This is a genomic window from Streptomyces sp. AA1529, assembly GCF_000280905.1.
Lineage (GTDB): Bacteria > Actinomycetota > Actinomycetes > Streptomycetales > Streptomycetaceae > Streptomyces.
In genome coordinates, this window is the sequence record NZ_ALAP01000030.1 from 115,343 (window position 1) to 173,013 (window position 57,671).

A 57,671-nucleotide genomic window follows, 5' to 3' on the forward strand; every position below is an offset into this window, starting at 1 on the left:
GACACCACCGGGCGGGACGACATCGCGGTGGTCGGACTCTCCTGCCGCTTCCCCGGCGCAGCCTCCGCGGACGAGTACTGGGAGCTGCTGCGGCAGGGGCGCAGCGCGCTGCGCCCGCTCCCCGAGCAGCGCTTCGGCGGGCTGCACGGCTACCACGCGGGACTGCTGCCGGAGGAGCTGCGCTTCGACCCGGAGGCGTTCCTGCTGTCGGAGGCGGATGTCGCCGCCATGGATCCGCAGGCGCTGCTGCTGCTGGAAGAGGTCGACCGGGCCGTCCGGCACGCCGGATACCGGCCCCAGGAGCTCAAGTCGCGGCGCGTGGGGGTGTATGTCGGCGGACGGGCCACGAGCGCACCGGACGAGGCGCTGGTGGACCGGGCGGCGAACCCGGTGATGGTCACCGGCCAGAACTATCTGTCGGCCAACGTCTCCCAGTTCTTCGACTTCCGCGGCCCCAGCGTCGTCGTCGACACCGCCTGCTCCTCCGCGCTGGTGGCGCTGGACATGGCCGCACAGGCCCTGCGGGCCGGGAGCCTCGAGGCGGCGGTGGTCGCCGGGGTCAGCCTGCTCGCCGACGACCGGGCGCACCGGATCTTCGCCCGGCGCGGTCTGCTCAGCACCGGCGCCGCGTTCCACCTCTTCGACCGCCGGGCCTCGGGGCTCGTCCTGGGCGAGGGCGCCGGGAGCGTGCTCCTCAAACCGCTGGCACGGGCGCAGCAGGACGGCGACCGGGTCCTCGCCGTCCTCAAGGGCGTGGCGATCAACAACGACGGGCGGACCGCCGGCCCGGCCACACCGAGCCTGGAGGCCCAGAAGGGAGTGATGGCCGAGGCACTGGCACACGCCGGCCACCTTCCCCACGAGGTCGGCTGGGTGGAGGCCAACGGCTCCGGATCGACCGTCGCCGATCTCCTCGAACTCAAGGCGGTGCAGGCGGTGTACGGCGCCGGGGCGGAGCGCCCGGTCTCCCTCGGCTCGGTCAAGCCGAACATCGGTCATCCGCTGGCCGCGGAGGGGATCGCGGCGCTCATCAAGGTCGTCCTGATGCTGCGGCACGGCGAACAGGTGCCGTTCGGCTCCGGACAGGAGCCGCTGGAGCACTTCGACCTGGCCGCCTCCGCGCTGGACTTCCCCCGCGGGCCCCGCCCGTGGCCCGAGTCGGCGCCGCTGGCCGCGCTCAACTGCTTCGCCGACGGCGGCACCAACGCGCACGTCGTGCTGGCGCCCGCGCCCGAAGCCCGCCACCGCGTCCGGACTCCACTGCCGGAACCCGAACTGAACCGGAGGACCGTCATCCGAGGAACCACCGCACCGGGGGCCGCGGCCACCGGCCTGTTCTGGGACAAGTACCGATGAGCACCACGCAGCCGCCGCACGGCGGGCAGCCCCTCGTCTTCGCGTACGCCGGCCAGGGCTCCCAGTACTACGGCATGGGCAAGGAGCTCTACGACGCCGAGCCGGTGTTCCGCGCCGCGCTGGACCGCTACGACACCGCCGTGGCCGAGGAGCTGGGCGAGTCGGTGCTCGCCAGGATCTTCGACCCGGCGAAGCCGCGGAACCATCCGCTCCTGGACACCCGGATCACCCACCCCGGCATCGTCATGATCGAACTCGCGCTGACGGAGACCCTGCGCGCCGAGGGCATCGAGCCGGACCGGGTCCTGGGCTGCAGCCTGGGCGAGTACACCGCGGCCGTCGTCGCGGGCAGCCTCGACCCGGTGGACTGCCTGCGGCTGCTGGTGCAGCAGGCCGACCTGGTCGGCGCGAGCCCGCCCGGCGGCATGCTCGCCGTGCTCACCGGAACCGACGTGCTGGACCGGGTGCCCGAGCTGCGGGTGTGCGAGATCGCCGCGCACAACTATCCGGGCAGCTTCGTGGTGTCGGGGCCGGAGGCGGATCTGGCGCGCGCGGAGGCGGCGTTGCGGGCCGCCGACGTGCTGCACGTCCGGCTGCCGGTCGAGTACGCCTTCCACTCCCGCCTGATGGACGAGGCGCTGGACACCTGCCGGGCGACCTTCGAGGGGGTGGCGCTCGCCCCGCCGCGCATCCCCTGGACCTCCTGCGTGGACGGCGCCCCGGTGCGAGAGGTGACCGCCGACCACTTCTGGCGGGTCGCCCGGCGGCCGATCGAGTTCGAGCGTGCGGTGGCCGCGCTGCGCGAGCGGGGCGACTTCCTCTACCTGGACCTCGGGCCGGCGGGGACGCTGCACAACTTCCTGCGGCAACTGCTCCCCGAGGACGGCCGGTCGGTGTCGCTGCCGCTGCTCAGCCAGTTCGAGAAGGACACCGAGCTGCTCGCCGGAGTCCGCGCCCGTGCCGCCCGCACCCCCCGGCGGCAGCCCGCCGCCGCGGCCACCCGCGGCGCGGACGCTCGCGCCGAGGACCGCCCCACGACGGTCCGGGACACCACCGACCGGCACCCGGCGGACCGCCCCGCGAAGGTCTACGGCTTCCCCGGCCAGGGCTCCCAGCGCCGCGGGATGGGCAAGGACCTCTTCGGCCGGTTCCCCGCGCAGACGGCACTCGCGGACGAGGTGCTCGGCTACTCCATCGAGGAGCTGTGCGTCCGGGACCCCGAACGGCGCCTCGCCCGGACCGAGTTCACCCAGCCCGCCGTCTACGTGGTGAGCGCCCTCGGCTACCTGGACCGTGCGGCCCGGGACCCGGAGCCGCCGGACTTCCTGGTGGGCCACAGCCTGGGCGAGTACGCGGCGCTGTTCGCGGCCGGGGTCCTCGACTTCGAGACCGGTCTGCGGCTGGTGCGGCGGCGCGGCGAGCTGATGGCCGAGGCGGACGGCGGCGGCATGGCCGCGGTGGTCGGGACCGACGAGGCGACCGTCACCCGGCTGCTGGCCGACCCCGCCCTGGCGGCCCTGGACCTGGCCAACCACAACGCGCCGGACCAGTTCGTGATCTCCGGCCCGGCCGAGGGCGTCGACGCGGCCTGCGCCGCCTTCGACGCGGCAGGAGCCCGCACCGTCCGGCTGCATGTCAGCGCGCCGCTGCACTCCCGCTACATGCGCGGTGTGGCCGAGCGGTTCGGCCCGTTCCTGGACGGCTTCGAACTGCGCCCGCCCGCCGTCCCGGTGCTCGCGGGCGTCGACGCCCGCCCGTACACCCCCGACACGCTGAAGGAACGGCTGACGGCGCAGATCGCCGCGCCGGTCCGCTGGACCGACGTCGTCCGCGCGGTGCGGGAGCACGGCGAACCCGACTTCGTCGAACTCGGCCCCGGACGGGTGCTCACCAAGCTGGTCGAGCGCATCACCGCCGCCGAACCCGCCCCGTCGGCCGGTCCGGCCGCTCCGGCCGCCCCGGCGCCGTCCGCCGGGACCACAGCGCCCGCACCGGCCCCCGCACCGCCCACCGGGGAACCGGCCCCCGCGGCCCCGGCGGCGGGCGCGGAGCAGCACCCGGCGCCCGCGGTCACCGCGGACGGCCTCGGAGCCCGGAGCTTCCGCGAACGGTACGGGCTGCTGCGGGCCTACGCCGTGGGATCGATGCACGGCGGCGTCTCCGGACCGGAGCTGCTCCGTGCCACGGCCAAGGCCGGACTCCTGGGCTTCCTCGGGACCGGCGGGCTGACCCGGGGCGAGCTGGAGGGCCGGCTCCGCGAACTGGAGCCGCAAGCCGCCGTCGGGGCCAACCTCGGCTACCGGCACGGCGCTCCGGAACGCGAGGCGGAGCTGGTCGACCAGCTCCTGCGGCACGGCGTCGACCTCGTGGAGGCATCCGGGTTCCCGGTGCTCACCGAGGACCTGGTGCGCTTCCGGCTCAAGGGCGGCCGCGTCCTGGCGAAGGTCTCCAGAACCGACATGGCCGCCGCGTTCCTCGCGCCGCCTCCCGAGCGGCTGGTCGCACGGCTGCTGGACGCCGGGGCCGTGACCGCGGCCGAGGCGGCGGCAGCGGCGTCCCGGCCGATGGCCGACGACCTGTGCGTCGAGGCGGATGGCGGCTGGCAGTGCGTCGGCGCCGATCTGCTCACCCTGCTGCCCGCGGTCCTGCGGCTGCGCGACGAGGCGGCGCCGCCCGGCCCCCGCGTGCACGTGGGCTGCGCCGGAGGCATCGGCACCCCGGAGGCGGCCGCGGCGGCGTTCCTGCTCGGCGCCGACTTCGTCCTGACCGGCTCGGTCAACCAGTGCACGGTCGAGGCCGCCACCAGCGACCACGTCAAGGACCTGCTGCAACAGGCGCACCAGCACGACGTGGACACCGCGCCCTGGGCCGACCTGTTCGAACTGGGCGGGCAGGCACGCTATCTGAAGCGGGGCCTGCTCTTCCCGGCCCGGGCGACGAGGCTGCACGAGCTGTGGCGGCGGCACACCTCGTTCGCCGAACTCGACGAGGCCACCAGGGAGCGGATCCTCGACCGCCGACTGGGCGGAGAGCACCCGCCGCCCGCGCCACCGGGCCAGGACGGCAAGGCGGAGCTCGCGGACCTGTTCCGGAACTACTTCGCCCGCGGCTTCCGGCTCGCGGTGCGCGGGGACGCCGCGGACCGGGCCGATCACCTCGTCCACTGCGGCCCGGCGATGGGCGCCTTCAACCAGGCCGTCGCCGGAACCGGGCTGCACCCCTGGCGGGCCCGCACGGTCGAGGCCGTCTGCGACGTCCTCCTGGACGGCGCCGCGGAGCACGTCGCAGCCCGGCTGCGGAGCTTCGGCGGGATGCGGCAGGAGCGGCCGGACCCGAGCCGACGACCAGCGAGGAAGGAGGCGGTGCAGTCATGAGCACCGTTCCGCAGGACCAGCCCCTGATCTACTACCCGTTCACCCCCGAGTTCATGGAGGACCCCTACCCGCACTACGCCGAACTGCGTCGGCAGGTGCCGGTGCACGAGCATCCGGGCGGCTTCTGGATGCTCTCGCGCTACGCCGACGTGGACGCGCTGCTGCGCTCCAAGCACTCGGTCGACCAGCGCCATGTCGCCCCCGGGCCGTTCCGGGACGCCTACGCGAGGGCCGGTGTCTCGGAGAAGCCCAGGCTGAAGGGCCTGGCACTGCTGGACCTGGACCCGCCGGACCACACCCGGCTGCGCAAGCTGGTCACCAAGGCGTTCACCGTCCGTGCGATCAACGGCCTGGAGCCGATGGTCCGCGAACTGGTCGACGAGGCCCTCGACGGCATCGCGGCGGCCGGCGGCGGCGACCTGGTCGAGGAGCTGGCCTTCCCGCTGCCGTTCACCGTGATGACGCGGATGCTCGGCATGCCGCCGATCGACACCAAGCACCTGCGGATGCTCACCAGCCTGCTGATGCGCTCGGTGGAACTGACCACCGACCCGGAGGTGATGCGCGTCATCGAGGCCGCCGACGCGGAGATCTTCGAGGTGGTCGGCGACGCCGTCTCGCGCAAGCGCGACGATCCCGGTGACGACCTGCTCACCGCACTCATCGCGGCCGAGGACGACGGGGACACGCTGAGCCACGACGAACTGGTCGCCCAGGTCACCACGTTGTTCGTGGCCGGCTACGAGACCACGGTGAACCTGATCTCCGGCGGCACCCTGGCGCTGCTGCGCAACCCCGACCAACTGGAGCTGCTGCGGGCCCGGCCCGGGATCGGGGAGAACGCGGTCGAGGAGATGCTGCGCTACGACCCGCCGACGCACAGCAGCCGCCGGATCACCCTGGAGCCGTACCACGTCGGCGGGTACGAGATCCCGGCCGGTTCGATGGTGCTCGCCAACCTGGCCGCGGCCAACCGCGACGAGGAGTTCTTCGGCCCCGACGCGGAGGAGCTGCGGCTGGAGCGGGAGAACGCCCGCAAGCAGCTCTCCTTCGGCGGCGGGATGCACTACTGCCTCGGTGGCGCACTGGCGCGCATCGAGGGCCGGGTGGCGATCGGCGAACTCGTCCGCCGCTTTCCCGGACTCGCCATGGACGGTCCCGTCGAGTGGAACGGCCTGCTCACCCTGCGGGGCGCGGAGCGGCTGCCGATCCGCGTGTGAGCCCGCGCTCCGGTGCCGGCGGGCGGGCACCGGAGCCGGGCACCGCACCCCGGAACCCGCCCGCACCCGGACGACGACCGCCCGGCGGACACCCGCCCGGCGCGCACGAAGGAGTGGCACCGACCATGACGGAAGAACCGACCGGCCACCGGGTGGCCCTCGTCGGCGGGGGAGTGATGGGCTCGGGCATCGCCGCCCTGGTGCTCGGGCACGGCATCCCGGTGGTACTCGTCGAGACCGACGAGGCGCGGTGCGCGGACGCCCGCGGCCGGATCGCCCATCAGCTCCGGCACGCCCAGCTGATGGGTGTGCTGCCGCCCGGCCGCGCCCCGGGCGAGCTGGCCACCAGCACCTCCACCGCCGACGTGGCGGAGGCGACCGCCGTCATCGAGGCGGTCACCGAGTCGCCCGAGGCCAAGGCCCGGGTGCTGGCACAGGCGTCGGCAGCGGTCCGGCCCGGCACTCCGCTGATCACCAACACCTCGGGCATCCCGATCAGCGAGCTCGCCGCCTCGACCGCGCGCCCGGCCGAACTGCTGGGCACCCACTTCATGAACCCGCCGTACCTGATCGACATGGTGGAGGTGAGCCGGGGCCCGCAGACCGGCGACGCGACGGTCGAGGCGCTGATCGCGCTGCTCGGCGACCTGGGCCGGCGCGCGGTCGCGGTGCGGGACGCGCCCGGCTTCGTGACCAGCAGGCTGCTCCACCCGATGATCAACGCCGCGGCGCGGATCGTCGGCGAGGGCACCGCCTCGGCCGAGGCGGTCGATCAGCTCATGGAGGGCTGCCTCGGACACCCGACGGGCCCGCTGCGCACCGCGGACATGATCGGGCTGGACAACCTCGTCGACTCGCTCGCCGCCCTCTACGAGCGCACGGGCGCCGACGAGTGCAAGCCCTGCGACCTGCTGCTGGACAAGGTGCGGGACGGCGACCTCGGCCGCAAGTCCGGCCGTGGCTTCTACGGATACGGAAAGGACGAGCTGTGACGACGGAACAGCACACCGACGGCATCGACGCACAGGCGGTCGAACGGGACCTGCTGAGCTTCCTGGAGGCCAGGACGAAGACCTCCGTCACGCCGACGCAGGAACTCTTCGCCTCCGGACTGGTCTCCTCGATGTTCGCCATGGAACTCGTGGTCCAGCTGGAGAAGGAGTACGGGATCTCCATCGTCGGCACCGATCTGCGGCTGGACAACTTCCGCACGGTGGCGAGCATGACCGAGCTCGTGCTCCGGCTCGGCGGGCCCGGGGCGGCGGACGGTGCCTGAACCGCTCGCCGCCGCGACCGCGGTCGTCGACGAACTCGTCGGCGACCGGGCCGGGGCCTGGGATCTCGCCGGGGAGATCCCCGTCGATCTGCTGCGCGGCCTGGGCGCCCGCGGACTGCTGTGCGCACAGGTCGGTGCCGCGTCCGGCGGGCCCGGCTTCACCAGTCGTGCCAACGGAGAACTCACCGCGCACACCGGCAGCAGGTGCAGTTCGCTGCGCAGCGTGATGACGTCGCAGGGCATGGCGGCCTGGACCGTTCAGCGGCTGGCCGCACCGGAGCAGGCCGCCGCGCTGCTGCCGCAGCTGGTCGAGGGCCGGCTGGCGGCGGTGGGGTTCAGCGAGGCCGACGCCGGCTCCGACCTGTCCGCGATGAGCACCTCGCTCGTCGCGGACGGTGACACGTTCGTGCTGACCGGCCGCAAGGTGTGGGTCACCGGTGCGTACTACGCGGACCTGCTGGTCGTCTTCGCCACCTGCGAGGGCGGCGCGGCCGCCGTGGTGGTGCCCGCCTCGGCGCCCGGTGTGCGGGTGGAGCGCGTCGCCGACCCGATGGGCTGCCGCGCCGCGGGCCACGCGCACGTGAGCTTCGACGGGGTGCGCCTCCCGGCCGCCGGCATCCTCGGGGGGCCGGGGCTGCCGCTGCCGCTGCTGGTCACCGCCGCGCTCACGTACGGGAGGATCTCGGTCGCCTGGGGGTGCGTGGGCATCCTGCGCGCCTGCCGGCAGGCGGCGGCCCGGCACGCGGCCTCCCGCACCCAGTTCGGCAAGGAGCTGAGCGGACACCAGCTCGTGCAGCGCCACCTGGCCGAACTGTTCGTCGCCGAGCAGGTCGCGACGCAGGCGTGCGGGCACGCCAGCGACTGCTGGGAGGCCGGCTCGCCCGGTCTCGTGGTCGCCACCGTCCTCGCCAAGCACGTCAGCGCCGGGCACGCGGCCCAGGGCGCCTCCCGGGCGGTGCAGGTGCTGGCGTCCGCCGGGACGCAGGACGGGCACGCCGTGGCCCGCGCGTACCGGGACGCGAAGCTGATGGAGATCATCGAAGGCAGCAGCGAGATCTGCCAGCTCATCCTGGCGGAGCACGCGGTGGCGACGGCGGAGTGAGGCACCCGGCGGACGGCCCGCGGCCGGGGGGCCGGCCGCGGAGCCGGCGGAAGGGCCCACCGGGAGGCCGCGTCCGGCCGCGGGCCCGCCGTCGTCCGGCCGGGCCGACGGCCGGACGCGCGAGCGGCCCCCGGCCGGACGCCGGGCTACCTGGGCGGCATCCGCAGGGCACCGTCCAGCCGGATCGTCTCGCCGTTGAGCATCGGGTTCTCCACGACGTGGCAGACCATCGAGGCGTATTCCGCCGGATCCCCCAGCCGGGCGGGGTGCGGCACCTGTTGACCGAGCGCCTCGAGCGCCGGTTCGGGGAGGGGGTCGAACATGGGGGTGCGGAAGAGCCCGGGTGCGATCGTGACCATCCGGATGCGCCACTCCGCCAGATCGCGGGCGATCGGCAGGGTCATGCCCACGACGCCGCCTTTGGACGCCGCGTACGCGGCCTGCCCGATCTGCCCCTCGAACGCGGCGGCGGAGGCGGTGTTGACCAGGACGCCGCGCTCCTCCGCGTCGGCGGCATCGGCACCGTCGGCGTTCCGGCACATCTGCGCCGCGGCCAGCCGGGCGACGTTGAAACTGCCGATCAGGTTGACCTGGACGACCTTGGTGAAAGCGGCGAGCGGGAAGGGGCCGTTCCTGCCGACGGTCCGGCCGGCGCTGCCGATCCCGGCACAGTTCACCGCGATGCGCAGCGGGCCGAGCAGCGCGGCGTTTTCGACGGCCGCGAGGACGTCGTCTTCCTTGGTCACGTCTCCGGGCGAGAACACCACCCGCTCACCCAGTTCCTCGGCGAGCTGTTCGCCGGGTTCGGCGGAACGGCCCATGACGACCACGGAGGCGCCTTTGCCGTGCAGCATGCGTACCGCGGCGAGCCCGAGGCCGGATGTTCCGCCGGCGACCAGCGCAACACTCCCTTCGATTTTCACGCATTCCCCCTGTCGTGTGTTGTGCCCGGACGGCCGCGGCGAAAGGAACGGCCGTCCTTCCGTGCGGAATCCGGCGGCCGTGGCCGTTCGCAGCGGCCGGTTCAGCATAGTTCCCGGCGACAGTGCCGCGCCCCGGAACCGGGCGGTCGGACGATTCCGGCGCGGTGTGCCGAAAGCGGCCCGTGCACAGGAGCAACGTCGCTGCACAGCCCCTTTTCTGATGCCCCGTCAACGCCGGTGGTCAGGCGCGTACGGGTCCCCGGATACTGCTCCTGGGAGGGTTGCCACCCCTTGCCCGGCTTCGCTAACGTTGCCGACGGTCGTGGTCGGATGAGAATGCGCGGCAGAGGGATCGAATACGGCCTTCCGCACCGGCGGCCACGCGTCGGCAACGCAACGGGGGAACCACGGGGAGATGTCACCTATTTTTCACAGGTAGCAGCCGTCGGCTCCGATCTCCTCGGTGTGCCGATTGCTCGATCCTGTTCGCCGAAGTCCGGAGGACCCGCGGGTGCCCTCCGTCCGACAGGGTCTTTGAACTGTGCGCATGACGCGCCATTCGATTCGCCTTTTTCTCTTCAGTCACGCAGCACGACACGACTGAGCCGCTGATTTCCCTCCCGCCGGGGAGAGCTTCCGGACCGGCCGCCGCGGAACGCCCGCCGGTCCCGTGTCCCGCGGGGCGGATATCGACTCATGGGACGGATACCGATGCCCGAATCTCTGACCTTCGACGAGACCTTCACCGTCACCGCCGACAACCCGCTGCTGCGCGGCCACGTCGTGCACGGGCGGCATCTGCTCCCGGGCGTCGGCTACGTGGACCTGGTGCTCCAGGTCCTCTCCCGGCACGGCTGGCAATCGTCCTCCGTGGAGCTGCGCAACCTCACCATCCTCGCCCCCCTGGTGGCCGCCCCCGGGGAGCGCCTGGCCACCACGGTGCGAGGACGGCCCGCCGCCGGCGGCGGATGCCGGATCGAGATCGTCGGCTCCCGGCAGGACACCGGCCGGCGAGGCGGACCCGACCTGGTGCACGCGACGGTCACCGCGCACCGGCACTCCCTGCCCGCCTTCGAGGGGCGGCTGGAGACCCCCGTCACCGGCGCGCACCGGCACACCCGGATGTCCGACCTGTACGCGTGGCTGCGGGAGCGGAACCTCGTCCACTCGGGACTGATGAAGGTCGGCGGTCAGGTGCACCACCGACGCGGGGACTGGACGGCCGAGGTCGAGCTCGATCCGGCGCACCGGGACACCGCCGCGGAGTTCCCCTTCCACCCGGCCCTGTTCGAGGCCGGGGTGCTGGGCGCCGGGGTGGGCCTGCACATGCTGCACGAGGGCGGGGCGGCCGAGGACCTCTATCTGCCGCTGGTCTTCGAGTCCTTCCGCGCCACGGCGCCGCTGGGCAGCCGCTGCTTCGTGCGGGTACCGGCGGAGTCGGCGCACCGGGACGAGGAACTGATGCGGCTCGCCGTGGAGTTCTTCGACGAGACGGGCCGGCAGGTCGCCGAGCTGCGGCACATCGTCGCCAAACGGGTGCGCGCCGCCGCCACCCTCGACGTACGGGGAGAACCGCACCAGGGGGCCGCCGCCCGCGCGGTGGCCGGGCCGCTCCGGGAGCCGTCCGGCGCCGAGGCCGCGTCCCCGGGCGCGGCGTCCCCGGGCCGGGACCCGGCACGGGCACCGCAGGACGCGGGTGCCCCCGGTGTCCCGGCTGCCGCGGAGCTGGTGGCGGAACTGGTCGGCGCCCGGCTGGCACTGCCACCGGGGCGGGTGGACACCGCCGCCGGGTTCTACGACCTCGGCCTGGCCTCCGCCGACCTGGTCTCGATGGTGCCGGAGCTGGAGGAGCGGCTGGCGCTCTCGCTCTCGCCCACCGTGGTGTTCGAGCACCGGTCACCGGCGGACCTGGCGGCCTGGCTGGACTCGCAGACCGCGGGGCGGCGCAGTGCGGCGACACCGCCCGAGTCCGGCGGGGTGCCGGAGCCGTCCGCTCCTGCGGGCGGCGCGGAGGGCCCACCGCCCGGCGGCGGCCACCCCGCCGTGCACGCCGCGGTGGTCGAGGAGCTCGCGGCCGTGCTGGAGGTCGGGCCCCACGAGATCGCGGAGGACCAGGAGCTGGGGGAGTACGGGCTCGACCTGACCGCGCGCGCCGTGCTCGCGGAGCGGCTCGGAGCGCGGCTGGGAGCGGCACCGGCCGCGGCGTCGCTCGCCGACCATCTGACGGTGGGCGCCGTCGCCGACCGGTTGGCCGCCCGCGTCCGTCCGGCCGCCGAGCCGTCGGACGCGGCTTCCGCGCATCCGCTGCTGCACCGGGTCGTGCGGCAGGACGGTGCGATGGAGTACCGCACGCGCTTCTCCGGGGCGGAACCGTTCCTGCGCGATCACCGGGTCCGCGGGGACCGCATCCTGCCCGCGGTCGCGCAGTTGGAGATGGCGCGCGCCGCGGTCGAGGACGCGGCGCAGGCCGGACCCGGCACCGTACGGCTCGACGATGTCGTATGGCTCCGCCCCGCGCGGTGCGGAGCCGAGGGGCTGGAGCTGCGCGTGGCCGTGCGGGAGGCCCCCGGCGGCTGGGACTACACGCTGCACGCCGTCGTCGCCGACGGGAAGCCGGACCTGTGCGGACGCGGCCGCGCGAGCCTGCGGGAGGGCGCTGCCACGGCCCCGCCGCTGGCCCGGCTGCGCGAGCGGTGCTCCCGGCGGACCGTGCCCGCCACCGACGTCTACGACCTCTACGACGGTGTCGGTATGGACTACGGGCCCGCACAGCGTTCGGTCGCGGAACTCGGGGTGGGCACCGGCGCGTCCGGGAGCCCCGAGGTACTGGCGCGGCTCCGGCTGCCGGCCGAGGCGCGCGAGGTGGTCGGCTGTCTGCTCCACCCGAGCATCGCGGACGGCGCGCTGCAGGCCGTGGCGGGGCTGTCCGCGCTCCAGGACGACCGGCAGGACGAACGAGGCCGTGCCGCACTGCCGTTCGCGGTCGAGCGGGTCGAGGTGTACACCGCCGTCCCGGCCTACGCCTACGCCTGGCTGCGGCGCCGGCCCGGCAGCACGGAGGACGTCGACATCACCCTGCTCGACGAGGACGGCGGGGTGTGCGCCGAGCTGACCGGGCTGCGCACGCGGCCCCTGGCCGCTCCCGCGGACGCCGGGCAGCAGCCGTCCGCCGGCACCCGTGCCGTCCCGCCCGCCGGACCGACCGGGCAGCGGACCGGAACCGGCGACCGCACCGGCACCGACATCGCCATCGTGGGGCTGAGCGGGCGCTATCCGGAGGCGGCCGACCTGGACGAGTTCTGGCAGAACCTGCGGGCGGGCCGCGACTGCATCACGGAGGTCCCCCGGGAACGCTGGGACCACCGCAGATACGCCGACGGCACGGGATCGTCCACCGGCGCGTGGGGCGGATTCCTCGACGGCATCGACCGGTTCGACCCGCTCTTCTTCCAGATCTCGCTGCACGAGGCCGAACTGCTGGACCCGCAGGAGCGGCTGTTCCTGCAGTGCGCCCACCACGCGCTGGAGGACAGCGGCCACACCGGCGAACTGCTGGCCCGCGCCGCGGCCGATCCGCACGGCGCCGCCGCGGCCGTCGCACCGCCGGGCCGGGTCGGGGTCTTCGTCGGCGCGATGTACGCGGAGTACCAGCTCTACGGCGCCCAGGCGCAGGACCGGGGCAGGTACACGGCGCTGTCCGGCAGCGCCTCCAGCATCGCCAACCGGGTCTCCTACCTCTACGACTTCCGCGGCCCGAGCATGACCGTGGACACCATGTGCTCCTCCTCGCTGACCGCCATCCATCTGGCCTGCGAGGCCATCCGCAGCGGCCAGTGCGAGACCGCGCTGGCGGGCGGGGTGAACCTGCATTCGCACCCGAACAAGTTCGTCATGCTCAGCCGCCGCCGGTTCCTCTCCAGCGACGGACGCTGCCGCAGCTTCGGCGAGGGCGGGGACGGCTACGTTCCCGGCGAGGGCGTCGGCGCCGTCGTGCTCAAGCCGCTGGAGCGGGCGGTGGCCGACGGCGACCACATCCACGCGGTCATCAAGGGGACGGCGCTCAACCACGGGGGCCGCACCTCGGGTTACTCGGTCCCGTCGCCGGGGGCGCAGGGCGAGGTCGTCGCCGACGCCTTCGCCGCTGCGGGCGTCGACCCGGCGACGGTCGGCTATCTGGAGGCGCACGGTACGGGTACGTCCCTGGGCGACCCGCTGGAGATCACCGGCCTCACCAGAGCATTCGCCGCGTCGGGCAGCGCACCGGGCACGTGTCCGATCGGCTCGGTGAAGTCGAACATCGGGCACTGCGAGGGTGCGGCCGGGATCGCCGGAGTCACCAAGGTGCTGCTGCAGATGCGCCACGGCGAGCTGGTGCCCAGCCTGCACTCCGGCACCCTCAACCCGCACATCGACTTCGACGGCAGCCCGCTGCGGGTCCAGCAGCACACGGAGCCCTGGCGCCGGCCCACCGTGCGGGACGAGACGGGCGCGCCCCGGGAGCTCCCGCGCATCGCCGGGGTGTCCGGCTTCGGCGCCGGCGGGGCGAACGTCCATGTCGTGCTGGCCGAGTACCTGCCCAGGACCGCTCCGCCTCCCGCGCGGCCGGTCGCGCCGGGCCGCCCCGCGCTGGTGGTGCTCTCCGCGAAGAGCCCGGAGCAGCTCACCGAGCAGGCCCGCCGGCTGCGGGCCCGGCTGGCCGAACCGCCGCAGCACGCGCTGGCCGACATCGCGTGGACGCTCCAGGTGGGGCGCACGGCGCTGGAGGAGCGGCTGGCCTTCGCCGCCGCCACGACGGAGGAGGCCGCGGCCGTCCTGGAGGAGTTCCTGTCCGGTGCCGGTGCCGGTGCCGGTGCCGGCGCCGCGGACCCGGCGCCCGGAACCGCCTGGGTGCGCGGGAGCGTCGGTCCCGGCCGACAGGCGTCCGCGGAGGCGGGCAAGGCCGCACTGCGCGACGCGGCAGCGGCCTGGACCGAGCGGGGCGAGCACGGCGAACTGCTGCGGCTGTGGGCGCGCGGGGCGACGGTGCACTGGGAGGAGCTGGCGCCCCCCGGTCCGCATCCGCGACGGGTCCCGCTGCCCGGATACCCCTTCGCCCGGGAACGCTGCTGGTTCGACCTCGATCCGCACGGCGGCACCGGGACGCGGCAGGAACCGCTGCCCGGCCGGGCGGCCGCGCCCGAGCGGCCGCCGGCCCCGGAGGCCGCCGACCCGGTGGCGCGGGACGTGGTGCTGCTCCGGCCCGAATGGACGCCGCGGGAGGCGGTGGCCGGGCGGGACGGCGGCACCGGTGCCGCGGGTGGGGCGTACCGCGCACGGCAGGTCGTGGTCCTCGGCCGGTGGGCCGAGGACGAGCGGGACGCCCTCCGGAGCGCGCTGCCGGCGGGCGCCGAGTGCCGCTTCGTGCAGCTCGGCGACGGTCCGGCGGACGCCTGGTACGGCGAGGGCGCACAGCAGGTGTTCGTCCTCGTGCGGGAGATCCTGGCGCGCGGGGTGCGGCAACCGGTGCTGCTCCAGGTGGTTCTGGCGGGAGCCGTACCGTCCGGCGACGCGGCCGGAGAGGACCTCCTGGCGTGTGCCGGCGGTCTGGCCGGACTTCTGAAGTCCGCCACCGCCGAGCAGCCGCTGCTGCGCACCCAGTACGTCGAGTGCCTGGACGGCGCGGGACCCGCCGCGGTGGCCGCCCGGCTGGCCGCCGAGGCCGTACCCGACCCCGAGCCGGAGGTGCGGTACCGGGCGGGCCGCCGGCTGGTGCGGCAGCTCGTGGAGGAGGCGGCGGGCACCCCGTCCGGCCCGGCGCCCTGGCGCACCGGCGGCGTGTACCTGATCACGGGCGGCGCGGGCGGTCTGGGCCGCCTCGTGGCCGAGGACATCGCCGCCACCGTCGAAGACGCCACGGTGGTGCTCCTGGGCAGGTCGCCGCTGGACCCGCGGCGGCAGCGCGAACTGGAGGAGCTGCGTGCCTTCGGTCTGACGGTCGACCACCGGACCGCCGACGTGGCCGACCGCCGGGCGCTGTCGGGCGTGCTGGCGCAGGTGACCGCCGACCACGGGCCGCTGACCGGTGTCGTGCACAGCGCCGGGGTGCTTGCCGACGGTCTGCTGCTGCGCAAGAGCCCCGAGGACTTCGCACGCGTCCTCCGGCCGAAGGTGCCGGGGCTGGTCAACCTGGACGAGCTGACCCGGGACCAGCCGCTGGAGTTCTTCTGCTGCTTCTCCTCGACCGCGGGCGCCTTCGGCAACGCGGGACAGGCGGACTACGCGGCGGGCAACGCCTTCATGGACGCCTACGCCGGCCACCGCAACCGCATGGTCGGGCAGGGGCGGTGCAGCGGCCGGACGGTGTCGATCGGCTGGCCGCTGTGGGAGGCGGGCGGGATGGGCGGCGACGCGGTACGGGAGCAGCTGCGCCGTGCCGGCCTCGTCCCGCTGGACACCGCTCGCGGGCTGGCGGTGCTGCGGCACGCACTGACCGCTGACGGCAGTCGGCCGGAGGGCACGCTGCTCGTCCTGGCCGGGGACCGGGGGCGGTTGCTCGGCGAACTCGCCCGTCCCGCGGAGGAGTCACCGGGCCGGGCGGCGCCGGACGTGGGCGGCCCGGGGGCCGCGGCGGGCCGCACCGTCGTGGCCGGGACCCCGGTGACCCCGACGGGCCCGGCGCCGACGATCCCGTCCCCGGCACCGGACAGCGCCCCGGGCCGGCTGCTGGAGGACCGCGCGGTGGACCATCTGCGGCGGGTGCTGGCCGCGGCGCTCAAGCTCGGCTCCGAGCGGCTGGCGCCGGACGCGCCGCTGGACCGCTACGGGATGGACTCCGTGATCGCGGTGGAGGTCATCTCCCAGTTGGAGGAGTCCTTCGGCCGCCTGTCGCGGACGCTGCTGCTGGAGGTCGAGTCGGTGCGGGAGCTGGCCCGGTACTTCGCCTCCGACCATCCCGAGGAGCTGCGCGAGCTGCTCGGCATGCCGGCCGGTCCGGCTCCGGAGACCGGGGCGCCGGCCCCGGGCCCGGCGCCCGTTCCGGAGGCACCGAGCGTGCCGGCCGCCGCTCCCGAGGGGCCGCGCCCGGATGCCGCCCCGACAGCCGCCGCCCCGACAGCCGCCGACCCGGCACCGGACACCCCGGCACCGGACACCCCGGCTTCGGCCGTCCCGGCACGGGACGCCGCGCGAGCGGTCGGGCGGGCGCGCACCGGCCGGCCCGGCGGCGGTGGGGTGGCGGTCGTCGGCGTCAGCGGACGGTATCCGCAGGCCGGTGACCTGGACGCGCTGTGGGCCAACCTCCGGGCGGGCACGGACTGCGTCACGGAGCTGCCCGCCGAGCGCCGGCACGGCGCGGCGCCGTCCGGTCCGCGGGCCGCCGGGCCGGACGCCGGTCCGTCGGCCTGGGGTGGGTTTCTCGACGGCATCGACCGGTTCGATCCGCTGCTGTTCGGGGTCTCCCCGCGGGAGGCGGCGGAGATGGATCCGCAGCAGCGGCTGTTCCTGGAGACCGCGTGGCTGCTGCTGGAGCAGGCGGGCGTGACCCAGGAGGTCCTCCGGCGGCGCTACCGGCGCCGGGTGGGGGTCTATGTGGGCGCGTCCTACCAGCTCTACCGGCCGGACGGTGCGGACCCGGGACGGGCCGCGCTCGCCGCGTCCGCCTCGTACAACCTGATCGCCAACCGGGTCTCGCAGTTCTTCGGGCTGGAGGGCCCGAGTCTGGCCGTGGACAGCAGGTGCACCTCCTCCGCGCAGGCCGTCCACCTCGCCTGTGCCGATCTGCTGTCCGGGGAGGCCGAGCTGGCCGTGGCCGGCGGCGTCAACCTCACGGTGCACACGGACAAGTACCTCGCACTCTCCGAGCTGGGGCTCCTGGGCAGCGACCCGGGCAGCCGCAGCTACCGCGACGGAGACGGCTACCTGCCTGCCGAGGCGGTCGGGGCCGTCCTGCTCAAGCCGCTGGACGCCGCCCTGCACGACGGCGACCGGGTGTACGCCGTGATCAGCGGCACCGCCTCCGGGCACGGCGGCCGGTCCGCGGAGTTCACGGTGCCGAGCAGCCGCGCGCAGGCGAAGGTCGTACGGCGGGCACTGGCGCAGGCCGGCGCGGCGGCGGACTCCATCGGCTGCGTGGAGGCGTCCGCGAACGGGATCCCCTCGGCGGACGAGGCGGAACTGCGCGCGCTGCGCGAGGTGTTCGAGGGAGTCACCGAGCCGGTTCCGGTCGGCTCGGTGGCCTCGGGGCTGGGCCATCCGGAAGCCGCCTCCGGGATCGCCCAGCTGACCAAGGTCATCCTGCAACTGCAGCACGGGGAGCTCGCGCCCCTCACCGCGTCCGGAGCCCCGAATCCGCGGCTCGACCTGGCGGGAACGCCGCTCGAACTGTGCGAGCGGTCCGCACCCTGGGAGCACCGGGGCGGCGCTCCCGGTGGCGTGCCGGGAGGGGAGGACGGCCAGGACAGCGCGGAGGCGCTGGTTCCGCGCCGTGCGCTGGTCAACTCGGTCGCTCCGGGCGGCAGCCACGTCAGTCTCGTCGTCGAGGAGCCGCCGCGCGGCACCGACCCCGGTGCGGAGGGGGCCGCCGCCGGCAGTCAGCTCGTGGTGCTGTCCGCGCGGACGCGTCCGCGGCTGCGCACGGCGGTGGGGCGGTTGCTGGCGTATGTGGCGGACGACGACTGCGCGGTGAGCCTGGCCGATGTGGCCTACACGTGCCAGTTGGGCCGCGAGCCCCAGCCCGAGCGGCTCGCCGTGGTCGCAGGTTCGACGGCGGAGCTGTGTACGGCGCTGGCCCGGTATCTCGCGGACGACGGGTCGGCCGCGGCGGATGCCGGCGGCGCCGTCGTCCGTACGGGCAACGCCGAGGAAGACCCCGGCCCGCTGGGGGCGCTGCTCTCCGGGGACCGGGGCGAGAAGTTCCTCGCGGGTCTGGTCGACGACCGGGACCTGGCGCACCTGGCCGAGGTGTGGGTGCGCGGCGGCGAGGTGCCCTGGCGGCGGCTGCACGGCGGCCCCCGCCGGTTCGCCCCACTGCCCCCGACGGTCTTCGAGGGCGGCAGCTACTGGATCGGCCGGATGCCCGCGTCCTCCGGTCCGGCCCTGCGGCACGACGCGCCGGGAGCCACCGGAGCCCCCGCGGTTCCACCCCGGACCGCCGAGCCGCGGCCGGCGCCGGAACCGGCCTTCGGCCCGCGGGACGATGCGCCCGACGAGCCGCTGGACGGGCCCCCGGACATGGCCGAGCGGGGTCTGGCCGTCGTCGCGCTCGTCGAGGGGATGAGCGAGGAGGAGCTGGACGCGGTGCACGCGGGCACCGCGTCCGCGTCGGCCGGGCAGGGCTGACACCGCGGAGTGCGGCGGCGCCCGGACCGGCAGTTCGCCCGCCGGTCCGGGCGCCGCCGCTGCCGTGCCGGGGGCGCGGCCACCCCGGGCCGTCCCGGAGGTCAGGCCGTCACCCTGGCCAGGAACGCGTCGAGGTTGGCCGCGGCGCGCTGGATCTTCTCCTCGACGGTGAGCGACTCGCGGTACCGGACGGCGAGGCCCGTGTCCTTCTTGCCCCGTACGTAGAGCGAGCAGCACAGGTCGCTGCACAGGTAGGTGCCCACCGAGTTGCCCTGCTTGCCGGCTTTGCCGGCCATCGGCGCGACCATCAGCGAGACGCCGCTCGTGTGGTCGGTCAGACATATCGAGCACATGCTGCGCCGGGTCTGCCAGGGGGCCGGGGCGGGGCAGCGCAGCGCGAGGGCCCGGGGGCGGTCGCCGCGCCGGGTGACCAGATAGGCGCGGTCGGGGGCCTGGGGGTCGCGCCAGCCCAGGTAGTCCAGGTCCTCCCAGGGCCGCTCGGCCAGGTCGCGCGGCACGGACAGCCGCTTGGCCTCGCCCTTCGTGCAGTTCACGAACGCGGCCCGGATCTCTCGCTCGGTCAACGGTTCCATAAGAGTGAGGCTAATTTGCCTAAAAGTCTTAGGCAAATGCATAATCGACTCAGCTGAACAGGAGGAGCGTTATGGTGCGTGCGGGGTTGACCACGGAGCGACTGATCCGGGCGGGCGCGGAGCTGGCCGACGAGGTCGGCTTCGACCAGGTGACCGTCTCGGCGCTGGCCCGGCGCTTCGACGTCAAGGTCGCGAGCCTGTACTCGCATCTGCGCAACTCGCAGGACCTCAAGACGAAGATCGCGCTGCTCGCCCTGGAGGAAATGGCGGACCGGGCCGCCGAGGCGCTCGCCGGACGCTCCGGCAAGGACGCGCTGGCGGCCTTCGCGAACGTCTACCGCGACTACGCACGGGAGCACCCCGGGCGCTACGCCGCCGCGCAGACCAGGCTGGACCCGGAGACGGCCGCGGCCAGCGCGGGAGTCAGGCACTCCCGGATGACGCGGGCGCTGCTGCGCGGCTACGACCTGGCGGAGCCGGACCAGACGCACGCGGTCCGGCTGCTGGGCAGCGTCTTCCACGGCTACGTGAGCCTGGAGATGGGCGGCGGGTTCAGCCACAGCGCCCCGGACACCCAGCAGACGTGGGAGCGGGTGCTGGACTCCCTCGACGCGCTGCTGCGCAACTGGCCCGAACCCCGCCCGTGACGCCCGCCACCACCCGACCCGACGACCCGAACAGGTTGACGACATGCACGCCGAGGACACCTGGACCACCACGCCCCTGACCGCGGACCTCGTCCGCGGCGCGTCGGCGCTGGAGCGCACCGCGCACGGCCTGCTGCCGCACCGGCTGCCCGCAGCTGCCCGGGCGCAGTGCGACGACGGGCAGCTGCACATGGCCGAGTCCCAGCCCTCCGGGGTGCGGCTGGCCTTCCGTACCGCCGCGACCGCCGTCGAACTCGACACCCTGCCCACCAAGCGGGCCTACACCGGCCTCCCGGCCCTCCCCGACGGGCTGTACGACCTGGTCGTGGACGGCAGCCTCGCCGACCAGGGCACAGTGCCGGGCGGCAACACCCTGACCGTCGACATGCGGGCCGGGACCGCCGAGACCACTTCCGGCCGCGGCGGCACGCTCCGCTTCACCGGGCTGCCGGACCGGATGAAGGACGTCGAGATCTGGCTGCCGCACAACGAGACCACCGAGCTGCTGGCGCTGCGCACCGACGCCGCCGTCGAGCCGCTGCCCGACCGGGGCCGCAGGGTGTGGCTGCACCACGGCAGTTCGATCAGCCAGGGCTCCAACGCGGCGAGCCCCAGCACGACCTGGCCCGCGCTCGCCGCCGCGCGCGGCGGCGTGGAGCTGGTCAACCTGGGGCTGGGCGGCGGGGCACTGCTCGACCCGAGCACCGCCCGGGCGATGCGGGACACCCCGGCCGACCTGATCAGCGTCAAGATCGGCATCAACGTGGTCAACAGCGACCTGATGCGGCTGCGCGCCTTCACCCCGGCCGTGCACGGCTTCCTCGACACCCTCCGCGAGGGGCACCCGGGCACGCCGCTGCTGGTCGTCTCGTCCCTCCTGTGCCCGATCCACGAGGACACCCCCGGCCCCAGCCTCCCGGACCCGGAGGCCTTCGAGGACGGCCGGCTGCGGTTCCTGGCCATGGGCGATCCGGCGGAGCGTGCCGCCGGGAAGCTGACCCTGCGCGGCATCCGCGAGGAGCTGTCCCGGGTGGTGCGGTCCCGCGCGGCCGACGACCCGAACCTGTACTACCTCGACGGACTGGAGCTGTACGGCGAGGCGGACGCCGCCGAGCTGCCGCTGCCCGACGAGCTCCACCCGGACGCGGCCGCCCACCGCCGCATCGGCGAACGCTTCGCCGCGCAGGTGTTCGCGGACGGCGGCCCGTTCGCCGCCGCGCCCGCGTGAGCGGCCACGGCGGGCTCCGGCCGCGCGCTTTTCACCTGCCCTCCGGGGGTGCTGCCCGCCTGCCCGGGCTTCGGGTGCTCCCGCGCCGCGGCCCCGGCCGTGCCGGAGCCGCGGCGGATGCGGGGAGGGGCGGCGGGCGCGGGAGCGCGCCGCCGGCCTCCGTCACTCCGTGCGCAGGCCGGCCGGGCGCATCATGCGCCACAGCAGTGGCAGGCTCAGCAGCGTCACCACGGCGACCAGCCCGCCGCCGACGGCGAACATCGGCCAGATGACGCCCCAGTCGGCGACCGACCGCGAGATGACCCGCAACAGGGTCCAGCCGAGGCCGAGCCCGAACGCCGAGGCCAGCAGGAGACCCAGCGCCACCGGGATCGCCGTCTGCCAGAGCACGGAGGCGCCCAGCGTGCCGCGGCGGGTCCCGAACGCCACCAGCACCGCCAACTGCCGCCTGCGTTCGCGCAGCTGCTCCGCCTGGGACACGACCATGCTGGCGGCGATGAGCACCAGCACCGCGGTGGCCGCGGCGAAGATGACCCGGCTCAGCTCGGCGAACCCGGCGGAGACCTTCGTCGACCGGGACAGCCACACATCGGCCGCCGGGCTCTGCCGGAAGACGGTCGTCCGGACGTGCTCCAGCGCCTCCGGCTCGTCGTCCTGGAGCCGCACCCAGCCGGTGTACCGGAGGTCGAGACGGTCGGGGGAGAGGGCGCCGGGCGTCACCAGGATCCCGGTGACCGGAGCACCCCAGCCGGACGGCTTCGCGGACACGGTGCGCGTGCCCTCGGGGATCCGCCAGTTCTCGGTGCCGCGGCCGTCTGGCCCGGCCACCCGGAGGGCGGTTCCGGGGCGCGGCGGAGCGGGACGGCTGGTCTCCTCGTCCGTGTCCCGCGGATCCGCCGCCGCGCGGAAGACCCGCCCGTCACGGCAGGAGCCGACGTCCGCCACTTCCCGCAGCGTTCCGCAGTCGCCCACGATGACCTGCGCGTACTCCGCCGCGTCGGTGCCCGCCGCCTTCCCCGCGACCTCCTGGGTGCTCTCCAGGAACCCGGTGGACCCGGCGACGCCCGGGGTGGCGGCCAGCGCCCGGTCCAGTTTCCGGGCACCCGCGGTGTCCGTCGTGAGGTCGATGACGTTCACCTGCCGCAGCGCGGACTTCTTCCGGCCGGTCTCCTGCGTGGCCTCCGCCTGGACCCCGGCGAACAGCAGTTGCAGCGCGACGGCCCCGGCCACGGCGATGGTGATCCCGCTGACGGCCCGGGTCGCCGTACCGCTGGACAACTGGAGCCGGCGCACCGCGAGCTGCCAGGAGACCGGCCCACCGCGCAGCTTGCCGACCAGCCGCTCCACCACCCAGGGCAGCAGGAGCGCGACGCCGCTCAGCAGCGCCACCACCCCGGTGGCGACCCGGAACTCGTTCACCTGACCGCCGCCTCCCGAGCCCAGCGCCCCGGCCAGCGGCAGCAGCAGCGCCAGCCCGACCACCGGGGGCAGCAGCCGCCACCACAGACGGCGCGGCCGCGGCGTGCTCTCCCGCGTCACCCGCACCGGCTCGATCGTCACGCCCCGCAGCGCGAACACGGCGGCGCCGACCGTCACCAGCGGCAGCCCGAGCACCACCAGCGCGCCCAGCACCGGGTCCGGGACCACGTCGGCGGGGAAGACGCTGACGTCGAAGAGGGTGACGTCCGCGGCCAGTCCGCGTCCGAGCGCGAAGACCGCGCCGCCGAGCAGCAGCCCCAGCACCGCTCCGGCGAGCGACTCCCCGGCGGCGATCCGGCGGGTCATGGCCGTGTCGGCCCCCACCAGCCGCAGGGCCGCCAGCCGCTGGTCCCGCCGCTCGCCGCCGAACCGGGTGGCGGTCCCGATGAAGGTGGCCACCGGCATCAGCAGCACCGCGCACGCCACCGCGCCGAGCAGGATCAGCAGCGGGTCCACGTCGCGGTGTTCCTCGACGTGGCCGAAGTACCGCACGCGCTGCGCGTCCCCGGCCCGCAGCGTGTCAGTGCCCAGATAGAAGGAGAGGTCGGCCGGTCCGAGCAGGCCGTCGTCGGCGATGACGCCGACGATCCGCGCGTTCAGCCGCTTCGCCAGCTCAGCACCCGCCGCGGAGTCGAGCAGCTCCTTCAGCGCGGGCGAGACCACCATCTCGCCGGGCTCCGGTATCCGCTCGGTGCCCGGCGGGGTGACCGGGTGGCTGCCGTCGGCCTGCAGGAGCCGGCCGTCGATGTCCCGTCCGTGGAAGGTGGTGTCCGCCACGGCCGTCAGCAGGGTGCGCTCGGTGGCCCGGCTCTCGTCCGCCGAGGTGGCGTTCCCCAGCACCGAGCCGTTGACCGCCCGGGCGTCCCGGCGGGACTCCTGCGCGCTCATGATCGACGGCACCGCGGCGGCCAGCAGCAGCATCGCCACTCCGAGCCCCACCCCGACGGCGGTCAGCAGGGTGCGGAGCCGGCTCTGCCGGCCGGCGAAGGCGAACCCGGCGCCCATGGCCAGGTCCCGTGTCCACTCGCGCACCCGGTGCGCCCTGGGCCTGCCGCTCATACCGCGCCCACCACACCGCTCATGTCCCGTGCCGTGCCGTCCCGGACGACGACCTCGCGGTCGGAGTAGGCGGCCACCCGCGCCTCGTGGGTGACCAGCACGACCGCGGCCCCGGTCTCGCGGGCGGCCGCCGTCAGCAGTTGCATGACCCGCTCCCCGTTGAGCGAGTCGAGCGCGCCGGTCGGCTCGTCGGCGAAGACGACGCGGGGCGAGCCGGCCAGCGCGCGGGCCACGGCGACGCGCTGGCCCTGGCCGCCGGACACCTGCCCGGGCCGGTGGTGGCGGACGTCGTCGACCTCCAGGCGCGCCAGCCACTCCTGGGCCCGCGCCTCGGCCTCCTTGCGGCGAGCGCCCGCCAGACGCAGCGGCAGGGCCGCGTTCTCCAGGCAGGTCAGCTCGGGCACCAGCTGGCCGAACTGGAAGATGAACCCGAAGTCGCCCCGGCGGAGCGCGCTGCGCTCCGCGTCGGAGAGGGCCGACATCTCCCGGCCCTGGTAGGTGATCCGGCCCGCGTCCGGCGGGACGATCCCCGCCAGGCAGTGCAGCAGCGTGGACTTGCCGGAGCCGGAGGGGCCCATCACCGCGACGACCTCGCCGGCGGCGACGGAGAAGTCGGCTCCGGAGAGCGCGGCTGTCGATCCGTAGGTCTTGTGCACGCCCTCGGCGTGCAGCAGGGGTCCGGCCGACGGCTCGGACCCCTGACCGGTGCTGAGTGGGGGGAGCAAGGGGCGCACCTCCGGGGTGGGTTCGTGGTCGGGGCGGCGGCCTCCGGGGCCGGCGCGGGTCGGTTGGGGCCGGTTCCGCGGCGGCCGGTGCGGCGTGCGGCGGACGACGTGCGGCGGATGGACGTGGCGACTCTACATCATGTGTATACACGGGGTGTATACGTGTCCGTGGCCGCCCCTCTGGTCCGGCCGTCGGGAGCCGGCCTCCGTGCCCGGCCTCCGCCCCGGAGCCGGACCCGGAGGCCGGTACAGCGTTCGATGCCGGGTCCGGCGGAAAAGTTCACCGCGGGTCAGGGGTGGTGTGCCGTCACCGGGAGGGGTATTCCCAAAAGTCATGCAATGCCTGTTTTGCGCTAACGTGATCGTATGACCACCGTACGAAGGGGTGCGCGGCTCGTGTCGGTGCTCACCGCGACGCTGATCGCGCTGCTGCTGACGACCGCGGGCAGCCCCGGCGGGCCGCACGCCGCGGACGGCGACGGGGTGTCCGCCGCGGCCGCCGCACTGCGCGCCGGCCCCGTCCACGTCGACCCGCGCGCCCGCGACGCGCTCCCCCCGGCGGCCGCCAAGGCGCTGCGGAGCACCATCGAACGGGCCGACAAACCGGTCCTCGTCGCCGTGCTGCCCGCCGACGGCGACTCCGACCGGAAGACGCTGCTGCGTCGGCTGCGCGCCGAGACAGGCATCGCCGGCGTCTACGCGGTCGCGCTCGGCGACCGCTTCGACGCGGGCGCCGACCACCGGATCATGTCGCGGGACGCCGTCCGGGACGCGGTCGGCGCCGTACGGCGCGCGCACCCGGGGGACCCCGCTGCGATGGTCACCGACTTCACCGACCGGGCGGTCCGGCAGGCCTCCGGCTCGGCACCCGCGGCCTGGGACGGGAACGGTGCCGCCGAGGACGGCGGCCGCACCGGCGGCGGCACCGCGGCCATCGTCACCCTGGGCGTCCTCGTGCTGCTCGCCGGAGGCGGCGCCTTCCTGGTGAGCCGGGGCTCCCGCAGACGGCGGGCCCGACTGGAGCGGGCCGGACTGGAGAAGCTGCGCCCGGTCGTGGACGAGGACATCACCGCGTTCGGGGAGGAGCTGAGCCGGATCGGCTTCGACCCGGCCACCGCCACCGCCCGCCCCGGCCCCGGTCCGGGCGGCACCGGCGCCGCTGCCGCCCGGACCGGCGCCGGAACGGACGCGGAGGAAGCGGATGCCGCGCGCGAGGACTACGCGCGGGCACTCGACGGATACGACGACGCCAAGACCAGGATGGCCGCCGCGCGCCGCCCGCAGGACGTCCGCGAAGTGAGCCGGGCGCTGGCGGACGGCCGGTTCGCCCTCGCCACCCTGGAAGCGCGGCTGCACGGCGCGGTGCTGCCCGAGCGCCGGGCCCCGTGCTTCTTCGACCCGCGGCACGGGCCGTCGGTCGAGGACGTGCAATGGGCGCCGCCGGGCGGAACCGAGCGGGCCGTCCCCGTCTGCGCGGCGGACGCCGCCCGGCTGGCCGGCGGCGAGGAGCCCGCGGCCCGCGAGGTCGGCACCCCGCAGGGGCCGCGGCCGTACTGGGAGGCCGGACCGGTGTACGCGCCGTGGGCCGCCGGGTACTTCGGCGGAGGACTGCTGCCGGGCCTGCTGATGGGCACCCTGCTGGGCGGCGCGCTCGGCGGGCCGTACCCGGACGGGTCCGGCGACCCCTCCGGCGGGGGCGACTTCGGCGGTGACTTCTCCGGGGGCGGCGCCGATCCGCGCGACTTCGGCGGCGGCTTCGGAGACGGCGGCGGCTTCGGCGGAGGCGACTTCGGGGGCGGCTTCTGAGAACCGGGCAGGGAGCGATTTCCGGCCGGACTCCGTTCTGCCGTCCCCGGCGGGCAGCAGCCTCTTCCGGTGTGCCGTGGCCTCCGATGGGTTTGCCCTGGCCGATCGGCGGTTACGTGCACCGGTACGTGGGGGTGAGCTCGCCTCGCGGAGGCACCGGCGGGTTGGGGACACAGCCCCCGGTGCCGTTTTTCACCTGCGATGCCCGGTTGGCGCAGGGTTGCTGGTATCGGGCCGGTGGGTCCACGCTCGGAGGAGTCCCGAACGCGGGTCGGCTGTGACAGCGCTTCCGTGTTGAAGGACCGTCCGACGCTGGGAGAGCTTGATGAGTGCCGCAACCGGGTCTGCGCGTACGACTGCGCTCGCAGGACGTCCGCGGCCCAGAACCGTACCGCCGGGCGAGGCCACGACTCCGGCCGCGCCCCCGGCGCGCAGGACCGGACCCGAGCCCGTCGCCGCGGACGCGACGGCCCCGGAGGGCCCGGCGGGCCCCGGTGAGGCACCGCTGTCCGCGCGGGAGCGCGACGAGCTGACCGCGCGGATCGACGCACTCGACACGGAGGTCGGCCAGCTCCGGGAGGCGCTGGCGAGCCGTCCCGTCATCGACCAGGCCAGGGGCATGGTGATGGCCCTGGCGCCGTGCGACGCGGAGACGGCCTGGCAGGTCCTGGTACGGGTGTCCCAGCACTCCAACGTCAAGCTCCGCAGCGTGGCCGCCGCGCTGGTGTCCGGCGCCGAGGGCACCGCCGTCCCCAAGCCAGTGCGCAAGCATCTGGCCACCGCTCTGCGCGAGGTGCGGACGCCGCCCGGCCGGCGCGGCGGAAGCGGGCCACCGGACCGCCGCGAGCCGCGCGCACCGCGCTGAGACCCGCGGGGCGACCCGGAGCCGGGCACCGGCCGGAGGACCGGGGCGGCGGGTCCGGGAGCCACGCGTCCCGTCCCGCCCTCGCCCCGTGGCGCTGCCCCGAGCGGTGCCCGCCCCCGATGTGCTCAGCCCACGTTCGTGCCGCCGTGTTCGCGGAACCGTGCCGGTTCGGGCCTCGGCGGGCTCGCGACTACTCGGCCGCGTACTCCTGCGGCCGCTCCGGGGCCGGAAGGCCGGGCTGCTGACCGGCGCGCGGGCCGGAGGGCGGGCCGGAGGGCCCGGCAGGCGCCCTGGGCGCGGGCGGCGCGGTGCGGCGTGCCTGTTCAGCCGGAGCCGGAGCCGGAGCCGGAGCCGGAGCCGGAGCCGGACCGTGTCCGGGACCAGGGCCGTGTCCGGGACCGGGACCGGGACCGGGAACGGAGGCACGCGCGGGACCGGCCGCCGGAGGCTCGGCTGACTCGGGTCTTCCGGTACTGGGGTGGCGGTGGTGCACGGGTGAGAAGTCCACCGCCTGCTCGGCTTCCTGCGTGAGCGCCTCGGCGGCCTGGCGTACATCGCCGGGCACGTCGCCGTGCTCCTCGATCAGGCTGCTGTAGATGGGCGGACCGGTGGCGCTGTCGGTCGTCATGCGGAGAATCTCCTGGTGAGGGTATGGACAAACAACCGGCCATCCACAGGGATGCAGATGGCCGGACGCCGACCTTACGCCCTGGCCCGGGGCCCGTCTCCACGCGGGCCCACCGCCGCTGCGCGCTCGGACCGTCCCGCACAGAACCGCACAAACTCCGTACAGTCCCGTGCAGCTCCGGACACTCCCAGCAACTCCCGGGCAGCCTTCGTGCCGCGCGGGCGTCGGCCGCCCGCGCCGCCTCCGGAGCACGGCAGGCGATTCCGGGCCGTCGGGGAGCGGCCCACGGAACCGTGTGCCCACCTGACAGGTTCGGGGTGTTTACCGCCGCCCGAGTCGGATACACGAGACTCCACGTGCTTGGGAGTACAGGCACATCGCGGGAGGAGACCCCCAGGGTCCCCCGGGTGTGTCACCCGGGCCGTTTCTCCCGCGGTTGTCCACGTGTCAACGACACCGGGAGGAGCCCGATCCCATGTGCCCCGTGAGGTACCGCCCGCAGCGCACCCGCCACAGCCACGACGACGCCCCCGACACCGCGGAGGACTTCGCGCGACTGGCGACGCTCCCCGAGGGCCCGGAGCGGGAGGAGCTGGCCGGCCGCCTGGTGGAGGCGTGGCTGCCGATGGCGCATCGGCTGGCCGCCAAGTACCGCAACCGCGGTGAGTCGCTGGAGGACCTGGAGCAGGTCGCCGCGCTCGGACTGGTCAAGGCGGTGGACCGGTACGACCCCGCGCAGGGGACGCCGTTCGTGCCGTTCGCGGTGCCGACCGTCACCGGTGAGATCCGGCGGCACTTCCGTGACCACACCTGGGACGTGCATGTTCCCAGGCGCGTGCAGGAACTGCGGAACAAGGTGCGGAACGCCGTGCGGGAGCTGACCGCAGGCCTGGAGGAGGGGCCGCCGTCGGTGGCGCGGATCGCCGAGCACACCGGCATGTCCGAGGAGGACGTGGCCGCGGGGCTGGAGGCGCTGGACAGCTTCCGCTCGCTGTCGCTGGACGCGTCCGTCGCGGGCAGTGCCGACGACGGCTTCTCGCTCGCCGACACGCTCGGCGCCTCGGAACCCGAGTACGACACGGTGGTGGCCCGGGAGGCGGTCAAGCCGTGTCTGCGCGAACTGCCCGAGCGTCAGCGGCAGGTGCTGTACCTGCGCTACTTCCGCGACATGACCCAGTCGCGGATCGGCGAGGAACTGGGCATCTCCCAGATGCACGTCTCCCGGCTGCTGTCCAAGAGCTGTGAGCGGGTCCGCCGCCAGGTCGAACACGAGCGCCGGGCCGCACGCCCCGCGGAGACGACCAACTCCGGCCGCACCGGCAGGACCGGCCGTACCGGTACCGGGCACGACAGCCGCCGTACGCCCGGTGCGCGGCAGACGGCGCGCCGTGCCCCGGCGGTCGCCCCCGGCGCGGCGGCAGCCGCCTGACGACAGCGTCGACGCCCCCGGCGCGGAACCTCACCGCCGGGGGTGCCCGCACGGTGTGATTCCAGGCAACCGGCGTGGGGACTCGCCGGCCGGCAGCGGCCGGTACAGCTGCCGCGACATCGGCCCCTCCCGTCGACCGGCCCCCGCGCGGGCCCGAGCGGGCCCGCGCGGGGGCCTCACCCGGCGGTGGTCGCCTGCAGGGCCTCGGTGACCTCCGCGTCGGTGATCTGCGGGAAGTTCTCGTACCAGAGGCCCACCGCCTCGAAGACGGCCGGCTGGTTCGGGCACAGCACGGTGTCCGCCTCGCGGCTGAGATCCCTGACGGCCTGCGGCGAACCGACCGGGACCGCCAGAACGAGCCTGGCCGGCCGCTGCCGCCTCAGATGCCGCAGCGCCGCCCGGGCCGTGACGCCCGTGGCCAGCCCGTCGTCGACGACCAGGACGGTGCGGCCCTCGATCAGCGGCTCGGGGCGGCCGCCCCGGTAGAGGTCCTGGCGGCGGTGCATCTCGGTGCGCTCGTGCGCCACCGTCGAGGACAGCCGGTCGGCGGTGAGCCCGAGCATCTCCAGGGCCGTCGTGTCGTAGACCGGCGGATCCTCCCCGGCGATGGCCCCGACGCCGTACTCCGGCCGGCCCGGCAGCCCGATCTTGCGGGCGACGAGCACGTCCAGCGGCGCGTGCAGCGTGCGTGCCACCTCCGCGGCGACAGGTACCCCGCCCCGCGGCAGCGCCAGCACCAGCGGATCCCGCAACTCCTCCGTCCGCTGCAACCGAAGCACCTCGGCGGCGAGTTCGCGGCCCGCCTGGACGCGGTCTGCGAAACGCATCTCGGCTCCCTTCTCGCGACATCCGGCCGGCGCCCGGCCGGCACCGGCCGCGTGCGGCCCGTCCCGGACCGCACCCTCATTCGCCGTCCGTGGTGGGCGGGAGCGCGAACCATCCGGCCGCCACCCGCGCGACCTCCTCCAGGGTCCCGGGCTCCTCGAACAGATGGGTGGCGCCCGGGACGACGTGGATCCGGTGCGGTGCGCGCAGCCGCTCGGCGGCGGCCTCGTTCAGCCGCAGCACCTGGTGGTCGTCACCTCCGACGATCAGCAGCACGGGGGCCAGCACCTGCGACAGGGCGTCGCCCGCCAGATCCGGCCGGCCTCCGCGGGAGACCACCGCGTACACGGTGCCCGGCCGCTCGGCCGCGGCCGTCAGTGCCGCCGCCGCCCCGGTGCTCGCCCCGAACAGGCCCACCGGCAGCCCGGCCGTCCGCCCGTGGCGCGTCAGCTCGTCGACGGCAGCCACCAGACGGTGACCCAGCAGCGGAATGTCGAAGCGGTGCTCGGCTGTCGCGGCGTCGATCCGCTCCTCGTCCTCGGTCAGCAGATCCAGCAGCAGGGTGGCCAGCCCCTCCTCGCGCAGCGCGGCAGCGACCGCCCGGTTGCGTGGACTGAAGCGCGAGCTGCCGCTCCCGTGTGCGAACAGCACCGCGCCCGTCACCCGGTCCGGCACCTGGAGATCGCCGGTGAGCACCGTTCCGCCGCCGGTCCTGATGTGGACGGTTTCCATGGTTTCCGTAGGCACGCCCTCTCACTCCCCTCGCACCGCGTGCCCTCCCCGGGTGCCCAGCCCCGCCGCGTCCAACCAGGCCGTGGCGCACCGGCCCCGCCGGGTGCTCCGCCGGTCCCTTCGCCCCGATCGTCCGGGGCATCCCGCGGTTCTGCCGGGCCGACCTGCTGCGGATCGTGGTGGGTACGGCACTCCTCGCCGCGATCGTTCCGCTGGACGGGACGGGACGGCCCGCCCACCACAGCCGACGCCGGACGGATCCCGCTGAGCCAGACCCGGCGGCGCCGCGCGCCCCGACGGAACGGGCGACCGACCCCGGTACGCGGAGGGCGCCGCACACCCCGGTGCGGGAACCGGCGGCACCGCGCACCCCGGCGCCGGCGGCGATGCCGCGCCCTCCGGCAGCGTGGCGTGCGGGGCCGCGGTGCCCCTTCCCCCGCCGGCACCCGGTGGCCGTCGTCCAACGGCAGAGGAAGCTTCGCCGGACTCGGCGAAGTGCCCGAGGCGACGACGGCCGGTTCGGTCCGGTGCTCTGCGAACCCCTGTCAGCGTCCGGCGGGGTCGTCGATGTCCACCGTGATCACGACCCCGGCCGTCGAGGTGAACGTCGCCTCGCGCCCGACCGGCCGGATCTCCGTGAACGGATTGGACTCCGTGAGGAAGACCGCCCACACCAGGGTTCCGTCCTCGGCGAGGCGTGCGAAGAACCCCTGCGACCCCTGGTCCCCCTCGCCGGCCCACAGCTGTCCGCCACCGGGCAGCTCCACCTCCCGCTGCCCGTCCACCCAGGAGACCCACTCCGGGTCCTCGGCCAACTCCGCCGCGAGGTCGAAGGACTCCCCGATCACCAGGCCCCCGGGCCGGTCCGAGTCGTACGAGACGTCATGGGCCCGCACCTGCTCGCCCTGGCGCACATACAGGGCGTCACGGAGCGGAAGACAGTACTCCGCCCACAGGCTGTCCAGGGCTTCGACGTCTCGCATGCCGCTCCTCCGTGAGCGCTGTGGTCCAGCACATTGCTGAGAGGTCTTCACGTAAGACAGGCGTCCGGAGAACGATGCGCGGAACGTTGGTCTGACTTCGCGGGGCATGCTCTGTCTTGGCTTGGAATGCACCGCCGGGTTCAGGTCAGCAGTGTCGTCACGCCCGCCGAACGCAGGGTGCGGACAACCTCGTCCATGTACTCGGGGATATGAGTGCGGGCCGTAGCGGAGTCGTGCCACACGAGTGTGAACGGAGCCACCGGGCCGAAGTTGCCACGCAAGCAGTCCTTGAGGGCGTCCAGAGTCGAGCCGTAGTAGCCGCCAGGCCCGTTCAACGCCTCCCCCAGCGCACAGTAGAGCCCCGAATGGTCCGTGACATGGCTTCCGTCCAGGCGGAACGAGTCAGAGGGAGAGGGGGGCGGAGGGATCGGGAATCGCCAGACAGCGCGTAGTCGGGCTGCGTCGAGCCATGCCTCACGTCCCTCCTCCGGAAGTCCTGCCCAGATGTTGCGCTCATCACCGCTCGACGTACGCCAGGCGGACCACACCGCGTCTGTCCCAGGGCAGGGGGTGTCCCACAAGTATCCCGAGACGCGGAGATCGACCACATTGCCGCGTTCGTGCTCCTCGGAGATTTCCGCGCTCCCTACCGTATAAGCAGCGACAGGCAACCCGTTCTTTCCCAGCACGCGAAGCTCCAGCGCATCGTGATGCACCTGAACTGGCGGCTCGGCCAGGCGCCGGGCACGTGGGGCTCGAAAAGTCGCGTACTCCTCGCTCTCAAAGAACCCTTGCAGTTCTTCGACAGCGTACAAGTCGCGTTCCGAGTCCGCCGAATAGAGGAGGTATGCGGCGTACTCCGCAGTCAACGCTGCTCCTTCGGAAGTTTTGGGACGTCTCCACCATCTTTGTACCAAGGAGCCGGAAACAGTCTCGGCTTCTTGTAATCGTGATTCCAGATGAAGCCGATCAACCCATCCTTGCGCTTCAGAACCCGGTGCGGTGTGCCCTCCACGTCGTATATCGCCGCGCCCTTCCACTTGGCCTTTTCCTTGGGGGACAGCTTATCCGCATTGTAGTAGTCGAGGCCGTCCGGGGCGTCGCCTGGCCGTTGCGTTCCTCTTCCGGCCAGAACCTCCTCATAGACGTGGCGGAGCTTCTTGTTGCGTATGGGGTTGGGGTCACTCAGCTTGGGCTTGTCCTTCGGGCAGCCCGCCAGGCCGAGCGGATCCTCCCACGCGCAAGGGTTTCGCACATAGGTCTGCGGGCTCGGCGAGGGTTCGAGGCCGAGTGGGTCGGGTGTGAGGTAGCGGGCTGTTTCGGGGTCGTAGTAGCGGAAGTAGTTGTAGTTGAGGCCGGTTTCGTGGTCGGAGTATTGGCCGGGGAAGCGGAGGGGACAGTCCACTGTTGCGGCGGGGGAGGGGAGTGGGGTGCCCCAGAGGGTGGTGCGGGATTGCCAGGCGAGGGTGCCGTCGGAGGCGAGGAGTTCGGTGGGGGTGCCGACGGTGTCGGTGATGACCGCGTGGAACTGCGGGGTTCTGACGAGTGGGTCGCGGGTGGTCTGGGCCACGGGGCGATGGGTGTCGGGGGCGTAGTCCCAGGTGGTGGTCGTGCCGTTCTCGGTGGTCTGCTCCGCTGTGCGGGTGCCGTCCCAGGCGAAGGTGGTGGAGCGTCCTTCGGGTCCGGTTTTCGTGGCGCGGCGGCCGAGTGGGTCGTAGGTGTAGTGCCAGGTCTCGCCGCTGGGGTTGGTCGCGGATATGAGGCGTTCGTGGGTGTTCCAGGTGTAGGTCCAGGTGCGGGTCTGGCCGTTGAGGAGTTTGCGGGTTTTGCGGGTGAGGCGGCCGGCTGCGTCGTGTTCAAAGCTGGTGCGGCCGGCTCGGCGGATGAGGGTGCCGTCGTGTTCGCGTGCGCCGGATGCGGGGTGGGCCGGGGCTTGGGCGTGGGACTGGTTGCCGGCTGTGTCGTAGGCGTACTTCTCGGTCCAGCCGTGGGCGTGGACACCCGTTATGCGGCCCAGGGGGTCGAGCTCGAAGCGGCGTGTCCCGGCGGTCAGTTCGCGGATTTCGGTGACGTAGCCGTCGGGGCGGTAGGTGTAGGCGCGGTGCTGGAGGATGTCGCCGTGCGCCGTCTGCACTGTCTGGCGGGTGAGGTGGTCGGTGGCGTCCCAGCCCTGGTGCAGTGTGATGCCCTCTGCCAGTTCACGGTGCGTCTCACGGCTCGCGGCGTCATATGTGAAGGTGAGCGTGCCGCCGTCCGTCAACAGCGATGTCGGGCGGTCCGCCGCGTCGTACGTCCAGGTGGAAGTGTGTCCGGCGGGCGTCGTGCGGCTGATGCGGCGGCCCGCCGCGTCGTAGGTGTAGGACGTTCTGCGTCCGTTGACCGTCTCGGCCAGCAGCCGGCCCACTGCGTCCCGCTCCAGCGTCACCTCCGCCGCCGCGTTGGCGGTGTGGACGAGGGCGCCTGCCGGGTCGTACGCGTATGTGGTCACCTCGCCGCTGGTCTCGTCGTGCTGTTCGACGGGGCGGCCGAGGGGGTCGAGGGTGTAGGTGAGCCGCTCGCCCATGGCGTTCGTGCGGGCGAGGAGGTCGCCTGCGGCGTCCAGTTCGTAGGTCTGGCGTGCGTTGTTGAAGTCGGTCTCGGCGACCAGCCGGCCGGCCGGGTCGTACTCGTAGCGCCACGACCTGCCCTGCGGATTGGTGACCTCCACCAGGCGCAGTTCGGTGTCGTAGGAGAACGCATACCGCGCCCCGTCCGGGTCGGTGCGGGTGACGGGCAGGTCGAAGTGGGTGTGGGTGTACTCCGTGGTGTGGCCCGCGGTGTCGGTGTGGGAGACGAGGTTGCCCTCGCAGTCCCACTTCCACTCCTCCCAGGCACCGTCGGCGTACTCCCGCCAGGCGGGTTTGCCTTCGATGGTCCAGCCGTGGCGGGTGGTGTGGCCCAGTGGGTCGGTGAGGGTGGTGATGCGGCCGTGGGGGCCGCGGTGGATGTGGGTGGTGTTGCCGAGGGGGTCGGTGAGGGCGATGGGGAGGCCGGCCGGGTTGGGGGTGACCGTGGTGGTGTGGCCGAGGGGGTCGGTGACGGAGGTGAGGTGTCCGGCCTGGTTGTAGGTGTAGCGGGTGGTGGTGCCGGCCGGGTCGGTGGTGGAGGTGCGGTTGCCCAGGTCGTCCCAGGTGTGCCGCCACAGGCCGTCGTTGGGGTCGCGGATCTCCAGCGGGAGGCAGTCGTCGTCGTAGAGGGCGGTGGTGGTGCTGCCGTCGGGGCGCTGGATGCGGGTGAGGTTGCCCGCCTCGTCGTAGGTGTAGCGGGTGGTGCGGCCCAGCGGGTCGGTGACGGCCACCGGGTGGCGGTTGTCCGCGTCCCATTCGGTGCGGGTGGTGTGGCCGAGGGTGTCGGTCTCGGCGACGATGCGGTGGGCCTCGTTGTGGACGTAGAGGGACTGGTGGCCCTGGGAGTCGGTGTAGCGGGTGGTGCGGGCCGCCTGGTCGTAGTGGAAGCGGCCCGAGAAGGTGCCGTCGGGGCCGATGGTGCGCAGCACGCGGCCGCGGTGGTCGTAGACGTAGCCGAAGGCCGTGCCGTTGCGGTCCGTCCACGAGGTGATGCGGTGGGCCTCGTCGTAGCGATAGCGCAGCGGCTGCCCGGTGGAGTTGAGGATCTCGGCGAGGTCCCCGGCCGGGTCGTAGCGGTAGGAGACCAGGAGGGTGCTGCGCTCCTGGTCGGGGCCGTGCAGCATGCGCAGTGCGGTGATCCGCATCAGGTCCGGATCGGTGTCCACCGCGATCCGGTAGCCGCCCGAGTGGGTCACCCGCTGCGGTGCGCCGGTCTGGTCGTAGGCGATGTCGATGCGGTTGCCGGCCCGGTCGCTGATCGCGCGCAGTGCCAGTTCGCGTCCGCCGGCGGGCAGCGGGGCGAAGTGCAGGGTGCGGTTGCGTTCGGGTGCGGTGATCGTCATAGTGCCGTCCGGTTTGCCGTCCCAGCACAGCGGCCACCGGGGCCCGCTGACCGGCAGCGCCGGCACGTCCGCCTCGGGCACCGGATAGCTGAGCACCATCCCGTCGTCCGCGACGAAGACGATCCCCCGCTCGTCCAGCTCCACCCGCTGATCCAGCGTCCCCGCCCAGGTCGGCCCGAACCAGCCCCCGCACGGATGCCCCGACACGTAATGCCGCTCCAGCAACAACGGCAGATCCCCGGGCAGAGCGACATCCGTGGCAGAGGTGAACATCTCACCTGTCGCCGCGTCGACAGGCTCGTTGAGCCCCTTCTTCTCGCCGCTGCCCACGTCGCTCTGGTCCGGCCCGTCCGCCCGGTCCCGCGCACTGCCGTCCCGCCGCAGTGCCCGCTCCCGGCCGGCCAGCCGCTGGGCGGCGTTCTTGGCCGCCGAGCCGCCCTTGCGCAGCGCGCCCCCGCCGCCGGAGGCGAGCGCCAGGAGCAGATCCGGGGTGAGCTGCCCCGCCGCACGGGAGGGGTTGCGCTGCCACTCCTCCCAGTTGACGACCGCCTTGGCGAACTCCTTGGGATGATGCGCCGCATAGGCCGCCCCGTCGACCATCCCCGCCAGTTGGAGGCCGGCCCCGTCCAGACCGTCCTCGGTCAGGTACTCGAACTGCTTCCACATCCCGTGGACGCTGTCGCCCGCACCGCCGAAGAAGTCCTTGGCACCCTTCTTGAAGCGGTTCCAGCCCTTCGGGGGATCGGGAGCCTTCTCCGCCGCCTTGTCCAGCGTGCTCTTGGAGTCGTCGACGACGCCCTGGAGCTCCTTCTCCAGCTTGTCCAGCCGGCTGTAGCAGGAGTCCAGTCCGGTGATGGGATCCTCGTCCGGCGGTCGCTCCGGAAGGGTCTCGTCACCCCGGTCCACGGCGTCGTTGTACGCCTTGACCTTCTTCCAGTGGGCTTTGGAGGCGGCCCGGATCTCGTCCGCGTCCTTGATGATCGGTTTGACCCGCTTGTGGACGGAGCGGAGTTTGTCCGCATACGCGTCCAGTGCGCCGGCCGCCGACTTGAAGTATTTGCGGGCGGACTCCAGTTCCCTGGGCAGGCTCTTGCTCGCGTCCTCGAAGCTGCGCGAGCCGGCGCCGGTCCACGGCAGCAGGGACAGATCGGTCAGCTTGTCGTAGCCGTCCTTGAACGCACCCGCGTAGGCACGCAGCTTGACGACCAGATCATCGATCTTGTCCGGATCGCCGGGTATGACCTCGTCGGGCTCGGCGTGCGGCGGCAGGCGTTCGGCTGTGCCGCCCTCCATGGCGTCCTTCTGCGTCATACGAGGGGGTCCTTTCCACCACCGCGTCCCGCGGGGAGTGTCCGAGGTCGGTACGTCGGGCAGGGCCAGGTCATGCGATGGGCCCCTGTCCGCCGTCGACCACCCAGCCTTCGCCGCCCTCGCCCGCGACCCGATAGCGCGGGTTGGTGGGCAGATCACCCGTGACGGTCGTGCCGTCGCCGCCCGGTTTGCCGTCGTCCAGCCAGGGCTCCTGGTAGATCTCCGGAGGCGGATCGAACTTCCCGCGGTCCCCGTTCTCCCACGCCCGCAGTCCGTGCTCACCGAACGGCAGCTTGGCCATGTTGTCCTCGGTCGGCGAGAAGTCCTTGACCCGCAGCAGATCGGCCAGCATGTAGGCGGCGATGACCTGCCGCAGCGTCTCGACGATCACATCGGTGTGCTCGGCGACCCGCCCCATCCCGAATCCCCACTCGGAGAGGACTTCCTTGGCGGGCTTCTCGATCTCGATGGTGGCCGCGTTGTTGATCCCGCTCGCCATCGACTTCCAGTCGTCCTTGATCTTCCGAGCCGCGACGACCGACTCCTCCAGCGGCTTGAGGATCTTGCGGACGCCCGCGATCTCGATCGCGTACCCGTCACCGGGTTTGGGGCCGTCGTACGCGCCCTTCTCGTCCCCCGACATGCTCACCCCCTCCGGGCGGTGGCCCCGGCGTCCGCGGGTGCCGCGTCCGTGGCGTCCGTGGCGTCCGCCGCGTCCGCCGCGTCCGCCGGGTCCGTGGTCCGGACGTCCGCGGTCCCTTCGCCGACGTCGGGCCCGGTCGTCTCCGGCGGCGGCAGCCGGTCCGCGTCCAGCAGGAAGGGGTGCTCGCCCAGCGGATCCACCAGGGCCCGGACGCCGTCGGGCAGCAGTTCCACCAAGTCCTCCGCCGTGGTGGAAGCCCAGTCGCACACTCCGGCGAACAGGGCCAGTTGCTCCCAGGAGGTGAAGACCGGTACCACCGGACCGTCCACCGTCTCGGCCACCAGGAAACCGGGATTCTCAGGACGCTGGAAGTACAGACGTGCGGCGCGCAGTCGGTCCAGCCGCTCCGACGTGGACATCCGCGCCACGGCGGTGTCGTGGACGAGATCGCGCAACGACATGGGTCCCCCTTCCCCCCTTGCCCCGGCCGCACATCCGGCCGGACCGTACGGGGCGATATTCGCACACCCCCCGGACACCGGTGCAGTTCAGAAGGCTCCGGCCTTCCGCTGTGACGGAGCCGTGACGGTGCCCTCGCGGACGTCGTGGAGCGCCCCGTTGGTGGGGGGCACGCCCCCCACACGACAATCCCGCACCGGCGGGTGGCCGAAAATCACGTGCCCCGACCACAACGGCGGGGCCGCCACCAAGGGGTGCTCCGTGGGGGTGGCGGGACCTCCGGAGGGGTCAGCGCCAGGTGCTGCCCGCGAAGTGGAGGTCCTCCAGGGCGTCGAGGACGACGGTGTGCCGGTACCACTCCAGCCACGCCGCGGCCTGTGCCCCCACTTCGTCCAGGGACCGGGCCTCCGCGGCCGAGAGCGCCCGCACCGGACGTTCGTGGTGGGTGGAGACCACTCCCTCGGGCCGGTCCGAGGGCTGCTTCACCAGGGGTGTGCTGTGGCAGCCGCGGCTGCCCGCGGCCAGGATCGCCTTCCGGGCGGGCTCCTCGAACATGGGGTCGGTGGCCACGTCGGTGACGGTGACGCGGGCGACGTGTTGCGAAGCCTGCGCGCAGGCGGTGCCGTCCTTGCCGACGCGGTCGAAGAACTCCACGAAGTCCTCGTCCAGACCCCGGTGCTTCTCGATCCGCAGGTCGCCGGTCACCGGGTCGACGAGCTGCACGTTGCCCATGTCCGTGCCGACGATCTCCATGCTGCGGCGCAGCACCGCGGAGAGCACCTCCGCGGTGTTCGCGGAAGCGGTCCGCAGGCTCGGGGCGAAGGCCAGCCGTGGCGGGGTGCGCCGCTCCCGGGCCGGGAACCACACGCTGTCGTAGGAGCGTGGGCCCGGGGTGGTGACGACCGCGGTCGCGAGGGTCCGGAGCCGTACGTTGAACCGTTGCGAGCCGGCTTCCAGCAGGGAGAACGCCGCCCGGTCGTCCGGCAGCCGGTAGCGCTCCTCCAGGATGCCCTGGGCGCGCGAGACGAGCGGATGGGTGCGGGCCTTGGCCCGCAGGTGGCGTATCTCCTTGCGCAGCCGGAGGAGTTCGCCGGGCGGAGCGGAGGGCTCCGCCGGCTGTGCGGCGGGCGTGGACGGTGCGGCGGGCGTGGGCGACGCGGCGGACGGCTGCGCGGCGGACGTGGCGCAGCCCGCGGCCGCCTCCGCGACGGAGCGGACCACGATCGGGCGGCCTGCCGCGGAGGAGCCCCCCTCAGCGGCGGAACCGCTCTCCGCGGCGTGACCCCCTTCCGCGGCGTGACCATCCTCCGCGGCGTGACCCCCTTCCGCGGCGTGACCCCCCTCCCCGGAGAGTGCACGGCGGAGCCGTTCGTCCGGGGCGGCCAGCAGGAGTGCGTGGCGGTCGGCCGCGAGGGTCCGCGCGCAGGCGGCCAGCGCGCGGACGCCGGCCGGGGAGACGTGCGGGACGAGGGCGAGGTCGATCACCACGGCGCTGCAGCCGGCCGGGGGGCGCACGGCTGCGCGGAGTGCCGGGTGGTCGGCGTCCGCCACACCGCCTTCCGCGCGCACCGCCCACAGGCCGTCTCCGTGCGGCAGCCGCACGACTTCTGCCCGTGCGGTGCCGGGGCCGCCCGTCGCGCCCATAGGGTGTCCTTCTTTCTCCCCCGGAACATTTGCAGTGTGACAACGGTACCCACCTCTCGGAGGGTGCGGGAGCGCGGTCCCCCGTCGGGCCGGACAGGCCGGGTGCCGCCCTCTTGTCGGCGGTCGGCGGGCGCCGCACCGTATGGGAATGGACCTGGAACTCCGACACCTCAAGGTCGTCTCGGCCATCGCCGAGGCAGGGAGCCTGACGCGGGCCGCGACCGGGTTGGGGCTGGCGCAGCCGGCGCTGAGCGCACAGCTCAAGCGGATGGAGCGGGCTCTGGGCGGTGAGCTGTTCGTCCGGGGGCCGCATGGGGTGCGGCCCACCGAGTTGGGGGAGTTGGTGCTGGAGCGGGCCCGGGTGCTGGTGCCCGCGGTCGCGGAGCTCCAGGAGGAGGCGCGCAGCTTCAGCCGCAAGCGCGCGGCCGGTGCGGACCGGCGGGCCCGCTACCGGCTGGGCGGGACGCACGGGCCGCTGCTGGGCGGCCTGGTGGACCGGCTGGCCTCGGCCCGCCCTGCGGCGTCGGTGACGACGTACACCTCGTGGTCGACCCGCGAGCTGGCGGGGCTGCTGGCCGAGGGGCGGATCGACTACGCGCTGACGGGGGTGTGCGGGCCGAGCCGTCCGCCGACTGCCGGGAGCGGTGCGGCGGTGGTGTGGCGGGAGGTGGCGGTGGATCCGGTGTTCGTGATGCTGCCCGAGGGGCATCCGCTCGTGGCCTGCGAGGAGGTGCCGTTGGGAGAGTTGGCGGACGCGTGCTGGACCAACGTTCCGGGGGACGGTTGTTTCGCCGAGTGCTTCGCGGCGGCCTGCGCGCGGGTGGGGTTCACCCCGGAGGCGGTGTACGAGACGGACACCGCCTCCTGTGTGCACCTGGTGCAGGTGGGGCGGGCGGTGGGCTTGTGCCGGGCGACGTTTCCGCCGACTCCCGGGCTGGTGACGCGCCCCCTGCTCGGCTCGCCGCTGATGTGGCGGCATGTCCTGGGCTGGTATCCGGACACACCGGCCGCCGAAACCGCGGAGAGCGTCCTGGCGCACGCCCGCGCCGTGCACGCCGGCGCCGCCGCGCTCAGCCCCAGCTACGCCCACTGGCGCCGACTGCGGCAGGCGGCCACGTGACACGCGGAGCCGGGCGAGGGCCGACGCGCCGCCACGGCACGGAGGCCCGCACCACGGCGCGGAGGCCCGCACCATGACGCGGCTCCCGGCATCGCGCCACCCCGGCATCGCGGCGCCCCGCACTGCGGAACCCCGCACCAGCACGGCGGCGCCATAACACCGTGGCAGGGGGGCAGATGAGAGGTCCGGACCAATGGTGGTCCGGTCTACGGTTTCGCCAACCCGCTCCCCGTCCCCGCCGGGAGCGCCCCACAGAGGAGAACTCCATGGCGAGACCCACGAGTTCCGGAAACCTCCCACCCGGAGCACGCGCCGTGCGCCGGCAGGGTGCCGCCGCCGGCGCCGCCGTACTGGCCGTCGCGGGCCTGGTGCTGGCCGGCCTGGGCGAGCCGTCCTCCGCCGCTGCCGCCGAGGGGGCCCGTGCCCCCGGCGCCCACTCGGCCCCCGACCCCGACCTGGTGCGGGCGATGAGCCGCGATCTCGGGCTCACCGCGTCCGAGGCCGAGACCCGGCTCGGCAACGAGGCAGCGGCGGCCGCCACGTCCCGGGCGCTGCGCACCGCACTCGGCGACAGTTTCGTCGGGGCCCACGTCAGCGGCCGGACGGCCGAGCGGCTGACGGTCGCGACCACGGACGCGGCCGAGCGGTCGCGCATCACCGAGGCGGGCGCCACCGCGCGGGTCGTCACGCGGGACCTCGGCGCGCTCGACCGGGTGCAGAAGGCCCTCGACCGCGCGGCGGCCCGCTCCGCGCCGAAGGACGTCCCCGTCTGGTACATCGACACCGTCCGCAACGATGTCGTCGTGGAGGCCCGCAGCACCTCGGCGGCGCACGCGCTGCTGAAGCGGGCAGATGTGGACCGGGACGCGGTGACGGTGCGCCGCACCACCGCCGAGCCCCGCCCGCTGGCCGACCTGCGCGGCGGCGACGCCTACTACATGAATGGCAGCGGCCGGTGCTCCATCGGATTCTCCGTCACCCGCGGCGGTCAGGGCGGATTCGTGACGGCGGGCCACTGCGGTACCCCGGGCACCTCCACCTCCGGGTACAACCAGCAGCCCCAGGGCAGCTTCCAGGGCTCGACGTTCCCCGGCCGCGACTACGCCTGGGTCGCGGCGAACTCCTCCTGGACGCCGCGCCCGCTGGTCAACGGCTACGGCGGCGGCGATGTGACGGTGGCCGGCTCCACCGAGGCACCGGTGGGCTCGTCGGTGTGCCGCAGCGGCTCGACCACCGGCTGGCACTGCGGCACCATCCAGCAGCGCAACACCAGCGTCACGTACCCGCAGGGCACCGTCTCGGGGGTGACGCGGACCACGGTGTGCGCGGAGCCGGGCGACTCGGGCGGCTCGTTCATCTCCGGCAGCCAGGCCCAGGGCATGACCTCGGGCGGCTCCGGCGACTGCACCTCGGGCGGCACCACGTTCTTCCATCCGGTCAACCCGGCGCTCCAGGCGTACGGCCTCACTCTCGTGACCAGCGGCGGTGGTGGGCCGACGGACCCGCCCGACCAGGGCACCTGGGCGGCGGGCACCGCGTACCGGGTGGGCGACCAGGTCACCTACGACGGAGTGACCTACCGCTGCGTCCAGGCCCACACCGCGCAGCCGGGCTGGAACCCGCAGGACGCGCCGTCGCTGTGGAGCCGCGCCTGACGCCGCGGCCGGCGCCGTCCACGCCGAGCCGGGTCTGACGGCGGCGCCGGCTGCGGAGCCGGCCCCGAACCGGCCCGGAGCCGTGTCCGAACCCGACCGCGAGCCCGTCCGGCTCCTGCTCGCGGTGGCCGGCCGGCGGCCCCGTCACCGGCGGGATCCGCAGGGCCGCCGGCCACTCCCCGGGGTCCCGCCGGGCGCCACGCGCGTCCGGCGGGACCCCGCTCCCGTGCTGCTCCCACCCCCGGCGGCAGAATTGGGCGGTGTACGGGAGAGACGAGTTCGGGTGAGAGGGGCAGCGCGTGCCGGCGGAAGGCGCACCCGGCGAAAGAGCCGACGGCGGAAGAGCCCACGGGAGAAGAGCCGACGGAGCGGGAGCGGCGGGGGAGAACGGCTGGACGGCCGAGGGGGACGTCGTCGCGCGGGTCCTGGGGCAGTGGCGGCAGGTGCTGCCCGACCTGGACACCGAGCCGATCGGGGTGATCGGCCGGCTCACCCGGTGCGCGGCGCTGCTGCGGCAGTCGTCCGACGCGCCGCTGGCCCGGGAGGGCTTCTCGCGTCCCGAGTTCGACATCCTCAGCGCCCTGCGCCGTGAGGACCGGGATCTGACCCCGGGGCGGCTGGCGCGGGAGACCTACGCCTCGGGGACGGCGGTCACCAAGCGGGTCCGCACCCTGGAGGAGCGGGGTCTGGTCGAGCGGCGCCCGGACGCGCGGGACCGCCGCGTCGCGCACCTCTCCCTGACCGAGCGGGGGCGCGAGCTGGTGGACCGGATCCTGCCGGAGCAGGTGGCGTTCGAGCGGTCGCTGCTGGCGGGGCTCGGCGAGGAGGAGCGCGACGGGCTCGCCCGGACGCTGGGCGAGCTGCTGCGGCTGCTGGAGAGCCGCGAGGAGGCGGGCTCCCGGCGCTGAACGGCGCCGCGGCGCGCTTCCGGCGTCCGGCGTTCACGCGCGCCCGGCGGTCACACGGTCGGTCCCCGGCGCCGCCGGCCCGGGCCCGGCGGTCACCCGCGTCCGGCCTGTCCGCGTTCGCCCGCGTCCGGCCTGTCCGGCGGTCACCCGGCGTCCGGCGTGTCCGGGCGGACGCGCCCGGTGCTCACCGGGAGCCCTTGACCACCAGGCTCTCCAGGAGGTCCTCGGTCGCGGCGGTGATCCGCTCGACGGCCTGGTCGAATGCGGCCTGGTTGTGCGCTGCCGGGGCACGGAATCCGGACACCTTGCGGACGTACTGGAGTGCGGCCGCGCGCACGTCCTGCTCGGTGACGGCCTCGGCGTAGGGCGGACGCAGGGTCCGGATGCTTCTGCACATACTGCCGACCGTACGTCGCGTCTCTCCCGGCTCGCCTGTTCGAGTGAGGAGAGGTACGGTGAAAAGGCCGTGACGTGGGAATACGTCGCTCCGTTCCCGGAAGGGAGGGCGGGCCATGCAGACCACGACGGGACTGCTCGGCGAGCTGACACCCGAGCAGCGAGAGCGGGTGCGCTCCCTGGGATACGAAGTGCACTTCGACGCCGGGGAACGGATCTTCGAGGAGGGTTCGAGAGCCGACCGGTTCTGGATACTGCACACCGGTTCGGCGACGCTGGCCATGCACATACCGGGACACCGGGACGTGGCCATCGACCACGTCCGGCACGGGGAGCTGCTCGGCTGGTCCTGGATGTTCCAGCCGTATGTGTGGTCGCTCGCGGCCCAGGCGGACAGCCCCGTCCGCGCCCTGGAGTTCGACGCCCTCACGGTGCGGGTGCTGTGCGACGAGGACAAAGCGCTGGGCCTGGCGATGACCAGGTCGGTGGCCGCGGTGATGGCGGACCGGCTGCAGCGCTGCCGGGCCCGGCTGGTGGATCTGTTCGGGCCCTACGCGCCGCACGACGCCGCCGCCGACCCGATCTGAACTCCGGCGCCGCGCAGCCGCCCGTTCGCCGCGCCGGCCGGGGCGGTCGGCGCGGACGGCGGTCAGCCGAGGTCCTGCCCCGGCACCGGCACCGCGTCCGCGCCCCCGGCGAGCGCACCCGCGCCCGCCGGGACGGCTGCGCCCTCGGCCGCCGGGGAGTCCCAGCCCGTCGGGTGCGGGGTGATCCGGCCCGACATCATCGCGGCGAGCCCGTTGACCGCGCACAGCTCCGGTTCCTCCGCCACCTGCACGGCCATTCCGGTGTGCTCCCGCAGCTGGTCGGCGAGGCCCGGCAGCAGCGCGGTGCCGCCCGCCAGCACCATGCCGTGCTCGGCGAGGTCGGCCACCAGGTCGGGCGGGCAGCGGTGCAGCACGATCCGGATCGTGTCCAGGAGGCCGGTGAGCGGGGTCTGGATGGCACCGCGCACCTCTTCCGGGTCGATGGTGACGGTGCGGGCGAGGCCCGAGACCACGTCCCGGCCCTGTACCTCGATGGTCCCGGTGTAGACGCCGGTGCCGACGCCGCCGCTGCCGAGCAGCGCCAGGTGGAGCGGGCGGACGTCCTGGCTGGGCAGCAGCAGCTCGTGCCGGTTGCGCAGGTACTGCACCACGGAGTGGTGGATGGTGTCCCCGCCCAGGCCGACCGTGCCGGCCGCCACGATGGCCCCCAGGGAGACGACCGCGATCTGGGTGCTGGTCGTCCCGCACAGCAACACCATCGCCCCTTCGGGGTGGACGACGGGGAGTCCGGAGCCGATCGCCGCGGCGATCGGGGCCTCCACCAGCTCGACGTGGCGCGCCCCCACCCCGGAGAGCGTCTCGACGGCTGCGCGGCGCGTCAGCGGGTCGGCGTCGTGCGGGACGGTGACCACGGCCCGCTGCATCGTCCGGCGCCGCTTGAGGCGGGGCAGCTGCTCGCCGATGAGGGTCCGCACCATCCGCCGGGCCATCTCGATGTCCACCACATGGCCGTTGGCGATCGGCCGGATGACCTCGATGTGCTGCGGCGTGCGCCCCGCCATCCGTTCCGCGGCCTGGCCGACCGCGATCAGGCTGCCGGAGTAGGTGTTGACCGCGACGGCCGACGGCTGGTCGACGATGAGCCCCGCACCCTTCGCGTACACACGGGTCCTGGCCGCCCCCAGGTCGACGGCGACGGAGCAGCGGGTCAGAGACTCAAGGCTGGAGCAGCTCATGGCGCTCGTGTCCTTCCGGCAGGCTGGCGTGTACCAGTGGACCGCCGCGTGACGGAGCCGAGGGACGGTCCACGGCTCAGCCTGTGCTCCTGCGCGGGGGCGCGCCCGCCGAGCGCGTCCGCGGGGGTGACGCGGGCCGTTCCGCGGCCCGCGTCCGGATGCGCTCCGGTGCTTCCCGGGCCCGGTGCCGTCCGCGGTGCGCGCCTCCGCGGCGCGCTCTCCCGCGGGGAACCGCTCCCGGCGTACCGGACGGGGTCAGCCGGCCGGCGCCTCCGCGGCCGGCGCCTCCGCGGGCTGTTCGCCCGCGAGGAACTGGGTGCGGTGGAGTTCCTCGTAGCGGCCGCCCGTGGCCAGCAGCTCCTCGTGGGTGCCCTGCTCGACGATCCGGCCCTCTTCCAGGACGAGGATCCGGTCGGCGGCCCGCACGGTGGACAGCCGGTGGGCGATGACGAGGGAGGTGCGGCCCTGCAGCGCCTCGGCGAGCGCTTCCTGCACGGCGGCCTCGGAGGTGGAGTCCAGGTGGGCCGTCGCCTCGTCCAGCAGCACGAGGCGGGGCCGGGCGAGCAGCAGCCGGGCGATGGTCAGCCGTTGCCGCTCGCCGCCGGAGAGCCGGTAGCCGCGTTCCCCGACGAGGGTGTCCAGCCCGTCGGGCAGGGAGGCGACCAGTCCGTCGAGGCGGGCCCGGCGCAGCGCGGACCACAGCTCCTCGTCGGTGGCCTCCGGGCGGGGCAGCAGCAGGTTGGCGCGGATGGTGTCGTGGAAGAGGTGCCCGTCCTGGGTGACCATGCCGAGCGTCTGCCGGATCGTGGCGGCGCTCAGGTCGCGCACGTCCGTCCCGCCGAGCCGGACGGCGCCGCTGTCCACGTCGTAGAGGCGGGGGAGCAGCGAGGCGAGGGTGGATTTGCCCGCGCCCGAGGAGCCCACGAGGGCGACCATCTGTCCTGGTTCGGCGCGGAAGGAGATGCCGTGCAGCACCTCCTCGCCGCCCCGGGTGTCGAGCGTGGCGACCTCCTCCAGGGAGGCGAGGGAGACCTTGTCGGGGGAGGGGTAGCCGAAGTGGACGTCGTCGAACTCGACGGAGACGGGACCGGCGGGCACCTCTTCCGCGTCCGGCTTCTCCTCGATCAGGGGTTGGAGGTCGAGGACTTCGAAGACCCGCTGGAAGCTGACGAGGGCGCTCATGACCGCGACCCGGGCGCTGGCCAGGGCGGTCAGCGGGGCGTACAGGCGGGTGAGCAGCAGCGCGAGGGAGACGACGGCGCCCGGCTCCAGGCTGCCGCGCAGCGCGTAGTAGCCGCCGAGTCCGTAGACGAGGGCGAGCGCGAGGGCCGCCACCAGGGTCAGCGCGGTGAAGAAGACCTCCTGCACCATGGCGGTGCGCACTCCGATGGCGCGTACCCGGTCGGCGCGGGCGGCGAACTCCTCGGACTCCTCGCGCGGCCGTCCGAACAGCTTGACCAGGGTGGCACCGGGTGCGGAGAAGCGCTCGGTCATCTGGGTGCTCATCCGGGCGTTGTGGTCGGCCCGCTCCCGCTCCAGCCGGGCGAGCCGGGCGCCCATCCGCCGGGCCGGGAGGACGAACAGCGGCAGCAGCACCAGCGCGAGCAGGGTGATCCGCCAGGAGAGGTTGAACATCACCACCAGGGTCAGCAGCAGGGTGACGACGTTGCTGAAGACCTGCGAGAGGGTGGAGGAGAAGGCGCGCTGGGCGCCGATGACGTCGTTGTTGAGGCGGCTCACCAGGGCACCGGTGCGGGTGCGGGTGAAGAAGGCCACCGGCATCCGCTGCACATGGTCGTAGACGGCGGTACGCAGATCGAGGATGAGTCCCTCCCCGACACGCGCGGACAGCCAGCGGGTCAGAAGGCCGACGCCCGCCTCCGCCAGGGCGATGGCCGCGATCAGCCCGGCCAGTCCCAGCACGGTGCCGGCGGCGGCCTGTTGGTCGATCGCGGTCACCACCCGGCCCGCGAGCAGCGGGGTGGCCACGGTGAGCACCGCGAGCACGCTGCTGAGCAGCATGAACACGAGCATTCTGCGGTGGTGGCGGTGTGCGAAGCGGACGATGCGGCCGATCGCGGCCGCGGAGAAGGGGTGCTGGTCCTGGTGGGCCTGGCGTGCGCTGTAGAGCGCCTGCCAAGCGGTCATCTCCATGCTCATGGCGTGAGGCTAGAACTTGAAGCTACGTTTAAGTCAAGGGTCTGACCAGCTGTGACGGCCTTGCGACCCGCGGTCGTGCACGTGCATCGGCACATGCATCCGTACATGAACGAAGTTATGATCCCGGGAAGTTGGCAGTTCACGGCTGCGCGACCCGGTCCTGCACATTCGACCACCTCAGGAGTTCCAAGTGCCCGACGCGTTCAACGGCATGGCCGCCAGGGACCTCCAGGGGGTCGTGTGGAGAAAGAGCCGCTTCAGCAACTCGCAGGGAGCCTGCGTGGAGTTCGCCAAGCTGCCCAACGGGGAGATCGCCATGCGCAACTCGCGCTTCCCCGACGGGCCCGCGCTCGTCTACACGTCCGCCGAACTGGAGGCGATGATCCTCGGCGTCAAGGACGGTGAGTTCGACGACCTGACAGCCCGCTGACGACCGGCACTCCGCCGAGGGCCGGGGCCTCGCCGAGAGCCGGTGCCTCGCGCCCGGTCCGGAAGAGCGCCCAGACGATCTTCCCGGCGAGCGGGCCCGAGAGCGGGTGCCAGCCCCAGGCGTCGCTGAAGGAGTCGACCAGGCACAGGCCGCGGCCCGACTCCGCCGTGAAGCCGGGCGTCTCGTACTCCGCGTCCTCGGAGTACGAGACGCCCGACGCGTCGCACGCGGCGAACGCGTCAGCGGCTTCCACGGCGCCCCCGTGTCCCCCGTTTCCCCCGTTTCCCCCGTGTCCGGGAGGCCCCTCGGGATCGAGGGGCCTCCCGGGTTCAAGAGGGGCCCCGAAAGCCGAGGCACCCCCTCGATCCATGGAGCCCCCGTACTCCATGGAGCCCGCGAGTGCCGACCGGCCCTGGAGGCCGGCGGGTGTCCCGCGGTCGTCGAATCCCCCGTGTGCCCCCCGGTGCGCGGCGGTGTCCCGCACGGCCGTCACATCGGGGGGCTGGTCGCTGGGGTCCCGTACGGCACAGACCAGCCGGGCCGACCAGCGCATCAGATGCAGCCGGACCGGTGGGTCGCCCTCGTCCCCCGACGCCGCCCCGTGATCGGCGCCGGGGGTGAGGCCGTGCCGCATGGCGTTGGTCACCAGTTCGGAGACCACCAGCGCCACGTCGTCGAACTTCTCTGCCAGGTCCCAGTACCGGAGCGTGCTGCGGGTGAAGTTCCGGGCGCTGGAGACCGCTTCGTAGCGCGGCGGGAGCGCACAGGAAGCGGAGCCGGAGGCCGAGGCGGCATCCGGCGTACGGAGGCCCTCGCTTAAGGGCTCCAGCACCGTCGATCCTTCGGTCCCCAACAAGGGCCACTCCTGGCGTCAGCGGCAGTGTCGATCCTGTGCGGATCCTGTCGGCCGTGCTACCCCGCCTGGTGCGGGCGCCACAGCGCAACCCACGCGGCCAACTTGCGTACCGGCGAGTCCACTTGTGCCCTCCCCATGGTTCCCAATGCTCACAGCAGATGCAAGGGCAGATGCACGTGCACGAGAGACTTTCGATCGTGTGTAATCGGCTGCGCACGCAACGGAGCGCGGGGATGGCACACTTCCCTTCAAGCAGGGGTGGAGGGCTGATCGGAATGGCAGCAGAATCGGCAGGGAGCGACCTCGGGGCGGCGAAGGGAGTGAACAGCTCCAGCGGCTCGATGGTCCGGCGCATCCTGCTCGGATCGCAGCTCAGGAGATTGCGCGAGGCCCGCGGCGTCACCCGCGAGGCCGCCGGGTACTCGATCCGGGCCTCCGAGTCCAAAATCAGCCGGATGGAGCTGGGCCGGGTCAGTTTCAAGGCCCGCGACGTGGAGGACCTGCTCACGCTCTACGGCGTCACCGACGACGCCGAACGCGCCCCCCTCCTGGGGCTGGCCAGGGACTCCAGCGTCGCCGGCTGGTGGCACAACTTCAGCGACGTGCTGCCCGGCTGGTTCCAGACCTACGTCGGGCTGGAGGGTGCCGCCTCGCACATCAGCACGTTCGAGGTCCAGTTCGTGCACGGCCTGCTGCAGACGGGCGAGTACGCCCGGGCCGTGGTCGCCGCCGGCCACCGCACCCCGCTGGCCGAGGAGGACGCCGAGCGCCGCGTCGCGCTCCGGCTGGAGCGGCAGAAGCTGCTCCTGGGCGAGAGCGCCCCGCAGTTGGTCTGCGTGCTGGACGAGGCCGCGCTGCACCGGCCGTTCGGCTCGACGGCGGTCATGGAGGCCCAGCTCGCCCACCTCGCCGAGGTCTCCCACCAGCCCAACGTGCACCTGCACGTGGTCCCGTTCGCCATCGGTGGGCACGCCGCCGAGGCCGGCGCCTTCACCCTGCTGCGCTTCCCGGAGTCCGACCTCAACGACATCGTCTACCTCGAGCAGCTCACCAGTGCCCTGTACCTGGACAAGCGGGACGAGGTGACACAGTACGACCAGGTGCTGCGGCGACTGGTGGATATCAGCCTTTCTCCCGAAGACACCCGGGATCATCTGTGGCGAATCCGCCAACTCCTGTGATGCGTCGGTACGATGACCAAGCAGCAGCATCTCCTTCAACCCCCCGAAGGAATGGCATGGCCTACTTCACGGATCTGGCACTCCAGTGCATAGACGGCGAGTGGCGTCCCGGCTCCGGCTCCTGGGACATCATCGACTTCAACCCGTACAACGGGGAGAAGCTCGCCTCCATCACCGTCGCCACACGCGACGAGGTGGACGAGGCATATCGCGCGGCCGAGCGCGCGCAGCGCGACTGGGCTGCCACCAACCCGTACACCCGCAGACGGGTCTTCGAGCGGGCGATCCGGGTCATCGAGGAGCACGAGCCGCAGATCACCGAGGCCATCATCGCCGAGTTGGGCGGCACCCGGCACAAGGCGGCCTTCGAGATCCACATGGTGAAGGAGTTCTTCCGGGAGGCGCTCCAGCTCTCGCTCAACCCGCTCGGGGAGATCCTGCCCTCCTCGGTGCCCGGCAAGGAGAACCGCGTCTACCGGGACCCGGTGGGGGTCGTGGGGGTGATCTCCCCGTTCAACTACCCGTTCCTGCTGGCGGTCAAGTCCGTGGCGCCGGCCCTGGCACTGGGCAACGCCACGGTCCTCAAGCCGCACCAGTCGACCCCGGTGTGCGGGGGCACCCTGGTCGCCAAGGTGCTGGAGGACGCCGGGCTGCCGCCGGGGCTGGTGAACGTGGTGATCACCGACAGCGCGGAGATCGGCGACACGCTGATCGAGCACCCGGTGCCGAAGGTCATCTCCTTCACCGGCTCCGACCGCGTCGGCCGCCACGTGGCCACCGTCGCGGGCCGCAACTTCAAGCGGGTGATACTCCAACTCGGCTCCAACAGCGGGCTGGTGGTGCTGGACGACGCCGATGTGGACTACGCCGTGGACGCCGCGGTCTACAGCCGCTTCGTCAACCAGGGCCAACTGTGCATGGCGGCCAACCGGATCATCGTGGACCGCAGCCTGGAGCGGGAGTTCACCGCGAAGTTCGTCGACCGGGTCGGCAGGCTGGTGGTGGGGGACCCGGCGAAGCCGGAGACCCACATCGGTCCGCTGATCAACTCCCGGCAGGCGGAGCGGGTGACGGCCATCGTCGAGCAGGCCCTCTCCGAAGGCGCCACGGCGCTGCTGCACGGTTCCGCGGACGGCAACCTCGTCTCGCCCAGTGTGCTGGCGGACCTGCCCGCCGACTCCCCGCTGCGCCACGAGGAGATCTTCGGGCCGGTCGCGCTGATCATCGGCGCGGACGGCGAGGAGGACGCGGTACGGGTCGCCAACGACACCCCCTACGGACTCGCCGGCGCGGTGCACACCGCGGACATCGAGCGCGGTGTCGCCTTCGCCCGCCGGATCGAGGCGGGCATGGTGCACGTGAACGATTCCACGGTCGCCGACGAGCCGATCGTGCCGTACGGCGGCGAGAAGCACTCGGGCCTCGGCAGGCTGAACGGCCCGCAGGTGGTGGAGGCGTTCACCACCACCCGCTGGGTCTCCATCCAGCGGGAGCGCAGCGAGTTCCCGTTCTGACCGTCCCGGCCGCTCCAGCCCGTTCCGGCCGTTCCGCCCGGCCCCGTCGCGTTCGCCGCCCGGGGCCGGGCGGCGCCCCCGAAATGCCGTACCGCTCCTGCGCGATCGAGGACAGAACCTGACCGCGAGGCCGCATAGCTTGTGGTCATCGGCCGGGGAGAGGCCCCGGACCGACCCGAGAGGTGGCGAGCAGCATGCCGGTAGTCGTCCAGGCAGAGGCACCCGGAGACGAGCGCGGAGCGCTGCTGGCGTTCCTGGAGGCGCAGCGCGGCGGCATCCGCAGGGCCCTGCACGGGCTCACCGAGGAGCAGGCCCGCAGCGCCCCCGCGGCCAGCGAGCTGTCGGTGGCCGGTGTCCTCAGGCATGTGACCGTGATGGAGGCGAGCTGGCTGCGCACCTTCCGCGGGATCGAGGTCGGGGACGAGGTCAAGCGTGCGGAGTGGGAGACCAGCTTCACCCCCGGCGAGGAGCAGACCGTCGAGGTGCTGCTCGCCGAGAGCGAGCGGGTCGGTGCCGAGACCGAGCGGGCCGTCGCCGGGCTGGGCTCGCTGGACGAGACCTTCGTCGTGCCGCCCGCGCCGTGGGACAAGGGCGGCGAGTTCTCCTGGCGCTGGGGCCTGCTGCACCTGATCGAGGAGTACGCGCGGCACGCGGGGCACGCCGACATCATCCGCGAGACGCTCGACGGCAAGGGTGCTTTCGACCTCGTGTTCGAGACAGGTGCGATGCCCGAGCCGGACTGGTCGGCCTTCGGCGGCGCACCCGGCGGGGGCGACACCGCGCAGGACTGAGCCCGCCGCCGCTCCCCGTCCCGGCGGACCCGCATAGGGTGGTGCTTGACACAACCACGGCGGTGTGACTGGGGCAGGGAGCGATGTCGGCGATCCGGCTGCTGGTGCTGGGAGACGTGCGCCTGCGCGGGCGGGCGCACGGCTACCAGGTCCGCAACGATCTGGAGTTCTGGGGCGCGCACGAGTGGTCGGCGGCCAAGCCCGGCTCGATCTACCACGCGCTCAAGCAGCTCGCCAAGCAGGACCTGCTGCTCGCCCACGACATCGCCCCCAGCACCGCGGGCGGTCCGCCGCGCACCGAGTACGAGATCACCGCGGCCGGTGAGGCGGAGTTCTTCCGGCTGCTGCGGCACGCGCTGACCGCGACCGGGGAGAAGCAGGAGCTGCTCACCTCCGCCGTCGGGTTCCTCGTGGACCTGCCCCGGGCCGAGGCCGTCGCGCTGCTGGAGGAGCGGGTCGCCGCGCTGAAGTCCTGGCGCGCGGAGGTCACCTCGAACTGGACACCGGACGGCGGTGCTCCGCCGGAGTGGGGGCACATCGGGGAGATCATGAAGCTGTGGGTGCACACGGCCGAGAGCGACGCCGCGTGGGCCCGCGAGCTGATCGCCCGGCTGGAGGGCGGCGCCTTCGTGATGGCGGGCGAGGGCGAGCGGGATCTCAGCGTCCTGACGGACCGGCGTCCGTGCTGAGCCGGGCGCCGCGGCGCCCGGAAGAACGGCTTGCACCTCACGCGACGTGAGGGAGCACCGTGGATGCCGCAAGCCAACGAGGAGGCGGACATGAGCCACTCCGTCGGGCAGGTCGCCGCTCTCGCCGGGATCACGGTGCGCACCCTGCACCACTACGACGAGATCGGACTGCTGGTCCCCGGGGAGCGCACGGCGGCCGGACACCGCCGCTACACCGATGCCGACCTGGACCGGCTGCAGCAGATCCTCTTCCACCGGGAGCTGGGCTTCCCCCTGGAGGAGGTCGCCGTCCTGCTGGACGACCCCGCTGCGGACCCGGTCGACCTGCTGCGCCGGCAGCACGCCGTGCTGACGGCGCGGATCGGTCGGCTCACGGAGATGGCCACCGCCGTGGAACGCGCCATGGAGGCACGGAAAATGGGCATCAGTCTCACCCCCGAGGAGCGGTTCGAGGTCTTCGGGGACTTCGACCCGGAGGCGCACGCCGAGGAGGCGGAGCACCGCTGGGGCAGCACCGAGGCGTACCGGGAGTCGCAGCGCCGCGCCGCCTCCCGCACCAAGGAGGACTGGAAGGCACTCACGCGGGAGCTGGACGGGCTCCACCGCGCGGTCGCCGACCGGATGGCGGCCGGGGACGCTCCGGACGCACCCGCGGTGACCGATCTGGCCGAGCGGCACCGGCTGTTCATCTCCCGCACCAGTTACCCGTGCGACCACGGGATGCACCGCAGGCTCGGCGAGATGTACGTCCAGGACGAGCGCTTCACCGCGACCTACGACGCGATCCGGCCGGGGCTGGCCCGGTACCTGCGGGACGCGATCGCGGCCAACGAAGCAGCCGAGCGTGACCGCGCCCGCGCACGCGCGGCAAACGCAGTAGGCACGGAGCGGGGCGAGGGCGGGTCTTCCGCCTCCTGAGCCCCTCCGCACCCCCTTCCCTCGTGTTCTCTCACTTTTAATTCCCCTGTACAGGGGGACCTTTGGGGAGAGGATCACTTCTCATGCTCCACTGTGAGGTAGCACGCTTCCGGTTCGTGGAACCATTTCCGTTGGACACCACGTCGGTCGTGTGGCACTGCTGGAAACTTGAGACGTAACGCGCATCGGGCGCGAGAGGGTAAGGAGCGCACAGAAAGTGGTGGGGCAGCCCCGGGGAAACGGCGACGCCGCGGAGCAGGGTGGTGAGCCGGACGACACCAAACCGGCGTCCGACGAATCACGCAGCGCCTTCACGGCGCCCTTGGGCGTGCCGCTTCCCCCCGTCCCGGAGGAGGAGCACCCGACCTCCGAGTTCACCATCCCGGAAGGGCTGGTCAGCCCGCTGTCGTACGAGGCCGGCAGCGCCTTCACGCCGCCCGACGGCATCCCCGTCGTCGGGCCGCTGGCCAAGCCGGGCTCGCCCTGGCAGGACCGGATGCGCTCCATGGTCCGGATGCCGCTCGCCGAGCGTCCGGTGCCCGAGCGCTCCCAGCGCGGCGACGAGGGCGCGGAGAGCGGACCCCCCGTTCCCCGCGTCCTCGACCTGACGCTCCGGATCGGCGAGCTGCTGCTCGCGGGCGGGGAGGGCGCCGAGGACGTCGAGGCGGCCATGTTCGGCGTCGCGCACGCCTTCGGACTCGACCGCACCGAACCCGAGGTCACCTTCACCCTGCTGTCCATCACCCACCAGCCCTCGCTGGTGGACGACCCGGTCACGCTCAGCAGGACCGTCCGCAGGCGCGGCACCGACTACACCCGGCTGTCGGCCGTCTTCGCGCTCGTCGCCGACATCACCCAGGGCGAGGTGTCGCTGGAGGAGGCCTACCGGCGGCTCGCGGAGATGCGCCGCAACCGGCACCCCTACACCAAGTGGGCGCTGACCGTGGCCAGCGGCGCCCTGTCCGGCGCGGCCTCGCTGCTGGTGGGCGGCGACGGGCTGGTCTTCGTGCTGGCCGCGTTCGGCGCCATGCTCGGCGACCGGCTGGCCTGGCTGTGCGCCGGGCGCGGACTGCCGGAGTTCTACCAGTTCGCGGCCGCCGCCATGCCCCCGGCCGGGATGGGGGTGGCCGTCGCGCTGCTCGCCCAGCACACCGACACCCGCATCCAGGCGTCCGCGGTGATCACCGGTGGCCTCTTCGCGCTGATCCCGGGGCGGGCGCTGGTCGCGGCCGTGCACGACGGACTCACCGGCTTCTACATCACCGCCGCCGCCCGGCTGCTGGAGGTCATCTACCTCATCGTCGGCATCGTCTGCGGAGTGCTGATGGTGCTGTACGTGGGTGCCCGGCTGAACGCCCGGCTGACGCCCGACATCGTGCACCACAGCGACCGGCCGGTCACCCAGCTGCTGGCCGCCATGCTGCTGGCGCTGGCGTTCTGCGTGCTGCTCCAGCAGGAGCGCCACACCGTGGTGCTGGCCACCATGAACGGGGGCGTCGCCTGGCTGATCTTCGGGGTGCTGACCAAGGCGGACGTCACACCGGTCCCGGCCACCGTGGTGGCCGCCGGGCTCGTCGGCCTCTTCGGCCAGCTGCTGTCCCGGTACCAGTTCGCCTCGTCGCTGCCGTACATCACGGCGGCCATCGGCCCGCTGCTGCCGGGTAGCAACACCTACTTCGGGCTGCTGAACATCGCCCAGGGCGACGTCAACAAGGGGTTCGAGCACCTGGCGACGGCCGGCGCGCTGGCCCTGGCCATCGCCATCGGGGTCAACCTGGGCGGCGAGCTGGCCCGCCTCTTCATCAAGACCCCGGGCCAGGAGACGCCGCTGCCGGGCCGGCGCGCCGCCAAGCGCACCCGGGGCTTCTGAGCGGCGGAGGGGCTGCCCGGTGCGCGGGCAGCCCCTCCGTCACCCGAACGGGGGCAGCGGCGCAGCCCCGTGCAGAAACGGTTCTCAGTGCCCGCCCTCGGCGGCCAGCCGCTTGATGGAGGCCTCGACCTCGGCCTCGGCCTCGGCGCGGCCCACCCAGTCGGCGCCCTCGACCGACTTGCCGGGCTCCAGGTCCTTGTAGACCTCGAAGAAGTGCTGGATCTCCAGCCGGTCGAACTCGCTCACGTGGTGGATGTCGCGCAGGTGCTCCATGCGCGGGTCCGAGGAGGGGACGCACAGCAGCTTGTCGTCGCCGCCCGCCTCGTCGGTCATCCGGAACATCCCGATGGCGCGGCACTTGATGATGCACCCGGGGAAGGTGGGCTCCTCCAGCAGCACGAGCGCGTCGAGCGGGTCACCGTCCTCGCCCAGGGTGCCGTCGACGAAGCCGTAGTCCGCCGGGTACACGGTCGAGGTGAACAGGTGCCGGTCGAGGCGGATGCGGCCCGTCTCGTGGTCCACCTCGTACTTGTTCCGCGAGCCCTTCGGGATCTCGATGGTGACGTCGAACTCCAAGGGAGGCTCCTCCGTATAGATCATGATGAGATCAGCACTCGTGTGCCCTGGGGGCCGTCCCCCAGAAGAACTCCAGTCTGGTGATTAAGTGTCCCCCACGCACATGTGTGCTCGCGAAAGGGGCTGGTCGAGGTGCATGACACCGGATCGAAGGTGCGTGGCACCGCGAACCGGGCATACCGCTCCACCCTCCGCGCGGCCCGATCGGTGGCGGCGCACACCCGGACCGTCGCGCCCCGTGCGCGCGCCCTCGCGGCACACACAGGCGCCCTCGCGGCACACACCCGTACGACCGCCGCCCGCGCGCACGCGCACGGGCGCGCCGCGGTGCACAGGGCCCGGCGTCGTTGGCGGGCGGCCTCTCCGCAGCAGCGGCTGACGGTCCGGTTCACCGCCGCCTCCACCGCGCTGGGACTCGTGGCCGCGCTGCTGGCGGTGGCCGCGGCGGGGCCGTGGGACTCGGGTCAGCGTACGGCCGAGCGGGTCCGGGCGGCCCGCCAGGAACGCGGAAGTGGCGCGGACCACACTCCCGGCACCCCCGGACGCCCCTCCGGGCCCCCCGCCGCCCCCCAGGTGCTCGCCCCGGCCGGCCCCGTCCCGGAACAGGACGCCGGCGAGGGCGGCCCGCAGGGCTCCGGCCGCGGCGGCAGCGGGCCGGAGCAGATGCCGCCGCCGACCGCCTCGGCCCTCGCCGACACGCTGGAGCCGCTGATCGAGGACGGCTCGCTCGGCGCCGTACGGCACGCCTCCGTCGTGGACGCCGTCACCGGACGCCGGCTGTTCTCCCGGGACGCCCGGGCGGTCTCGGCCCCCGCCTCCACGATCAAGCTGGCCACCGCCGTCGCGGCGCTGACCGCGCGCGGCGGGACGTACCGCATCGCCACCCGCGCGGTCCGCGAGGACGACCGGGTCACCCTCGTCGGCGGCGGCGACCCCACGCTCACCGAGAAGGACCTGACGGCCCTGGCCGCGCGGACCGCCCGGGCCCTGGACGAGGGCGACACGCACCCGGTCCGGCTCCGGTACGACACCTCCCGCTACACCGGCACCGAGCGGCACGTCATCGGGCCCAACGAGAACCTGGCCCGGGTCACCCCGCTGATGGTCGAGGAGGGCCGCACGGACGGCAGCGACCACGGCCCGGCGCCGCGTGCCGCCGACCCCGCCCGGGAGGCGGCCGACGTGTTCGCGGACGCGCTCGAGGACGAGGGCGTCACCGTCGAGGGCGCACCCCGAGAGCGCACCGCCGGGAA

Annotated in this window: 40 protein-coding genes and 3 pseudogenes (2 of these 43 running past the window's edge); 24 read left to right on the forward strand and 19 right to left on the reverse strand. The window is 73.7% G+C overall.

What is annotated here, in order from left to right:
- The 6 genes and pseudogenes from A949_RS38955 to A949_RS0108605 all read left to right on the forward strand — a co-directional run.
- Positions 1–1,356 (forward strand): annotated as a pseudogene (locus A949_RS38955) (amino acid adenylation domain-containing protein); its annotated part reaches 20,883 nt to the left of the window's first position; the annotation flags it as partial.
- The gene (fabD, locus tag A949_RS0108585) at positions 1,353–4,730 is read left to right on the forward strand and encodes an ACP S-malonyltransferase (protein WP_019355594.1); all 3,378 of its coding nucleotides are present in this window, start codon (positions 1,353–1,355) and stop codon (positions 4,728–4,730) included. The pseudogene A949_RS38955 and the gene fabD, both read left to right, overlap by 4 nt.
- Positions 4,727–5,950: a cytochrome P450 gene (locus A949_RS0108590; protein ID WP_019355595.1), complete on the forward strand. Its 1,224-nt coding sequence runs from the start codon at positions 4,727–4,729 to the stop codon at positions 5,948–5,950. The genes fabD and A949_RS0108590 overlap by 4 nt, the downstream gene beginning before the upstream one ends.
- 125 nt (positions 5,951–6,075) lie before the next feature.
- Entirely contained in the window at positions 6,076–6,942 is an 867-nt protein-coding gene (locus tag A949_RS0108595; RefSeq protein WP_019355596.1) for a 3-hydroxyacyl-CoA dehydrogenase family protein, read from the forward strand.
- Positions 6,939–7,226 (forward strand): acyl carrier protein, encoded by a 288-nt coding sequence (locus A949_RS0108600; protein WP_019355597.1) that lies wholly within the window; start codon positions 6,939–6,941, stop codon positions 7,224–7,226. The genes A949_RS0108595 and A949_RS0108600 overlap by 4 nt, the downstream gene beginning before the upstream one ends.
- Positions 7,219–8,328: an acyl-CoA dehydrogenase family protein gene (locus A949_RS0108605; protein ID WP_019355598.1), complete on the forward strand. Its 1,110-nt coding sequence runs from the start codon at positions 7,219–7,221 to the stop codon at positions 8,326–8,328. Before A949_RS0108600 ends, A949_RS0108605 begins: the two co-directional genes overlap by 8 nt.
- Before the next feature lie 146 nt (positions 8,329–8,474).
- Here A949_RS0108605 and A949_RS0108610 read toward each other — a convergent pair whose 3' ends face one another.
- A complete protein-coding gene (locus A949_RS0108610) occupies positions 8,475–9,251 on the reverse strand; it encodes a 3-hydroxyacyl-CoA dehydrogenase (RefSeq protein ID WP_026004460.1) in 777 nt (258 codons plus the stop codon).
- 711 nt (positions 9,252–9,962) lie between these two features.
- On the opposite strand from A949_RS0108610, the gene A949_RS0108615 reads away from it, so the two are divergent.
- Complete coding sequence (locus A949_RS0108615) at positions 9,963–18,566, forward strand: SDR family NAD(P)-dependent oxidoreductase (RefSeq protein WP_020699825.1); 8,604 nt, start codon at positions 9,963–9,965, stop codon at positions 18,564–18,566.
- A 101-nt stretch (positions 18,567–18,667) separates the two neighbouring features.
- On the opposite strand, the gene A949_RS0108620 is transcribed toward A949_RS0108615, so the two are convergent.
- Complete coding sequence (locus A949_RS0108620; protein WP_026004461.1) at positions 18,668–19,159, reverse strand: FBP domain-containing protein; 492 nt, start codon at positions 19,157–19,159, stop codon at positions 18,668–18,670.
- A gap of 71 nt (positions 19,160–19,230) precedes the next feature.
- On the opposite strand from A949_RS0108620, the gene A949_RS0108625 reads away from it, so the two are divergent.
- Positions 19,231–19,806, forward strand: coding sequence for a TetR/AcrR family transcriptional regulator (locus A949_RS0108625; RefSeq protein ID WP_019355601.1), 576 nt, complete (start codon positions 19,231–19,233; stop codon positions 19,804–19,806).
- 43 nt (positions 19,807–19,849) lie between these two features.
- Positions 19,850–21,034: a GDSL-type esterase/lipase family protein gene (locus A949_RS0108630; protein WP_019355602.1), complete on the forward strand. Its 1,185-nt coding sequence runs from the start codon at positions 19,850–19,852 to the stop codon at positions 21,032–21,034.
- A gap of 162 nt (positions 21,035–21,196) precedes the next feature.
- On the opposite strand, the gene A949_RS0108635 is transcribed toward A949_RS0108630, so the two are convergent.
- Both A949_RS0108635 and A949_RS0108640 read right to left on the reverse strand, forming a co-directional pair.
- On the reverse strand, positions 21,197–23,572 hold the full coding sequence (locus A949_RS0108635; protein WP_063826253.1) for an ABC transporter permease: 2,376 nt from the start codon (positions 23,570–23,572) through the stop codon (positions 21,197–21,199).
- Positions 23,569–24,297, reverse strand: a complete 729-nt coding sequence (locus tag A949_RS0108640) for an ABC transporter ATP-binding protein (protein ID WP_019355604.1) — start codon at positions 24,295–24,297, stop codon at positions 23,569–23,571. Before A949_RS0108640 ends, A949_RS0108635 begins: the two co-directional genes overlap by 4 nt.
- Positions 24,298–24,663: 366 nt before the next feature.
- On the opposite strand from A949_RS0108640, the gene A949_RS0108645 reads away from it, so the two are divergent.
- A complete protein-coding gene (locus tag A949_RS0108645; protein WP_026004463.1) occupies positions 24,664–26,103 on the forward strand; it encodes a hypothetical protein in 1,440 nt (479 codons plus the stop codon).
- 325 nt (positions 26,104–26,428) lie between these two features.
- A complete protein-coding gene (locus tag A949_RS35480; RefSeq protein ID WP_019355606.1) occupies positions 26,429–26,968 on the forward strand; it encodes an ANTAR domain-containing protein in 540 nt (179 codons plus the stop codon).
- 190 nt (positions 26,969–27,158) lie between these two features.
- Here the strand turns inward: A949_RS35480 and A949_RS35485 are convergent, their stop codons facing one another.
- Positions 27,159–27,596: a hypothetical protein gene (locus A949_RS35485; RefSeq protein WP_019355607.1), complete on the reverse strand. Its 438-nt coding sequence runs from the start codon at positions 27,594–27,596 to the stop codon at positions 27,159–27,161.
- 475 nt (positions 27,597–28,071) lie between these two features.
- Between A949_RS35485 and A949_RS0108660 the strand changes: the two genes are divergently transcribed.
- A complete protein-coding gene (locus A949_RS0108660) occupies positions 28,072–29,025 on the forward strand; it encodes a SigB/SigF/SigG family RNA polymerase sigma factor (RefSeq protein WP_019355608.1) in 954 nt (317 codons plus the stop codon).
- 176 nt (positions 29,026–29,201) lie between these two features.
- Here the strand turns inward: A949_RS0108660 and A949_RS0108665 are convergent, their stop codons facing one another.
- The 8 genes from A949_RS0108665 to A949_RS35490 form a co-directional block, all read right to left on the reverse strand.
- Complete coding sequence (locus A949_RS0108665) at positions 29,202–29,852, reverse strand: phosphoribosyltransferase (RefSeq protein ID WP_019355609.1); 651 nt, start codon at positions 29,850–29,852, stop codon at positions 29,202–29,204.
- A 76-nt stretch (positions 29,853–29,928) separates the two neighbouring features.
- On the reverse strand, positions 29,929–30,582 hold the full coding sequence (locus tag A949_RS0108670) for a dienelactone hydrolase family protein (RefSeq protein ID WP_019355610.1): 654 nt from the start codon (positions 30,580–30,582) through the stop codon (positions 29,929–29,931).
- Positions 30,583–31,127: 545 nt separating this feature from the next.
- Positions 31,128–31,565 (reverse strand): hypothetical protein, encoded by a 438-nt coding sequence (locus tag A949_RS38035; RefSeq protein WP_019355611.1) that lies wholly within the window; start codon positions 31,563–31,565, stop codon positions 31,128–31,130.
- 140 nt (positions 31,566–31,705) lie between these two features.
- Positions 31,706–32,434, reverse strand: coding sequence for a barstar family protein (locus tag A949_RS0108680; protein ID WP_019355612.1), 729 nt, complete (start codon positions 32,432–32,434; stop codon positions 31,706–31,708).
- The gene (locus A949_RS0108685) at positions 32,431–36,825 is read right to left on the reverse strand and encodes a DUF6531 domain-containing protein (RefSeq protein WP_019355613.1); all 4,395 of its coding nucleotides are present in this window, start codon (positions 36,823–36,825) and stop codon (positions 32,431–32,433) included. The genes A949_RS0108680 and A949_RS0108685 overlap by 4 nt, the downstream gene beginning before the upstream one ends.
- A gap of 70 nt (positions 36,826–36,895) precedes the next feature.
- On the reverse strand, positions 36,896–37,468 hold the full coding sequence (locus A949_RS0108690) for a hypothetical protein (RefSeq protein ID WP_019355614.1): 573 nt from the start codon (positions 37,466–37,468) through the stop codon (positions 36,896–36,898).
- A gap of 2 nt (positions 37,469–37,470) precedes the next feature.
- Positions 37,471–37,929, reverse strand: coding sequence for an SseB family protein (locus A949_RS0108695; protein WP_019355615.1), 459 nt, complete (start codon positions 37,927–37,929; stop codon positions 37,471–37,473).
- A gap of 286 nt (positions 37,930–38,215) precedes the next feature.
- Positions 38,216–39,571, reverse strand: coding sequence for an ANTAR domain-containing protein (locus A949_RS35490; protein ID WP_019355616.1), 1,356 nt, complete (start codon positions 39,569–39,571; stop codon positions 38,216–38,218).
- Positions 39,572–39,719: 148 nt separating this feature from the next.
- On the opposite strand from A949_RS35490, the gene A949_RS0108705 reads away from it, so the two are divergent.
- The 3 genes from A949_RS0108705 (at position 39,720) to A949_RS0108715 (ending at position 43,254) form a co-directional block, all read left to right on the forward strand.
- Positions 39,720–40,691 (forward strand): LysR family transcriptional regulator, encoded by a 972-nt coding sequence (locus A949_RS0108705; RefSeq protein ID WP_019355617.1) that lies wholly within the window; start codon positions 39,720–39,722, stop codon positions 40,689–40,691.
- Between the two features lie 266 nt (positions 40,692–40,957).
- The gene (locus tag A949_RS0108710) at positions 40,958–42,346 is read left to right on the forward strand and encodes a carbohydrate-binding protein (protein WP_051019430.1); all 1,389 of its coding nucleotides are present in this window, start codon (positions 40,958–40,960) and stop codon (positions 42,344–42,346) included.
- 299 nt (positions 42,347–42,645) lie between these two features.
- A complete protein-coding gene (locus A949_RS0108715; protein ID WP_019355619.1) occupies positions 42,646–43,254 on the forward strand; it encodes a MarR family transcriptional regulator in 609 nt (202 codons plus the stop codon).
- A gap of 184 nt (positions 43,255–43,438) precedes the next feature.
- Here the strand turns inward: A949_RS0108715 and A949_RS0108720 are convergent, their stop codons facing one another.
- Positions 43,439–43,651 carry a DUF2277 domain-containing protein gene (locus A949_RS0108720; RefSeq protein WP_019355620.1) on the reverse strand — a complete coding sequence of 71 codons (213 nt, stop codon included), beginning with the start codon at positions 43,649–43,651 and terminating at the stop codon, positions 43,439–43,441.
- A gap of 115 nt (positions 43,652–43,766) precedes the next feature.
- Between A949_RS0108720 and A949_RS0108725 the strand changes: the two genes are divergently transcribed.
- Positions 43,767–44,237, forward strand: a complete 471-nt coding sequence (locus A949_RS0108725) for a Crp/Fnr family transcriptional regulator (RefSeq protein ID WP_019355621.1) — start codon at positions 43,767–43,769, stop codon at positions 44,235–44,237.
- A gap of 62 nt (positions 44,238–44,299) precedes the next feature.
- Here the strand turns inward: A949_RS0108725 and A949_RS0108730 are convergent, their stop codons facing one another.
- Both A949_RS0108730 and A949_RS0108735 read right to left on the reverse strand, forming a co-directional pair.
- A complete protein-coding gene (locus A949_RS0108730; protein ID WP_026004466.1) occupies positions 44,300–45,433 on the reverse strand; it encodes a rod shape-determining protein in 1,134 nt (377 codons plus the stop codon).
- A gap of 255 nt (positions 45,434–45,688) precedes the next feature.
- The gene (locus A949_RS0108735; protein WP_026004467.1) at positions 45,689–47,593 is read right to left on the reverse strand and encodes an ABC transporter ATP-binding protein; all 1,905 of its coding nucleotides are present in this window, start codon (positions 47,591–47,593) and stop codon (positions 45,689–45,691) included.
- 190 nt (positions 47,594–47,783) lie between these two features.
- Between A949_RS0108735 and A949_RS0108740 the strand changes: the two genes are divergently transcribed.
- Positions 47,784–48,023, forward strand: a complete 240-nt coding sequence (locus A949_RS0108740) for a DUF397 domain-containing protein (RefSeq protein WP_019355625.1) — start codon at positions 47,784–47,786, stop codon at positions 48,021–48,023.
- Here A949_RS0108740 and A949_RS39725 read toward each other — a convergent pair.
- Both A949_RS39725 and A949_RS39730 read right to left on the reverse strand, forming a co-directional pair.
- A pseudogene (locus tag A949_RS39725) lies at positions 47,986–48,195 on the reverse strand (ATP-binding protein); the annotation flags it as partial. The gene A949_RS0108740 and the pseudogene A949_RS39725 sit on opposite strands and share 38 nt — an antisense overlap.
- Positions 48,196–48,480: 285 nt before the next feature.
- Positions 48,481–48,876: pseudogene (locus tag A949_RS39730) on the reverse strand (ATP-binding protein); the annotation flags it as partial.
- A 278-nt stretch (positions 48,877–49,154) separates the two neighbouring features.
- Here A949_RS39730 and A949_RS0108750 point away from each other — a divergent pair.
- The 6 genes from A949_RS0108750 to A949_RS0108775 all read left to right on the forward strand — a co-directional run bounded on the left by A949_RS0108750 (position 49,155) and on the right by A949_RS0108775 (position 55,842).
- Complete coding sequence (locus A949_RS0108750; RefSeq protein ID WP_051019431.1) at positions 49,155–50,060, forward strand: helix-turn-helix domain-containing protein; 906 nt, start codon at positions 49,155–49,157, stop codon at positions 50,058–50,060.
- 56 nt (positions 50,061–50,116) lie between these two features.
- The gene (locus A949_RS0108755) at positions 50,117–51,574 is read left to right on the forward strand and encodes an aldehyde dehydrogenase family protein (protein ID WP_019355628.1); all 1,458 of its coding nucleotides are present in this window, start codon (positions 50,117–50,119) and stop codon (positions 51,572–51,574) included.
- A 194-nt stretch (positions 51,575–51,768) separates the two neighbouring features.
- Positions 51,769–52,365 carry a DinB family protein gene (locus tag A949_RS0108760; RefSeq protein ID WP_019355629.1) on the forward strand — a complete coding sequence of 199 codons (597 nt, stop codon included), beginning with the start codon at positions 51,769–51,771 and terminating at the stop codon, positions 52,363–52,365.
- Positions 52,366–52,448: 83 nt separating this feature from the next.
- Positions 52,449–53,054: a PadR family transcriptional regulator gene (locus A949_RS0108765; RefSeq protein ID WP_019355630.1), complete on the forward strand. Its 606-nt coding sequence runs from the start codon at positions 52,449–52,451 to the stop codon at positions 53,052–53,054.
- 90 nt (positions 53,055–53,144) lie between these two features.
- On the forward strand, positions 53,145–53,972 hold the full coding sequence (locus tag A949_RS0108770; protein ID WP_037706044.1) for a MerR family transcriptional regulator: 828 nt from the start codon (positions 53,145–53,147) through the stop codon (positions 53,970–53,972).
- Between the two features lie 217 nt (positions 53,973–54,189).
- On the forward strand, positions 54,190–55,842 hold the full coding sequence (locus A949_RS0108775; protein ID WP_019355632.1) for a threonine/serine ThrE exporter family protein: 1,653 nt from the start codon (positions 54,190–54,192) through the stop codon (positions 55,840–55,842).
- A gap of 84 nt (positions 55,843–55,926) precedes the next feature.
- Here A949_RS0108775 and A949_RS0108780 read toward each other — a convergent pair whose 3' ends face one another.
- Positions 55,927–56,418 carry an inorganic diphosphatase gene (locus A949_RS0108780; protein ID WP_019355633.1) on the reverse strand — a complete coding sequence of 164 codons (492 nt, stop codon included), beginning with the start codon at positions 56,416–56,418 and terminating at the stop codon, positions 55,927–55,929.
- 132 nt (positions 56,419–56,550) lie between these two features.
- Here A949_RS0108780 and dacB point away from each other — a divergent pair, with 132 nt between their 5' ends.
- Positions 56,551–57,671, forward strand: the 5' portion of a protein-coding gene (dacB, locus tag A949_RS0108785) for a D-alanyl-D-alanine carboxypeptidase/D-alanyl-D-alanine endopeptidase (RefSeq protein WP_237735775.1). The gene runs 592 nt beyond the window's last position; the window shows 1,121 of its 1,713 coding nt (coding positions 1–1,121); it begins with the start codon at positions 56,551–56,553; the stop codon falls past the right edge of the window.

What these genes read in the sequence shown, in the direction of transcription:
- A949_RS35480 (WP_019355606.1), top strand. Translation starts at nt 26,429, where the DNA reads ATGAGTGCCGCAACCGGGTCTGCGCGTACGACTGCGCTCGCAGGACGT.
- A949_RS0108660 (WP_019355608.1), top strand. Translation starts at nt 28,072, where the DNA reads ATGTGCCCCGTGAGGTACCGCCCGCAGCGCACCCGCCACAGCCACGAC.
- A949_RS0108670 (WP_019355610.1), bottom strand. Translation starts at nt 30,582, where the DNA reads ATGGAAACCGTCCACATCAGGACCGGCGGCGGAACGGTGCTCACCGGC.
- A949_RS35490 (WP_019355616.1), bottom strand. Translation starts at nt 39,571, where the DNA reads ATGGGCGCGACGGGCGGCCCCGGCACCGCACGGGCAGAAGTCGTGCGG.
- A949_RS38035 (WP_019355611.1), bottom strand. Translation starts at nt 31,565, where the DNA reads ATGCGAGACGTCGAAGCCCTGGACAGCCTGTGGGCGGAGTACTGTCTT.
- A949_RS0108695 (WP_019355615.1), bottom strand. Translation starts at nt 37,929, where the DNA reads ATGTCGTTGCGCGATCTCGTCCACGACACCGCCGTGGCGCGGATGTCC.
- A949_RS0108720 (WP_019355620.1), bottom strand. Translation starts at nt 43,651, where the DNA reads ATGTGCAGAAGCATCCGGACCCTGCGTCCGCCCTACGCCGAGGCCGTC.
- A949_RS0108710 (WP_051019430.1), top strand. Translation starts at nt 40,958, where the DNA reads ATGGCGAGACCCACGAGTTCCGGAAACCTCCCACCCGGAGCACGCGCC.
- fabD (WP_019355594.1), top strand. Translation starts at nt 1,353, where the DNA reads ATGAGCACCACGCAGCCGCCGCACGGCGGGCAGCCCCTCGTCTTCGCG.
- A949_RS0108665 (WP_019355609.1), bottom strand. Translation starts at nt 29,852, where the DNA reads ATGCGTTTCGCAGACCGCGTCCAGGCGGGCCGCGAACTCGCCGCCGAG.
- A949_RS0108725 (WP_019355621.1), top strand. Translation starts at nt 43,767, where the DNA reads ATGCAGACCACGACGGGACTGCTCGGCGAGCTGACACCCGAGCAGCGA.
- A949_RS0108765 (WP_019355630.1), top strand. Translation starts at nt 52,449, where the DNA reads ATGTCGGCGATCCGGCTGCTGGTGCTGGGAGACGTGCGCCTGCGCGGG.
- A949_RS0108690 (WP_019355614.1), bottom strand. Translation starts at nt 37,468, where the DNA reads ATGTCGGGGGACGAGAAGGGCGCGTACGACGGCCCCAAACCCGGTGAC.
- A949_RS0108645 (WP_026004463.1), top strand. Translation starts at nt 24,664, where the DNA reads ATGACCACCGTACGAAGGGGTGCGCGGCTCGTGTCGGTGCTCACCGCG.
- A949_RS0108615 (WP_020699825.1), top strand. Translation starts at nt 9,963, where the DNA reads ATGCCCGAATCTCTGACCTTCGACGAGACCTTCACCGTCACCGCCGAC.
- A949_RS0108590 (WP_019355595.1), top strand. Translation starts at nt 4,727, where the DNA reads ATGAGCACCGTTCCGCAGGACCAGCCCCTGATCTACTACCCGTTCACC.
- A949_RS0108595 (WP_019355596.1), top strand. Translation starts at nt 6,076, where the DNA reads ATGACGGAAGAACCGACCGGCCACCGGGTGGCCCTCGTCGGCGGGGGA.
- A949_RS0108620 (WP_026004461.1), bottom strand. Translation starts at nt 19,159, where the DNA reads ATGGAACCGTTGACCGAGCGAGAGATCCGGGCCGCGTTCGTGAACTGC.
- A949_RS0108755 (WP_019355628.1), top strand. Translation starts at nt 50,117, where the DNA reads ATGGCCTACTTCACGGATCTGGCACTCCAGTGCATAGACGGCGAGTGG.
- A949_RS0108730 (WP_026004466.1), bottom strand. Translation starts at nt 45,433, where the DNA reads ATGAGCTGCTCCAGCCTTGAGTCTCTGACCCGCTGCTCCGTCGCCGTC.
- A949_RS0108685 (WP_019355613.1), bottom strand. Translation starts at nt 36,825, where the DNA reads ATGACGCAGAAGGACGCCATGGAGGGCGGCACAGCCGAACGCCTGCCG.
- A949_RS0108705 (WP_019355617.1), top strand. Translation starts at nt 39,720, where the DNA reads ATGGACCTGGAACTCCGACACCTCAAGGTCGTCTCGGCCATCGCCGAG.
- A949_RS0108735 (WP_026004467.1), bottom strand. Translation starts at nt 47,593, where the DNA reads ATGAGCATGGAGATGACCGCTTGGCAGGCGCTCTACAGCGCACGCCAG.
- A949_RS0108750 (WP_051019431.1), top strand. Translation starts at nt 49,155, where the DNA reads ATGGCAGCAGAATCGGCAGGGAGCGACCTCGGGGCGGCGAAGGGAGTG.
- A949_RS35485 (WP_019355607.1), bottom strand. Translation starts at nt 27,596, where the DNA reads ATGACGACCGACAGCGCCACCGGTCCGCCCATCTACAGCAGCCTGATC.
- A949_RS0108630 (WP_019355602.1), top strand. Translation starts at nt 19,850, where the DNA reads ATGCACGCCGAGGACACCTGGACCACCACGCCCCTGACCGCGGACCTC.
- A949_RS0108760 (WP_019355629.1), top strand. Translation starts at nt 51,769, where the DNA reads ATGCCGGTAGTCGTCCAGGCAGAGGCACCCGGAGACGAGCGCGGAGCG.
- A949_RS0108770 (WP_037706044.1), top strand. Translation starts at nt 53,145, where the DNA reads ATGAGCCACTCCGTCGGGCAGGTCGCCGCTCTCGCCGGGATCACGGTG.
- A949_RS0108625 (WP_019355601.1), top strand. Translation starts at nt 19,231, where the DNA reads ATGGTGCGTGCGGGGTTGACCACGGAGCGACTGATCCGGGCGGGCGCG.
- A949_RS0108635 (WP_063826253.1), bottom strand. Translation starts at nt 23,572, where the DNA reads ATGAGCGGCAGGCCCAGGGCGCACCGGGTGCGCGAGTGGACACGGGAC.